Source organism: Lientehia hominis (assembly GCF_021044755.1).
Taxonomy (GTDB): domain Bacteria; phylum Bacillota; class Clostridia; order Lachnospirales; family Lachnospiraceae; genus Lientehia; species Lientehia hominis.
The window spans coordinates 173,014-215,025 of the sequence record NZ_JAJNOR010000002.1; the positions used below are offsets into that span (position 1 = coordinate 173,014).

At 46.0% G+C, this 42,012-nt stretch carries 33 protein-coding genes (1 of these 33 only partly in view); 6 read left to right on the forward strand and 27 right to left on the reverse strand.

The window, feature by feature from the left end; all coding sequences use genetic code 11:
• The 15 genes from LQE92_RS05635 to rfbA form a co-directional block, all read right to left on the reverse strand.
• A protein-coding gene (locus LQE92_RS05635) for a sugar ABC transporter ATP-binding protein (RefSeq protein ID WP_231062020.1) crosses the window boundary here: on the reverse strand, positions 1-1,027 show its 5' portion. The gene continues 485 nt to the left of window position 1, outside the view; the window shows 1,027 of its 1,512 coding nt (coding positions 1-1,027); its start codon is at positions 1,025-1,027; its stop codon lies off the left edge, out of view.
• Between the two features lie 49 nt (positions 1,028-1,076).
• Entirely contained in the window at positions 1,077-2,582 is a 1,506-nt protein-coding gene (gene xylB, locus LQE92_RS05640) for a xylulokinase (protein WP_231062021.1), read from the reverse strand.
• Between the two features lie 27 nt (positions 2,583-2,609).
• Positions 2,610-3,926 (reverse strand): ADP-dependent glucokinase/phosphofructokinase, encoded by a 1,317-nt coding sequence (locus LQE92_RS05645; protein ID WP_231062022.1) that lies wholly within the window; start codon positions 3,924-3,926, stop codon positions 2,610-2,612.
• Positions 3,927-3,980: 54 nt separating this feature from the next.
• The gene (locus LQE92_RS05650; protein ID WP_231062023.1) at positions 3,981-4,316 is read right to left on the reverse strand and encodes a MurR/RpiR family transcriptional regulator; all 336 of its coding nucleotides are present in this window, start codon (positions 4,314-4,316) and stop codon (positions 3,981-3,983) included.
• Positions 4,313-4,807, reverse strand: coding sequence for a MurR/RpiR family transcriptional regulator (locus tag LQE92_RS05655; RefSeq protein ID WP_231062024.1), 495 nt, complete (start codon positions 4,805-4,807; stop codon positions 4,313-4,315). The genes LQE92_RS05650 and LQE92_RS05655 overlap by 4 nt, the downstream gene beginning before the upstream one ends.
• A 448-nt stretch (positions 4,808-5,255) precedes the next feature.
• Complete coding sequence (locus LQE92_RS05660; protein ID WP_231062025.1) at positions 5,256-6,470, reverse strand: LL-diaminopimelate aminotransferase; 1,215 nt, start codon at positions 6,468-6,470, stop codon at positions 5,256-5,258.
• Positions 6,471-6,496: 26 nt separating this feature from the next.
• Entirely contained in the window at positions 6,497-7,309 is an 813-nt protein-coding gene (gene dapF, locus LQE92_RS05665; protein ID WP_331001246.1) for a diaminopimelate epimerase, read from the reverse strand.
• A gap of 22 nt (positions 7,310-7,331) precedes the next feature.
• Positions 7,332-7,880, reverse strand: coding sequence for an ANTAR domain-containing response regulator (locus tag LQE92_RS05670; RefSeq protein WP_231062026.1), 549 nt, complete (start codon positions 7,878-7,880; stop codon positions 7,332-7,334).
• A 38-nt stretch (positions 7,881-7,918) separates the two neighbouring features.
• Entirely contained in the window at positions 7,919-9,259 is a 1,341-nt protein-coding gene (locus LQE92_RS05675) for a glutamine synthetase family protein (protein WP_231062027.1), read from the reverse strand.
• Positions 9,260-9,359: 100 nt separating this feature from the next.
• Positions 9,360-10,418 carry a pyridoxal phosphate-dependent aminotransferase gene (locus tag LQE92_RS05680; RefSeq protein WP_231062028.1) on the reverse strand — a complete coding sequence of 353 codons (1,059 nt, stop codon included), beginning with the start codon at positions 10,416-10,418 and terminating at the stop codon, positions 9,360-9,362.
• A 1-nt stretch (position 10,419) separates the two neighbouring features.
• Positions 10,420-10,902 carry a VanZ family protein gene (locus tag LQE92_RS05685; protein ID WP_231062029.1) on the reverse strand — a complete coding sequence of 161 codons (483 nt, stop codon included), beginning with the start codon at positions 10,900-10,902 and terminating at the stop codon, positions 10,420-10,422.
• Positions 10,892-12,241 carry a phosphoglucosamine mutase gene (glmM, locus tag LQE92_RS05690; RefSeq protein WP_231062030.1) on the reverse strand — a complete coding sequence of 450 codons (1,350 nt, stop codon included), beginning with the start codon at positions 12,239-12,241 and terminating at the stop codon, positions 10,892-10,894. Before glmM ends, LQE92_RS05685 begins: the two co-directional genes overlap by 11 nt.
• A 117-nt stretch (positions 12,242-12,358) precedes the next feature.
• Positions 12,359-13,204 carry a dTDP-4-dehydrorhamnose reductase gene (rfbD, locus tag LQE92_RS05695; protein ID WP_231062031.1) on the reverse strand — a complete coding sequence of 282 codons (846 nt, stop codon included), beginning with the start codon at positions 13,202-13,204 and terminating at the stop codon, positions 12,359-12,361.
• A gap of 28 nt (positions 13,205-13,232) precedes the next feature.
• A complete protein-coding gene (gene rfbB / locus LQE92_RS05700; protein ID WP_231062032.1) occupies positions 13,233-14,261 on the reverse strand; it encodes a dTDP-glucose 4,6-dehydratase in 1,029 nt (342 codons plus the stop codon).
• Between the two features lie 48 nt (positions 14,262-14,309).
• Positions 14,310-15,200, reverse strand: coding sequence for a glucose-1-phosphate thymidylyltransferase RfbA (gene rfbA, locus LQE92_RS05705; protein ID WP_231062033.1), 891 nt, complete (start codon positions 15,198-15,200; stop codon positions 14,310-14,312).
• Positions 15,201-15,437: 237 nt separating this feature from the next.
• Here rfbA and galU point away from each other — a divergent pair, with 237 nt between their 5' ends.
• Both galU and LQE92_RS05715 read left to right on the forward strand, forming a co-directional pair.
• Positions 15,438-16,334, forward strand: a complete 897-nt coding sequence (gene galU, locus LQE92_RS05710; RefSeq protein WP_231062034.1) for a UTP--glucose-1-phosphate uridylyltransferase GalU — start codon at positions 15,438-15,440, stop codon at positions 16,332-16,334.
• Positions 16,335-16,367: 33 nt separating this feature from the next.
• On the forward strand, positions 16,368-16,814 hold the full coding sequence (locus tag LQE92_RS05715) for a signal peptidase II (protein ID WP_231062035.1): 447 nt from the start codon (positions 16,368-16,370) through the stop codon (positions 16,812-16,814).
• On the opposite strand, the gene LQE92_RS05720 is transcribed toward LQE92_RS05715, so the two are convergent.
• From LQE92_RS05720 to clpX, 3 genes are read right to left on the reverse strand one after another with little or no spacing between them, the layout of a single operon-like run.
• Positions 16,807-17,487 carry a beta/alpha barrel domain-containing protein gene (locus LQE92_RS05720; protein WP_231062036.1) on the reverse strand — a complete coding sequence of 227 codons (681 nt, stop codon included), beginning with the start codon at positions 17,485-17,487 and terminating at the stop codon, positions 16,807-16,809. The two genes, LQE92_RS05715 and LQE92_RS05720, sit on opposite strands and share 8 nt — an antisense overlap.
• Before the next feature lie 54 nt (positions 17,488-17,541).
• The gene (locus tag LQE92_RS05725) at positions 17,542-19,305 is read right to left on the reverse strand and encodes a S8 family peptidase (RefSeq protein WP_231062037.1); all 1,764 of its coding nucleotides are present in this window, start codon (positions 19,303-19,305) and stop codon (positions 17,542-17,544) included.
• Positions 19,306-19,357: 52 nt separating this feature from the next.
• Positions 19,358-20,887: an ATP-dependent Clp protease ATP-binding subunit ClpX gene (gene clpX / locus LQE92_RS05730; protein ID WP_331001247.1), complete on the reverse strand. Its 1,530-nt coding sequence runs from the start codon at positions 20,885-20,887 to the stop codon at positions 19,358-19,360.
• 167 nt (positions 20,888-21,054) lie between these two features.
• On the opposite strand from clpX, the gene LQE92_RS05735 reads away from it, so the two are divergent.
• Positions 21,055-21,807, forward strand: coding sequence for a class I SAM-dependent methyltransferase (locus LQE92_RS05735; protein WP_231062038.1), 753 nt, complete (start codon positions 21,055-21,057; stop codon positions 21,805-21,807).
• A 101-nt stretch (positions 21,808-21,908) separates the two neighbouring features.
• Here LQE92_RS05735 and LQE92_RS05740 read toward each other — a convergent pair whose 3' ends face one another.
• The 4 genes from LQE92_RS05740 to LQE92_RS05755 all read right to left on the reverse strand — a co-directional run bounded on the left by LQE92_RS05740 (position 21,909) and on the right by LQE92_RS05755 (position 27,640).
• The gene (locus LQE92_RS05740) at positions 21,909-23,327 is read right to left on the reverse strand and encodes a S1C family serine protease (RefSeq protein ID WP_231062039.1); all 1,419 of its coding nucleotides are present in this window, start codon (positions 23,325-23,327) and stop codon (positions 21,909-21,911) included.
• Between the two features lie 184 nt (positions 23,328-23,511).
• Complete coding sequence (locus LQE92_RS05745; RefSeq protein WP_231062040.1) at positions 23,512-25,035, reverse strand: LCP family protein; 1,524 nt, start codon at positions 25,033-25,035, stop codon at positions 23,512-23,514.
• Positions 25,036-25,067: 32 nt separating this feature from the next.
• Positions 25,068-26,468, reverse strand: coding sequence for an undecaprenyl-phosphate glucose phosphotransferase (locus LQE92_RS05750; protein WP_231062041.1), 1,401 nt, complete (start codon positions 26,466-26,468; stop codon positions 25,068-25,070).
• A 179-nt stretch (positions 26,469-26,647) separates the two neighbouring features.
• Entirely contained in the window at positions 26,648-27,640 is a 993-nt protein-coding gene (locus tag LQE92_RS05755) for a glycosyltransferase family 2 protein (protein ID WP_231062042.1), read from the reverse strand.
• 400 nt (positions 27,641-28,040) lie between these two features.
• Between LQE92_RS05755 and LQE92_RS05760 the strand changes: the two genes are divergently transcribed.
• Positions 28,041-28,439, forward strand: coding sequence for a helix-turn-helix domain-containing protein (locus tag LQE92_RS05760; protein WP_231062043.1), 399 nt, complete (start codon positions 28,041-28,043; stop codon positions 28,437-28,439).
• A gap of 63 nt (positions 28,440-28,502) precedes the next feature.
• Here LQE92_RS05760 and LQE92_RS05765 read toward each other — a convergent pair whose 3' ends face one another.
• Together LQE92_RS05765 and LQE92_RS05770 are read right to left on the reverse strand one after the other, a co-directional pair.
• Positions 28,503-30,692 carry a glycosyltransferase family 2 protein gene (locus LQE92_RS05765; protein ID WP_231062044.1) on the reverse strand — a complete coding sequence of 730 codons (2,190 nt, stop codon included), beginning with the start codon at positions 30,690-30,692 and terminating at the stop codon, positions 28,503-28,505.
• 72 nt (positions 30,693-30,764) lie between these two features.
• Positions 30,765-30,962 (reverse strand): hypothetical protein, encoded by a 198-nt coding sequence (locus LQE92_RS05770; RefSeq protein WP_231062045.1) that lies wholly within the window; start codon positions 30,960-30,962, stop codon positions 30,765-30,767.
• 211 nt (positions 30,963-31,173) lie between these two features.
• On the opposite strand from LQE92_RS05770, the gene LQE92_RS05775 reads away from it, so the two are divergent.
• Both LQE92_RS05775 and LQE92_RS05780 read left to right on the forward strand, forming a co-directional pair.
• The gene (locus tag LQE92_RS05775) at positions 31,174-32,217 is read left to right on the forward strand and encodes an acyltransferase family protein (protein WP_231062046.1); all 1,044 of its coding nucleotides are present in this window, start codon (positions 31,174-31,176) and stop codon (positions 32,215-32,217) included.
• A 204-nt stretch (positions 32,218-32,421) separates the two neighbouring features.
• The gene (locus tag LQE92_RS05780; RefSeq protein ID WP_231062047.1) at positions 32,422-33,855 is read left to right on the forward strand and encodes a glycosyltransferase family 2 protein; all 1,434 of its coding nucleotides are present in this window, start codon (positions 32,422-32,424) and stop codon (positions 33,853-33,855) included.
• A gap of 110 nt (positions 33,856-33,965) precedes the next feature.
• Here the strand turns inward: LQE92_RS05780 and LQE92_RS05785 are convergent, their stop codons facing one another.
• The 3 genes from LQE92_RS05785 to LQE92_RS05795 all read right to left on the reverse strand — a co-directional run.
• Positions 33,966-36,758, reverse strand: a complete 2,793-nt coding sequence (locus tag LQE92_RS05785; RefSeq protein WP_231062048.1) for a L,D-transpeptidase family protein — start codon at positions 36,756-36,758, stop codon at positions 33,966-33,968.
• A 15-nt stretch (positions 36,759-36,773) separates the two neighbouring features.
• Positions 36,774-40,847, reverse strand: coding sequence for a GH25 family lysozyme (locus LQE92_RS05790; protein WP_231062049.1), 4,074 nt, complete (start codon positions 40,845-40,847; stop codon positions 36,774-36,776).
• Positions 40,848-40,926: 79 nt separating this feature from the next.
• A partial coding sequence (locus LQE92_RS05795; protein WP_231062050.1) for a rhamnan synthesis F family protein occupies positions 40,927-42,012 on the reverse strand: 1,086 nt, incomplete at its 5' end.

Sequence of the window (42,012 nt, forward strand, 5' to 3'; positions counted from 1 at the left end):
AATTCTTTCTGTCTTCATTCACCATACAGATTCCCTTTTTGATCGCAGATCTGGGACTTTTGATGGTGATCTCTTCTCCGTTCAGATATATTTTGCCGCTTTTCAGCTTATCCAGGCCAAAAATCGCCCTCATGGTCTCGCTCCGTCCGGAGCCTACCAGTCCGGTCAGGCCCAGGATTTCTCCCTTATGCACCTCAAAGCTGATGTCCTCAAAGCCATCTCCGCTCAGGCCCTCTACTTTAAATACTGTTTCACCAATCTCACAGTCAACCTTCGGGAACACATTCTTTACTTCCCGGCCGACCATCATGGAAATCAGCTCATCCTTCGTGACGCCGTCCATGGAACGGTCGCCTACATAAGTACCGTCTCGGAACACAGCCACACTGTCACAGATCTCAAAAATCTCGTCCATACGATGCGAGATATAAATGATCGCCACACCTTTTTTCTTCAGATCACGAATCACCCGGAACAGATGGTTTGTCTCCTCACTGTCCAGAGAGGAGGTAGGCTCATCCATGATGATCATACGCGCGTCACAGGAAACTGCTTTGATGATCTCTATCATCTGCATCTGAGCCAATGTAAGCTTCCCCATTACAGTCGTCGCAGGATAAGGGAAATCAAACTGGTCCAGAATTTCCTGGGCTCTCTTATTCTGCAGCTTCTTATTCAGGAAAATGCCCCCGTGCACATCTTCCCTGTTCAGGAAGATACTCTCCGCGATGGTCAGATGCGGTTCGGGATTCAGCTCCTGGTGGATCATGGAAATACCTGCGCGCATGGCGTCTACGGGCCCTTTCGCCGTATACGGCCTGCCCTCGAAGGTCATGGTACCGGCATCGGGCTGATGGAGACCGATCACGGCTTTCATCAGGGTGGATTTGCCGGCGCCGTTTTCACCCAGCAGTGCAAGAACCTCGCCTTTCTTGACATGAAGCTGGACGTCCGCCAACGCCTGAGTACCGCCGAATGCTTTATAAATGCCTTCACATTCAAAGATGTACCCTTCTTTGTTATTCATGTTTTCTCCCAACTTTTCTCACCTCTATGCTTTCTTTTTTGGCACGACATCACTGTCTCCGCCCCATCAATGTTACTCGCTGCAAAACATCCCTGCCGGCCTCATAAGTATCCTTATAAAGCTGGTAATACTCTTCGTAAGCCTCATGAGCCGCAGCATTGGGAACTACAAGCATATCCTTGTATTTCACCACTGCTCTGCATCCTTCCTCAATATCGCGGTAGATGCCTGCCCCGACTCCGGCTGCTATGGCGGAGCCAAGTCCTGCCTGCTCTTCCGTATCGGCCACCTTCAGGGGGATGTTGAAAATGTCTGCCTGAATCTGCAGCCATGGACCACTTCTGGCGCCTCCGCCGGAGGCCACCATATTGTCAGCCTCAAGCCCCAGATTGCCGCAGACCTCAATACACTGATAAAGTGCAAAGGCCACGCCTTCCATAACCGCCCGGGTCATTTCCGGACGCCCTGTATTCAGGTTCACGCCCAAGAACATCCCGCTCAGGTTGGGATTTACGTGAGGGGTTCTCTCTCCATTGAGGTATGGAAGGAAAATAACGCCTCCGCTTCCCGGTCTCACTTTTGCAACTTGTTCATTTATCTGGTTGAAATCAGCCGTCTCAAAGAGGCTGTTAAACCACTTAAGGGATAATCCTGCGTTCATGATGGCCCCCATGGTGAACCATCTTCCTTTTTTATATCCGCAGAATGTATTGGTGCTCAGCGCCGGATTCATAATCGGCGTATCGCTCTGAAAAGAGACTTGTCCGCTGGTTCCGATGTTGGATGTCGCGGAGCCCACCTGGGTAATCCCGTTTCCAATCCCCTGCATCACTTGGTCGCCGCCTCCGGCCACCACTACCGTTGATGTTGAAAGCCCCGTTTCTCTGGAGGCCGCTTCACAGACAGTTCCCGCCGCCTCATCGGTCCCGTAGCATCTGGGAAAGATATCCATCGGTACATCCACCGCTCTCAGAATCTCTTCGGACCAGCAGTTTTTCTTTATGTCAAACGCCAGAGTGGCAGAAGCATCGGAATAGTCCGAAGAAACCTCTCCTGTCATCCTGAACTTAAGATAATCCTTAGGCAAAAATACGTGCCGGACTTTTTCATAATTTTCCGGTTCATTATCCCTCACCCACATCAAAGACGGAAGCAGGAATCCCGTATACACCGGGTTCATGATGAGCTCCCTGACCTTATCCATACCGAGAACCCTCTTGATCTCCTCCACCTGTACGGCAGAACGGGCGTCACAGTGAAGAATCGCCGGGCGTATCACCTGATAGTCCTTATCCAAGAGCACTGCTCCGTGCATCTGGCCGGAGAAACTCACGCCCTTCACCGAAGCGGCCGGTGCACCACACGCGTCCAGCGCCTCTTTTACCGTTTCGCAGCAGGCCTGCCACCATTCCCTCGGGTCATGCTCCGCATACCCGCCGCAGGGAGAAGCAAACTGATATGGTCTGGCGCTCACTGCCTTTACATTTCCAGCTTCATCGATGATGATGGTTTTCAGGCTGGAAGTCCCCAGATCAATCCCCATTAAATATGCCATGGCTTTTCCTCACTTTATCTTTTTTTATCATTCAAAGCAAGTATGCACCCCTGCCACAAAAGTATCTCCCAGGCCAATGGTGTATTTCGGATGCTCCAGATATCTTGACGGTACAAGCACCGCCTGCTTTGCAGGCTTCAATTCCCTTAATCTCTCGTGGAAAGCAAGACCTGTGGGACTGAGTCCAAGGGACAGGCTCTCACGGCATTCGTCCTGACTGCCATATTTACCGATTCTCGCCCTGGTGCCCGACATCAGATTCCCGATGGTCAGTCCTTTTTCAATATCGATTCCGGCGAGTTCTTCTCCATAATACAGAGAATAGTCCTTTGTATGAAGCACCATGCCTCTTATACCATAGCGTGACAGGAGAGCCTCTATTCCATTGATCACCGATTCTATATCCGTTATATCTGTCTCTATTCCATACTTTTCATTCTGCGCGACCAGTTCTTCTTCGTTGCTGCCAAAGATATTCGCATAGGGAGCCAAACGCCTGAAGATCATCTCCTTTACCTCCGGGTTCATGTAAAACGCCCCCTCGAAGTAGAAGATGAACTCCGGATTCTTTCTCCTCATGATCTCAAAATGCCGGCAGAGCTGATCCAGCCGTTCTTCCATGATCCCCGTGTCGATCACTGCATCAAAGCCGGCAGCCAGATAAGAGGATATGTCATCCGTATGGGCATTCCAATAATCAAAAAAGCACTGATCGATCGGCACCGTTTTATGTATCTTGTCATAGAACAGAATCAGGCGGTTCGACAGAGGCACCGCATATTCCTTTCCATGAATGACAATCCTGTCGTCCTTCGAGAACTGAAGGATCATATGATACACAGGCGGTTCGTCGGATGCACCTTCCATGATGGGCACCAGGTTCTCGCCCTTCACGACCCTCATGTCAGAAGCGTCCATCATCTCACAGACCTCTCTGCATTTATCCGTAAGCTGCGCCACCATGGGAAATCCCATTGCCGCCAGAGCCGCAGCACCCTGTGCGCAGGTTCCTCCCAGAGCCGGCTCCGATTCAAAATGGCTCTGCAGGTATTCACAGATCTCCACATTGGTTATATCGAAATTCGCCCCGATCCCTTTCATCAGACAATAGCTGCTGATCCTGGCAAAATCCTCCATGGTATCCATCGTGTCGCCGGCTTTGGCGCTGGGTTCATCCTTTAGATATTCTTTCAGAATCTGATTATAAACAGCCACATCCCATTTAAGGACCACATCATAATTGCTGGTATACCCGAACACATGACGCTTTCCATCCGCCCTGCACTTCTCGATATCGGCCGGAATCTGGTCCAGATACGCTTCGTATTTATCCTGATATGCCATTTTTTCCACCTTTTTACATAAATTTAAAATCTGATAACATCCTTTTTCTGCCCGTCAAAGCTTATATTCCGCGAGCAGCATCTCCAGCCTGTCCACATCCCTGGGGCCTCTCTCTGCATTGGCCACAAAATATAAAAGGGCATCAATGACCGCCATCGCATACACATGAGAAATCGCTCCGAACTCGCTGAACAAAGGATCTTCTACGGGAATATTGAGCGTATAATCTGCAATCTGGGAAACAGGACTCCTGGCGGAACCCGTTATCGCAATGCTCTTCATCCCCTTATCCCTTCCCAGCTCCAAAGCCTGTATCACTTGTCTGGAGCTTCCGGAATGGGAAATCGCTACTATGACGTCTTTTTTGCTTCCCAGGCTGATATTGCTCAAAAAATATTCCGGCACCAATGCGCTGCTGGTACGAATCCCCAGACGGCCAAGCCGGAATCCCAGGTCAATAGCGACCGGACTCGTATTTCCAACCGCAACCGCACCATCTCGCTCTCCCGAATCATTTTCGCACAGACAAGTATCACATTCATATCGAGCTTAGAAGCCGTATTCAGAAGATTCCTGGCAATTCCCTGCAGAATGGCTTTCGCTGTGTCAGGATTGTCCTGATCGCCGCAGTAGCCCACCAACTGATGCTGCCCCAGATCCCTGGCCAGATTCAGCTTCATCTGGTAGAACCCCTGATATCCCAAATGCTTGCACATCCGGATGACCGTAGCGTCGCTGACGCCGCTCAGCTCCGCCAATTCAGAGACATTGGAAGAAACTGTCTGCTCCGGATGCTGAAGGATAAAATCGGCTACCTTTTTTTCTGCGGAGAACATCTGCTGGTAGTTTTCTTTAATTGTATCAATTACCAAATCATTCATCCCCATCTCATTTCCCCCAAAGTCATGCCGATAATCCGTTCGTCCTATTGAACAATTTCATTAACTTTATGATACTGATTATAGGATAATTGCACAGCTTTGTCAATCGGATATACATGTAAAATAACCCTCTCATGAAATTTTTTTTAATAATTTTCCGGATTTTCTTGGAATTTCGTGCTTTATCACCAAATATTGTTGACATTTTTATGGAAATTTACCACCGTCCTGAAAAAAACTTTCACACTTTTAAATTATTTTATCTTATAATTACAGCAAATTCCTTTGTACACTTTAAACATTTAACCGAGTAAAGTGTATGTAAAAAACTGTCGAATTCTTACAGAACTAATATAAAAGGCTATACTTAACTTCTCCTCCAGGACCGGAGTAGACCGTCAAGTACAGCCTCATAACGCAAAACAAGCCCGAAATATCAGGAGTCCCTCTACAGTGCTTTTATACGTTCAATGGCTTTCGCTGTGTTTTCATAAGTTCCAAACGCGGTCAGCCGGAAGTATCCTTCTCCACTGGGTCCAAAGCCGGATCCGGGCGTTCCCACAACGTTGGCTCTCTCCAACAGATAATCAAAGAATTCCCAGGATGACATTTTCTCCGGAGTCTTAAGCCAGATATAAGGGGCGTTCACACCTCCTGACACTGTATAGCCGGCAGATTTAAGTCCTTCATAAATGACCTTCGCGTTGTTCATGTAATAAGCCACCTGCGCTTTAAGCTGCTTCTTTCCTTCCACTGAATATACGGCCTCACCCGCTCTTTGTACGATATAAGGGGCACCATTATATTTTGTCCCATGCCGCCTGGCCCACAGGGCATGAAGAGAAACGTCTCCGCATTTAAGCTCCTTCGGAATTACGGTATACCCAAGGCGGACACCTGTAAAGCCGGCGTTTTTAGAAAAACTCTTCAGCTCAATGGCGCAGGTTCTGGCCCCTTCACATTCGTATATGGAATGAGGCACATCGTCCTCTGCTATATAAGCTTCATATGCCGCGTCGTAAATAATCACAGCGCCGGACCGGTTGGCATAGTCCACCCATTCCTGAAGACGATCCTTCGTGATCGTGGAGCCGGTAGGGTTATTGGGGAAACAAAGGTAGATGATGTCCGGTATCTCGGCGGGCAGATCGGGAGAAAAACCATTTTCCATCGTACAGGGCATGTAAATCACATCACTCCACATTCCGGTGTCCGAATTATAGGTCCCCGTCCGTCCTGCCATGACATTGGTATCCACATAAACAGGATATACCGGGTCGCAGACCGCGATTTTATTGTCCACGCTGAAGATCTCCTGGATATTCCCGGAATCACATTTTGCGCCGTCGCTGACGAATATCTCATCCGCAGCGATCTCACATCCTCTGGCTTTATAATCGCCTTCCGAAATCGCCTTCCGCAGGAATTCATATCCGAGATCCGGGGCATATCCGCGGAAGCTCTCCTGAACCCCTATCTCGTCCACCGCTTTATGCATGGCCCGGATGATGGCAGGCGCGATCGGCTGTGTGACATCGCCGATCCCCAGCCGGATGATCTCCCTGTCCGGATTGGCCTCTGAATACTCTCTGACCTTCTTTCCAATGGTGGAGAAAAGGTAACTCCCCGGCAGCTTCAGATAATTATCATTAATCTTGTACATAATTCACATCCTCCGTTTATTCTTTCCTAGCTTTTCAAAAAGTCTTTAAGTGAAATCTCACCGCGGAACACCTCTGCCGCAGGACCTGTCATGACCATCGGTCCTCCCGGGTTCGCCCAGGTGATATCCAGGCAGCCTCCTGTCAGGTGCATCACGACTTTCCGCTTCACAAGTCCCATGGATATGGCGGCCGCACAGGCCGCACAGGCCCCTGTACCACATGCCATAGTCTCACCGGTACCGCGTTCCCAGACCCTCAGCCTGATATTCTGGGCGTCCAGCACCTGGGCAAATTCCACATTTGTCCGGTCAGGAAACCTATCATGCCGTTCCAAGAGAGGTCCCAGATCCGCAAGGTCCAGGCTTTCCACATCTGTATAGAAAAGGACCGCATGGGGATTTCCCACGTTCACCGGAGTAAAAGAAAAGCTCCTGTCTCCAGCTTTCAGTACCTCTCGTTTCTCCACCACAGGAATTCCCATCTCCACATCCACCAGATTTACTTTTCCATTTCTGGTCCTGCAAAAAAGCCTCCGTATTCCACTGTCTGTCTCAATATTCATGCGGGCAGTCTGTACCTGTCCGTTCTCATACACATATTTTCCCACACATCGGATTCCATTGCCGCACATGGCGCCCCTGGAACCGTCCGCATTGTACATCACCATCCGGCAGTCGGCCTTTTCTGACGGCTGAATCAAAATCAGCCCGTCGGCCCCGATGCCAAAGTGCCTGTCGCTGATCGCTTTCGCCACCAGAGCAGGCGCCTCAATGCTTTCCTCATAACAGTTTACATATACATAGTCATTGCCAAGACCGTGCATCTTCGTAAACCGCAATCCATACCACCTTTCCAGCCCATCACTGTTTCATAATGCTCAGGATCATCTGAGCGGTCTCCGCCATATTGGTGCCGCTGTCCATACTGCATTTTTGTATATAGCGATGCGCTTCCGTTTCTGTCATATTATTGCGCTCCATCAGGACCTCTTTTGCTTTCAGGATAGCCTCTTTGTCTTCTGCGCTTCTCTGCCTCGGGCACTCTCTCAGTTTTCTGCGCCTTCTGACCAGCGTTTCCTCCATCATGGTCAGGGTATCAATGAGATCATGAAGGCGGAGCGGCATGCTGACACACACCAGATTGTCGGCTGTGCATTCCCCCCAGTACTGCTGAGATGCCACCAAAAGCATCTGAAAGCCATCCGGGAGATAATCATAAAGCTCTGCATACCTCATATCCGCAAACCGGTATCCGCATACCACTACCCCGTCATTCAGGCTGTCAGTATAGTTCAGGACCTGAGCACCCGTGGTACAGACAGCTGTGACGTTGAAACCATTCCGGGTCAGGATATTCCGGATGTTCTTCGCATCCTCCGCCTTGGGAAAGACCACTATAATATTAGCCACGCTGTCACCTCCAAGTCAACTTCCGGGTCAGATCTGATCTAATAACGGTTCAGGTACTCCTTGATCTCCCATTCAGTCACTTGTCTGCGATATGTGTTCCATTCCTGTCTCTTGGCACGGATATACTGTCCTGCGACCGCCTCTCCTATTACTTCTACAATAAACCTGTCATCCTCCAGCGCGTTTATCGCATCGCACATGTTTTTAGGAAGCCGCTCGATGTCTAGATTCCTTCGTTCTTCATCTGTCCAGGCGGACACGTTGGTATCCACGCTGGGAGCCAGCAAAAGCTTTTCCTCAATTCCCTGTAGCCCTGCTGCCAGACAGGCGGCAAACGCCAGATATGGATTGGCGGTTGGATCAGGAGACCGCAGCTCCAGCTTCGCATGAGTTCCAATGACCGACGGCACGCGGAGAAGCGCAAAGGTGGTCTCTGCGGACCAGGTGGCGTATACCGGGGCTTCAAAACCGGGGGTAAGGCGTTTATATGAGTTGACGAGCGGGTTGGTAAGCGCCGTGATGGCGCCGATGTGTCTCAGGATGCCTGCCATGAAGCAGCGTGCGGTCTCACTGATTTTATATGCATCATCCTTATCATAAAATACATCATTTCCTTCTTCATCCCAGAGGGACATGTTGATATGCATCCCAGATCCGTCCACATCCGATTTTGGTTTCGGCATGAAGGTCGCGTGAAGGCCGTGCCGCTTTGCTATGGATTTCACCGTCATCTTAAAGGTGAGCAGATTGTCCGCTGTGTTCAGAACATCGCTGTATTTAAAGTCCACCTCATGCTGACCGGGAGCTTTTTCATGATGGGAAGATTTTACTTCAAACCCCATTTCCTCCAGGTTAAGAACAATATCGCGGCGGACATTTTCGGCAAAGTCCACCGGACCGACATCGAAATATCCGGCGTGCTCATGGGTAACGGTAGTCGGCATCCCGCCATCGTCAATATGGAACAAAAAGAATTCACATTCCGGCTCCACTTTAAAAACATATCCCATCTTCTTCGCCTTTTCCACAACCCTCTTCAGAACCATGCGGGTATCCGCTGCATAAGGGGTGCCGTCCGCATTATAGACATTGCAGATCAGACGGGCCACCTTTCCCTGCTGAGGACGCCATGGAAAAATCTCAAACGTGTTCAAATCCGGCCTGAGGAACAGATCTGTCTTTGACAGCTCTCCATATCCGTTGATGGATACACCGTCAAAGCTGCACTCATCGTTCAGAGCCTTCTCCAGCTGGCTGGCTGTGATCGCCATATTTTTCAGCACGCCGAAAATATCCGGAAACTGAAGACGTACAAACTCCACGTCCTCTTCTTCTGCCATGCGGAGGATATCCTCTTTGGTATATCTGTTTTCACTCATATGACACCGCTCCTTTTTTTATACTAAAAACGGGCGTACTTCCTTATATAGAAGAAACGCCCTTGTTCTCCTTAAATGATAACAGGGCATTTCCTATTTGTCAACGATGCAGATAGCTTTCGAGAAAATCAAAAAGAATATCCATCTGTTCATCCGTGCCGATAGTGATCCGCAGATACTGGTCAATCCTCGGCGCATCAAAAAACCTCACATAGATGTCTTCCTTTTTCAATGCCTCAAACAGCTCCCTTGCATCAGCGCCAGGTTGTCTGGCAAATATAAAGTTGGCACTCGGTTCGGGATAGACGAACCCCAGACGGGACAGACGTTTCTTCGACCGTTCTCTCGTAGCCTTGATCTTTCCGATCGTCTCCTGAAAATAAGCTTCCGATTTGACGGCTTCCGTCCCCAGGCAAAGGGAAGTCTGGTTCATGGTATAAGAGTTAAAGGAATACTTTACGTCATTCAGCGCCTTTATCAACGTCTTGTTTCCCATCGCGTAGCCAATCCGCATGCCGGCCATGGAACGGGATTTGGAAAAAGTCTGGACGACCAGAAGGTTCTCATATTTGGAGAGCAGTCCGAGGGCAGATTCTCCTCCAAAGTCTATATACGCCTCATCCACGATCACGACCACATCCTGGTTGTGGACAATGATGTCCTCCACGTCCCCGATTCCCATGGCAAGAGACGTAGGAGCATTGGGATTCGGGAAGATCACGCCTCCGTTCTCCTTATAATAATCTTCCTTCCGAATCCGGAATTCTTCATCCAAAGCCGGCCTCTCGTATGGAATTCTGTAAAGATCTGCCCACACACTGTAAAAAGAATAGGATATGTCGGGAAACAGAATCGGTTTCTCAGAATTAAAAAAAGTAAGAAATGCCATTGCCAGAACGTCATCGGAACCGACTCCCACAAAAACCTGATCTGAATCCAGGCCATACCGCCCCGCCAGAGCATCCACCAGAACGGTTGCCGAAGGGTCCGGATAAAGTCTCAGCTTCCCCGTTTCAAAGCTCCTCGCCGCCTCACACACCGACGGCGCCGGGTCATAAGGATTCTCGTTGGTGTTCAGCTTTATCATCCGCTCTTTTTTCGGCTGTTCACCGGGCACATAAGGTACTACTTTTCTGATATTCGCTTCCCAGGGTCTCATGTTATCCTCTTCCTTCTTTCGTTAAGTCCTTCCAGTCAATCTGTTCCTGTATCTTTCTCTGCCGTTTCTCCTTCATCCAAACAGCCAAGAAGAACAAAGCGGCTCCCAGAGCCGCCCCCGACCCGTCTATCAACACATCGCGGACTGCCGGTGTCCGGCCTCCAGAGAATATCTGATGGAACTCATCGGTCGCCGCATACAGAACAGAGAAAAGCCACGCTGCCGCGCCCTGCCTTTTCCTTCCCAGAGATGGAAATGTGGAAAAAAAACCGGACAAAAGAACAGCCAGAACCACATACTCCGCCATATGGGCCCCTTTTCGGATCAACCACTCCGGTAGATGAAGAGCCGACGACACGGTAATACTGATTGTTCCGGAGGCTTCTCCATCCTGAGCAGAAAACGTAAAAATGACCAGCATCCAAAGTAACGACAGCGCCAGAAAAATCCAGCGCCTGCCGGGTACGCTCCTTCTACGCTTCATGTCCCTTTGCCTTTATGACTTCGAGTACATCTGAAACGTATTTTTCGCAAAGTTCATCTGTCTTCGCTTCCACCATGACGCGGATCAGCGGCTCTGTTCCGCTCTCCCGGACCAGAATCCTGCCGTCGTTTCCAAGAGCGTCCGCCACTTTTTCCACTGCTTTTTTCACATCGGCATCTTCCCTCGCCTCCGGCTTGCTCTTTACCCGGATATTTTTAAGGAGCTGAGGATAGATGTCCACCGGTGAGGTCAGTTTTCCAAGCTTCTCCTTTTTTTCCAGCATCACTTCCATCAGCTTCAGAGAGGTCAGAATGCCGTCTCCCGTGGAAGCATATTTGCTGAATATGATATGTCCGGACTGCTCGCCGCCCAGGCGGTGTCCGTTGTTTACCATATTTTCATATACGAACCGGTCGCCCACATTCGTTTTCTCATAACGGATGCCGGCAATATCCAGAGCTTTATAAAGGCCAATGTTGGACATGACCGTCGTCACCACCGTATTTGTATCCAGCATTCCCCGTTCCTTCATATACAGGCCGCAGATATAAAGGATCAGGTCTCCGTCCACCACGCGGCCGTTTTCATCCACCGCGATACACCGGTCGGCATCTCCGTCGTAAGCGAATCCCACATCCAGCTGATTCTCCACCACATATTTCTGCAGGACTTCAATATGAGTGGAACCGCAGTTCAGGTTGATATTCGTGCCGTCCGGCTCATTGTTTATCACATACGTTTTGGCGCCCAGTGCGTCAAATACGTTTTTGGCTATGGAAAATGCACTGCCGTTAGAGCAGTCCAGGCCCACCCTCATGCCTTTATAGGAGCGTGTGGCAAGAGAGATCAAATATCCGACATACCGGTTTCTTCCCTGAGAATAGTCAGCGGCCCTGCCGATCTCTTCCCGGACAGCAAACGGAATCTCACCTGTCACTCCGTCTATATATGCCTCGATCTTGTCGCTCACTTCTTCTTCCAGCTTTTCTCCTCTGCCGTTCAGGACCTTGATCCCGTTGTCATAAAAAGGGTTATGGCTGGCAGAGATCATGATGCCGCAGTCGAAGTCCTCGGTCCGCACAACATAAGACACGCTGGGAGTTGTTGTCACATGAAGCAGATAGGCGTCAGCTCCTGAGGCCGTCAGGCCCGCCACCAGAGAATATTCAAACATATAACTGCTTCTTCTGGTATCCTTACCGATCACCACCCGGCATTTCCTGCCGTTTTCCTGACTGTAATACCAGCCCAGGAATCGTCCTACCTTATACGCGTGTTCCACTGTCAGTACTTTATTGGCCTCTCCGCGGAAGCCATCCGTGCCAAAATACTTACCCATATCATTCTCCTATCTTCCAGTCAATCGATACTTTCTTAGAGCAGGAAAAGGTTCCAGGACAACTGTCTCGAAACCTCTTCTCCATATATTCTATGGCCGCCTTCCGGCTTCTCATGCTTATTTTCCAAGAGCCTTCAGGTATCTTTTCAAGGCGTCCTGCCAGGAGGGAAGCCTTTCAAATCCATTTTCCTCCAGCTTATCCTTAGACATCCGACTGTTCTGAGGCCTTTTCGCCTTCGCCGTAAATTCATTGCTGCTGACCGGGGTCACCTTCACATCCATGCCCGCCTGCCTGAATATCTCCCGGGCAAACTCATACCAGCTGCAAAGTCCCTCGTTGGTGGCATGATATCTTCCGTATTTTTCTGTCTGCACCATATCCACCAGCAGCCGGGCCAGATCATAGGTATAGGTGGGAGAACCGATCTGATCATCCACCACGCTCACGGCTCCTTTTTCGTCGCCGAGACGCAGCATGGTCTTTATGAAGTTCTTTCCATTCACGCCAAATACCCACGCTATGCGGACAATGAAATACTTCGTCAAATGCTTTTCCACCGCCAGCTCACCCTCATATTTCGCTTCGCCGTATGCATTGAGCGGATTCCGGCTGTCGTCCGGCTCCCAGGGCCTGGTACCCTGGCCGTCAAACACATAGTCGGTGCTGATATATATCATCTTTATATCCAACTCTCTGCAGACCACGGCAATATTTTCCGTGCCTCCGGCATTGATTCTCCGGCAGAGCTCCATATTGTCCTCCGCCGCGTCCACTGCCGTATAAGCGGCACAATGAATCACCGCGTCCACTCCGGCCTCAGTGATGACTCTCCTCACTGCCTCCGCATCAGTAATGTCCATTTCTTCAATGTCCACTCCAACAGCTTCTATATCCCTTTTGGCCAGCTCATTCATCACATCATAGCCCAGCTGACCCTTTACGCCTGTTACCAGAACCTTCATGTCTTTGTCTCCCTATCATCTGCACTACTCAGTCATGTAACCGGCCGCCGTACATTTTCTCAAAATAATTGCTGTATTCTCCGCTCAGGATATGCTTCCACCAGTCCTGATTGTCCAAATACCACTGAATGGTCATTTCAATGCCTGTATCAAAGGTATACTGGGGCTTCCAGCCGAGCTGCGTCTCAATCTTTGTGGGATCAATGGCATAGCGGCGGTCATGGCCGGGCCTGTCCGTCACATATTGAATGAGGCTTTCAGGCTTGCTGAGAGCTCTCAGGATGGTCTTCACCACTTCCAGATTCGTACGCTCATTGTGCCCTCCGATATTATAAATCTCTCCTACCGTCCCTTTCCGGATAATCAAGTCAATGGCCGCACAGTGGTCGGAAACGTGAAGCCAGTCGCGGACATTTTCTCCTTTTCCATATACCGGAAGGCTTTCATCTGCCAAAGCCCGGCTGATCATCAAGGGGATCAGCTTCTCCGGGAAATGATAAGGTCCATAATTATTGGAACATCTCGATACCGTTACCGGCATGCCAAAGGTCCTGTAATACGCAAGGACAAAAAGATCGGCACTCGCCTTGCTGGCTGAGTAGGGACTGGAGGTGTGTATCGGAGTCTCCTCCGTAAAGAAGAGGTCAGGCCTGTCTAAAGGCAGATCTCCGTATACTTCATCAGTGGATACCTGATGATACCGCTTCACCCCGTATGCCCGGGAAGCATCCAGCAGCACCTGAGTGCCAAGCACATTGGTCTGCACAAAAAGTCCCGGATTCGTGATGGACCGGTCCACATGGCTCTCCGCCGCAAAGTTCACCACCACATCGAATTTTTCTTTTTCAAACAAATCCATGATAAAAGGCCTGTCGGCAATGTCACCCTTGACAAACGTATAATTGGGTTTGTCCTCCACCGGCTTAAGTGTCTCCAGATTTCCGGCGTAAGTCAGAAGGTCCAGATTCACGATCTGGTCCTCCGGATACTTATTTACCATAAAATGTACAAAATTCCCGCCGATAAAACCGGCTCCGCCAGTCACTAAAATCTTCATGTCATTTCCTCACTTTTTCTATCTTGCTTTCCGCATTGGAAGCTGCCGTCAGTCAAATTTCTTATCAATATATTTCCCATCCATGACATCCTTCAGATAGGCTCCATACTGGTTCTTCTTTAATACCTCATATGTCTTCATCAGCTCATCTTTGCTGATCCATCCGCGCAGATATGCAATTTCTTCCAGACAGGCTATTTTACGGTGCTGATGAGTCTCCACCGTCTTCACAAAATTTGTGGCATCCACCAGGGATTCATGAGTCCCCGTATCCAGCCAGGTGAAGCCTTGTCCTAAAAGGGTCACTTCCAACTCACCGGCCTCCAGATAAATCTTATTCAGATCGGTGATCTCCAGTTCTCCGCGGGCGGAAGGCTTCAGGTTCTTTGCGTATTCCACAACCCGGTTGTCGTAAAAATAAAGGCCTGTCACACAATAATTAGATTTGGGATGGGCCGGCTTCTCCTCCAGGGAGACCGCTTTTCCGTCCTTGTCAAATTCTACAATACCGAACCGCTCCGGATCGTCCACATAATATCCGAACACAGTCGCTCCCTTATCCTTTGCCGCCGCCTCCTGCAGCCGCTTCGCAAGGCCATGCCCATGAAAGATGTTGTCTCCGAGCACCATGGCAACCGAATCGCGGCCGATGAATTCTTCACCGATGATAAATGCCTGGGCCAGTCCGTCGGGGCTGGGCTGTACCGCATAAGACAGTTCGATGCCAAACTGATGACCGTCCCCTAACAAGGATTCAAAACGCGGCGTATCATCCGGTGTGGAGATGATGAGGATTTCCCGAATCCCAGCATTCATCAGTACAGATAACGGATAATAGATCATCGGTTTATCATAAATGGGCAGCAGTTGTTTCGATGTCACTTTTGTCAGGGGATACAGACGTGTGCCGCTTCCTCCGGCAAGAATAATACCTTTCATGGGAAACCTCCTGGATTGGTAAGATTTGCAAAGATTATATCGTTGCACAAGTACTTACAATATATCATAATCCACCTTCTTTTGCAATGCTGCAATGGACCGTAATGCGAAGATATCCCTTAGGATTTTATGAATTTCACTGCATTTCGCTTCCGGTTTCTTTACTTTTACGTCCGGTGCTGATATGATAAAGTTATCAACGTCCTGATTTTATCATGGACAGAAGGAGAATTCATTATGCAGAAAAAGCCTGTGAAAAAAGCAGTAATCCCAGCTGCCGGCCTGGGCACGCGCTTCCTCCCCGCCACCAAAGCTATCCCCAAGGAAATGCTGCCTATCGTTGACATTCCTACCATTCAGTATATCGTCGAGGAGGCCGTACAGAGCGGAATTGAGGAGATTCTGATCATCACCAATTCCAACAAGCACTGTATGGAAAATCATTTTGATAAAAACTACGAGCTGGAGGCCCGGCTTCTGGAATCCGGCAAGCAGTGTGAGGCTGACCTGATCAACAGCATCGCCGGACTGGCCAATATCTACTATGTCCGCCAAAAGGAGCCCCGCGGGCTGGGTCATGCCATTTTATGCGCCAAATCCTTTATTGGAAATGATCCTTTTGCCGTGCTTTTGGGGGACGACGTCGTCATCAACGAAGAGGGACGGCCGGCGCTTCAGCAGCTGATAGACGCCTATAACCTCATCGGTGCTTCCGTAGTAGGCGTCCAGCAGGTGCCGGACAGCCAGGTCCATAAATACGGCATCGTAGCGCCGTCAGTCCATCAGCCCGCCTGTGATTCCCGCCTTAAAAAGCTTTATGATATGGTGGAAAAGCCCAAGCTGGAGGACGCTCCCAGCAATCTGGCCGTACTGGGGCGCTATGTCCTGAAGTCGGAAATCTTTGATTATTTGGAAACTCAGGGAGTTGGGGCAGGAGGAGAGATCCAGCTGACCGATGCCATTAAAAGACTCATGTATACTCAGGCGGTATATGCCTACGATTTTGAAGGACACCGCTATGACGTGGGAGACAAATTCGGCTTTATTCAGGCCACCCTTGATTTTGCTCTGAAAAGAGACGAGCTCCAGGAGCCTGTGGCGGCATATATCAAAGAGCTGGCCGAAAGATTATAGGCCGGCTTTTCATTAGAAAAGGAGGAGCTATTTATGGTATACCTCATTCTGGCCGCGTTCATCTTCGGCCTGGACCTATTTCTTAAAAACCGTATCGAGGCCCGGCAGGATGACGCCTTTCCTGTCCGCCTTGACAACGGAATCAGCCTGGAAAAGCATCACAACAGAGGCTTCCTCTTAAATAAACTGGAAGATAAGCCGGAGCTGGTGAAGAAAATTTCCGTTCTTACTTTGATTCCGCTCTTTCTGTGGTTCCTCTGGCTCTTTGTTAAAAAGGCGGGAAGCCTTGGTAAGATAGGCGCCTCTTTTCTGCTCGGAGGAGCCGCTTCCAACCTCTATGACCGTCTGTTCCGCGGCTATGTGGTGGATTACATCCGCCTTCCCATTAAAAAAATCCGCCATATCATATTCAATATCGCGGATTTCTTCCTGTTTTTAGGCGCCGCCCTGTCGGCTGTCTATGGTTTATTCTCTAAATGATGTATTTTTCCATTCTGTATTTGTTCATCATATCTTTAAAGATTTCGCCGTTGGAAGGAGGAGTATAAGTGATGGCGTTGGCGCCCGCGTCAATGGTGCGTCGGATGCTGTCGCTCGTATTGCCTCCCGTGGCGATGATCGGCACATGAGGAAATTCTTCCCGGATCTTCGCCACAATCTCCGGCGTCTTTTCTGCTCCTGACACGTTCAGGATGGAAGCGCCGCTCTCCAGACGCTTCGCAATGTCTGTCTTTTCCGATACTACAGTTATGACAATCGGAATCTCCACTTTTTTTCTCAGATATTCCAGAGTCTCGTTGGGGGTCGGCGCGTTCACTACCACGCCCTGGGCTCCCTGAAATTCCGCATCTTCCGCCAGATTTGTCACACGCTTTCCCGTTGTCGTCCCCCCTCCGACCCCGCAGAGAACCGGCAGATCAGAAGCCGTGATCAAAGCGTGAGTGATTATGGGCTGGGGCGTGAACGGATAAACCGCCATGACTGCATTGGCGTTGCAGTTTCGGATGATCGCAATATCCGTGGTGAACACCAGCGACTTGATCAGTTTTCCAAAAATCCGTATGCCGCTGACTTCTTCCACAATCTCCGGCAGAAGCACCATATGTTTCCTTAGGTTTCCTTCAATGACAGGCACATATTTTTCGTTTCCCATAGGCAAGCCTCCTTATCATAAGATAATCTACAATGGATCATATATAAATGTTTTTCACAAAGATATCGTCTCAAATACGTGGAACAGGTTCAGCCCTCCGTAACCAGTAGCCCTATTGGGATAAGATACATTGGCCGTCCGGTCGGCTCCCCTTATCAGCAGGCTTTTAATATCCCTTGTCCTCATCGCCGGATAGTTCCCCTGTATGATTCCCCATTCCAAAAGAAGAGCCGAAGCTCCCGCTCCATGAGCGGCGGCTACGCTGGTGCCGCTCTTCGTCCCGAACCTGCCGCCCGGAAAGGCTCCGTATACGTCGACCCCCGGCGCCACCAGATCCGGCTTGACCTCCCCTGTCCTGGTATAGCCGCGCCCGGAATGAATATATAGGCTGTTCAGCCTGTGGTTATATGCCCCGAAGGTTATAGGGTACTGCGCCCCCGACGGGACAGTCAGTGTCGTATCGGGATTCGGCCTCAGAAATACGGTATCTTCCTCTACGAACTCCTCCATTGGCAGCCAGATGTGGAACTGGCCGTTGGAAAACTGCTCATTATATACGGCCAGCGTCCAGATTCCCGGAGTTGGATCTGCCATCCGGATCCGGATCACACTGCTGCCTGAGCCCTTCTCGATCAGCTGATAGTCCACATAGATCACTGTTCTTTCCATAGTAAACTGGAACACACTGTTCTGGTTGAGCCTTGGCACCACCCGCGCGGTGCCTTCACCCGTGGGAGAAAGAAGCTGTATCCCATAGACTTCAGGCGCCTCCGCCCAAAGCTCCATGGTTATCCCATTTTCATTCTGGGGCACCCGGATTTCCACAAAGTCGTTTCCGCCTCTTGAAGCAATCGTCCCAAAATAGTGATGCGACCTGTTGGATTCGTTTCCCGCCGCTACCGTCACCGCCGTGCCAAGCTGAACCGCCGCATTATTCAGGGTCTGGCTGAGAGGAGCGTTTCCCGCGTGATCCCCCCAGTTGGTCCCCACTCCAATGAGGATTACAAGAGGCATATTAAGCTCCCGGCTGATTTCCAGAAGATACCGCACCCCCATCATAAGATCTGTTTCCTGATAGGCTTCTGCCGACTCTTTGACCAGATAATACTGGCGGAGATACGCTTTGGCCGGCTTCAGCTTCACCATAGCTATGGATGCTCCGGAAGCGGCTCCTGTGAACTCCTCTTCCCGCAGCTCACTCCCCGCCGCTATGGAAGCTAAAAAAGTTCCGTGCCCTTCCTGGTCCACCGACGGGACGATGGAAAGTGCATCGCCGGATGCCAGAGCCTCATTGATATCGTCCTCTGTATATTCGGAACCGTACTGGATTCCCGAAGGCAGCTTTCCCGTCTGAATGGTCTGATCCCAAATCCGAAGTATCCTGGTTCTTCCCGCAGCATTCCGGAATACCTGGTTCTGATAATCAATCCCTGTGTCGATCAGCCCTACCAGCACTCCCCTCCCCGTCAGGTTCAGGACCGGCTGATTCTTAGTCCTCAGAATCCCCGACGCCTCCATGCTGGTCGTATCCGTAAGCCCATACAGCTTGGGAATCGTAGCATAGTCATAAAACTGCACCGACAAAGGCGGCAGGTATCTCTTGCTGATATGTAGAATCCCTTGATACTCTGAGGCCCTCTCCACACAAAAGGAATTTCCCAGTTCATCGATGGGATTCCACTGATCCAGGGGATAGATGAAATCTTCGTAATCATCCGACAGTATGCGCTCCCGGCACGCCTCAGTGGTGCCATCTAAGGGACTTTCATTCTCCGGCAGTTCTTGTCCTTCCAATCCAGCTATTCGGGTGTCTATCATTCGGCCGTTTTCCATATGGCTGACGCATTCCCATTCTATTCATCATATTATGCTATGCGTGAACTCCCAGTCTCATGACTCCTCTCATATCGATTATGGGACCGCCGGTCTTTTCAATATAGGCCCTCGTGATCGTCACTCGGCCGATATTGTCATCTTTTGGTATCTCGTACATGATATCCAGCATGTACTCCTCCAGGATCGCCCGAAGCGCTCTGGCGCCGGTATGCTTCTCCATCGCCTTTTCCGCAATAGCTTCCAGGGCTTCATCTTCAAACAAAAGCTGTACTTCATCCATCTGAAGAAGCTTTTCATATTGCTTCAGGATGGCGTTCCTTGGTTCTTTCAGGATACGTACCAAGAATTCCTTCGTCAGTGCCTCCAGAGATACCAAAACAGGAAGACGTCCCAAAAATTCCGGAATCATTCCAAATTTCCTCAGATCGTCGATCTCTGCCCTGCAGAGCAGGTTCTCCTCTTTATCGTATTTATCCTTGAGCTCCGCCTTAAAGCCTATGGAAGATTCTTTCGTCAGCCGCTCCTTGATGATCTCCTCCAGGTCAGGGAACGCTCCTCCGCAGATAAACAGGATGTTCGTCGTATTTACCGTTGTCATCGGAACCATCGCATTTTTGCTGTTGGCCCCCACCGGCACTTCAACTTCACTTCCTTCCAGCATCTTCAGAAGCTCCTGCTGAACGGATTCTCCGCTGACGTCTCTTGTATTGGTGTTGCGTTTCTTAGCGATCTTATCAATCTCATCAATGTAGATAATCCCGCGCTCTGCCTTCTCCACATCGTTTCCGGCCGCCGCCAGGAGCTTGGAGACCACGCTCTCAATATCGTCCCCGATATATCCTGCTTCCGTAAGAGAGGTGGCGTCGGCTATGGCCAGAGGCACATCCAAAAGCTTCGCCAGCGTCTTTACCAGGTACGTTTTTCCACTTCCCGTAGGACCCAGGAGCAGCATGTTGGACTTTTCAATCTCCACGCCGTCGGCATTATCAGAGCCCACCCGCTTATAGTGATTGTACACCGCCACGGATATGGCCTTCTTCGCCTTTTCCTGCCCGACCACATACTCATCCAGCATCTTTTTAATTTTGTGGGGCGCCGGGATCACCTGACGGTCAAACTTCGGCTTCTCATCTTTGACTTTCCTTTTCTTCACCTTCTGATTTTTGGGAATTTCCCTCTCACCCAGGCCCAGATCCGCCAGATTTATGACGCCGACCCCCGGCATATTGGAAAGACCGGAAAGATCGAGACCTCCCTGTCCATTGCCGGGGATATTGACATTTACGCCGTACGGGGAACCATTTTTGTCAAAGGTATCAAAAGCTTTCTGCATACAATCAGAGCAGATTACGATGCCGCCGGGCATGGTGATCATTTTCCCGGCTTTGCTTTCCGGCCTATGGCACATACAGCATATCTTCTCATAATCGTCATCGTCGTCCTGAGCAGCTTTTTCCGCCGCCGCATCAGACACATCCTCTTTTTGAATATCCATATCGTTCTCTTCGGTAAATTCTGTTTCTATATTTTCATTCTCATTGTTTTTATTATACTCTTCTGACATTTATCTCTCCTCTTTTCTCTTTCTCCATTATATATGAGAACAATGGCACGGACAAGTAAACTTTTTATTAACCAAATATGAATAAATCCTATTAATCTGGACGCTGTCATCATACCGCAGTATAATAAAAAACACAAGAAAATATATTGGAACCGGAGGATATGGCCATGAATATAAACTGGAATGCCGACAAATACACGGAACAGTTTGGATTTGTCCATCACTATGGAGAAGACGTCTTGAAGCTCTTGGACCTGTCTCCCGGACAAACAGTCCTGGATCTCGGCTGCGGCAACGGCGCCCTCACGGAAAAGCTCGCCTTAGCAGGCGCAAAGGTCATTGGAATGGACGCTTCTGCAGAAATGTTAAAGACCGCAAAAGCACTTCATCCTGATCTGACCTTCTTGCAGGCGGATGCCACTGACTTCTCCCTGGAAGAGCCGGCGGATGCAGTCTTCTCCAATGCCGTATTCCATTGGATCGACGATCAGGATGCCCTGCTCTCCTGTATCCGGAGGTCTTTAAAACCTGGGGGACAGCTGGTCTGTGAATTCGGAGGGCATGGGTGCGCCGAAACCATTCACGACGCCCTGGCAAATGCCTTTTCCCGCCGGGGAATCCCTTATACAAATACCTTTTATTTTCCCACCATCGGAGAATATACGCCCAGACTGGAACGCCATGGCTTCCGGGCTGTATATGCTTCTCTTTTTGACCGCTTCACCCCTTTGAAGGGACCGGACGGCGTCGCCGACTGGATACGGATGTTTATAAAGGAATCGTTCCGCGGCCTTTCTCCGGAAACGGCCCGGGCTATTATCGAAGAAGCGGCCGACGAAACACGGCCGGTCCTTTTCCGTGACGGTGTATGGCACGCAGATTACGTCCGTATTCGCCTGAAGGCAGTGTGCGTTGCTTAGCTCTGGACTCTAAGATTTTTTCAGAAAACAAAAACGCCCCGGGGACTATGTGGAGCTTTACTCCACATAGTCCCCGGCGCATTGTCTTGTAATCTTATTTACTAATTCTGCCCTGGTATTTGAATATCCGGCTGCTGGGTATTCGGCTGCTGGCTGCTCTGACTCTGATAATCTTTCTTATATCCCAAAGCAACAGATATCTTCTGTTCCTGATACTCTCCATCCATAAGTCTTTGAACGGTCAGTTCCACAACGGTTCCTCCCGCATAATACGTAAGCTGCTCCTTCAGCTCATCCATCGTAGTAACTCCAGTTCCTTCAATAGCCGTAATGATATCTTTTTCCTTCAGGCCGGAGACGTAGGCCGGACCATTCTCCACAAGACCATATACGTATATGCCTTCAGGCATATTATAAACTTTAGCATTGGAAGCGTCCATCGCCACTCCCTCGATGCCCAGATAAGAAGCGTCGTCTTCTCCCACTGCTGTTCTTGTTTCCTTGGACATCAAGTCGTTTATGATATCCTCTGCCTCTGAGATTGGGATAGCGAAGCCCATTCCTTCCACATCTTCACTGGAATATTTCGCGGAATTGATGCCGACCACTTCACCGTTCATATTCAGAAGTGCGCCTCCGCTGTTGCCGGGATTGATGGCTGCGTCTGTCTGGAGAAGAGTCAGAGTCTTGCTGTCGATCGTCACATCACGGCTCAGGGCGCTGACATGCCCGTAGGTCAGTGACTGTCCATATCCAAGGGCATTCCCGATGGCGATCACTTCATCGCCAACTCTCAGACTGTTGGAATCTCCCATCTTCGCGATCTTTATCGCATTCAGGGTATCGCTGCTCAGGGATTCAAGAGGAATTGAGATCACAGCCAGATCATTGCTTTCTGCTGTGCCCTTGACATTGGCATCCACTACACTGTCATCAATGAAAGTGACTTTAAGGGAGCTGGCTCCATCGATCACATGGTAATTCGTCAGTACGAGCAGCTCTTTGTCATTCTGTCCGATTATGATACCGGATCCGCTTCCAGTCACTTCCTGGCTGCCGCCACCGAAGAAGTAATTCCAGTCATTGTTCTGATAGATCTGCGTATTGGTAATGGCAACAATAGACGGCATGGCGCTTTCCGCCACATCTGCTACCGAACCGGAGGAGCCTTCTCCTCCACTGTTGGTGCTGGTAGGAGTCGTCTCCGCTGTCGCCACCTTAGGTGTATTAGTCTGATTTGCCGCGTCAATGGCTTTCTGTATTTTATCTTCATAACCGCTCGCTTTCATCACACCAATGAAAGTTCCCGCGCCTGCTCCGCCGAGCATGACGCCGCAGAGGAGAAATACCCCCAGCTTCTTCCAGACATTTCCGCCTTTTTTCTTTTTCTTTTTTTCCGGTTTCTTTATGGTTTCCGGTTCAATGGGCTCTGTGGGAATATATGTGTAAACAGAGGACTGCTGATTCTCTTCTGAGCCATCTCCATACTGAAAACCGCCGTTTCCATAATATTCACTCATATTATCATTTCCTTTCTTCTTAGTTATTTTATCTTGACTCTGTGTTGATTTCTTTTATGACCATAGAATAACAGTTAATTGTGATAAAACTGTGTTATCCCCGTGAAAAAATTTTGTATTTGCCGCAGCATAAAAGCGGCCGCAGATCTGCAGCCGCTTTAACATACATCTATTTCAATTTTCTTTAATCATTTCTGTCACTCAGACCATATCCCGTCTGGGATTCAATCTTATTGCTGATCTGCTTTACGGTCTCAGAAGGTGTATAGGTGGTATCTCCAAACAAATCGCTATGAAGCTGTACTACATCCTCTGCAAGACCCAACGGAACCTTAACCGACGCGCTGCCCACCAAAGCATCGACCTGGTGATAAGGGAACGCGATGTTCTGGGTAATCTGATAGTCATTGGCGCTGCCCGCCAGAGAAATCACCTGAGCTAAGGTAAGATTTGTACTCACCTCCGGAAATACTGTCTCACAAATCTTCAATAACGTAGTAGGTCCCGCCTTCTTTGCCTGTTCCAGCATCAGCCCGACTACCTGGCGCTGACGGTCTGCACGTCCGTCATCACCGCCATTATTGTGCCGGATTCGGCAGAAAGCCACAGCCTGGATACCATCCAGATGCTGATATCCGGATTCCTTCAAATGATGAGAACCTCGTCCTGTGGATTCCACCGTCTCTGTAATATAACCGTTAATCTCTCCCATCATGCTCTCCGGCACATCAATTTCGATGCCTCCCAGATGATCGATGGCCAAGGAGACCGCATACCAGTTCACCGTCACATAATCAGTAATCTGAAGATCCAAATTTTTATTCAACGCTTTGAGCGCGTTCTCCGCGCCGCCCGTATGATAGGCGTTATTGGCCTTGGCAAATTTATCCTCATTGCCTGTGGTGGCATCCGGAACATTCCAATACGTATCACGAAGAACCGACGCCAGCTTTACTTCTTTCGTGGCATTGTTCACGTTGATTATCATGATAACATCGCTTCGACCTGTTTCCATATTTCTGGTATCAACACCAAATACGGCAATCGTGGAAAAACCTTCCATACTCTCTATTACATTCTGCGACAGATCATTGACGTGGACATCTTTTTTTCCAAAAGAAGCCTTTTGAATCAAGTCCCATTTGGATAATACAAATAGACAGGCAAGTACAAGACAGAGTAAAATACCTTCCACAGCAAATAAAATCTTCCTGGTACGACGTTTTCTTTTTGTCTTAGCAGAAAGCTGTTTTTTCCCTTTTTTCCCAACCGCCTCATCTACCGGCCTCTGACGCTTCCTGGCAGACATATCGGAATAATAACTGTCTGTTTCACTCCGTCTGGCAGACGAATAACTTCTGTCATAGGGATCAATTCCTACGGGTCTGGTCGTCCTGGATGGCTGTCTCACTCCGGCGGCAGAAGCGCTCCTTCCCGCGTTGCTTCCCTGAGGAGCACGCCTGGCTGAACCAGAAGACCTGGATGATGTACGGCTTCCATTCCCCTGAGCAGTTCTCCTCTGATCACTCCCATAGGACTGAGAACATCTTCTGGCATAGCTGTCTTGTTCGCCTGTGGAACGGCTCTGCTGCTGAGAAGAATTCCTTCTCCTCTGAGAGGTCATCTCCGCATCGGGGCGGGTCCTTTTCCTTTGTTCCAGTTCCCGTCTGCGTTTTTCATATTCATAATCTTCGTCTCTGTACTTCATCCTTTATTTCCTTTCCGCACGTGTATCCACTCTTAATATGCGTTCTTGTTGACGAACCCTCTAAAAAACGTCAGAAAAATAATTTTAAAATCCAGTCCTAAACTCCAGTTTTCTATATAATATAAATCATATTCAATCCGCTTGGTAATCGACGTGTCGCCCCGGTACCCATTTACCTGCGCCCAGCCGGTCAGACCCGGCCGCACCTGATGCTTGACCATATATCTGGGAATCTCCTCACGGAACTTTTCCACAAAGTGAGGGCGCTCCGGCCTCGGTCCCACAAGGCTCATATCTCCTTTGACGATATTCCAAAGCTGCGGCAGCTCATCAATACTCGTTTTCCTGATGAATCTTCCTATGGGGGTAACACGGGGATCGCCTTTTGTTGTCCAGGCTGTCTTCTCATCCGTAGGCTTTTGTACCTCCATGGAACGGAACTTATACATTTTAAAAGACCTGTTATGAAGGCCAACCCGCTCTTGACTGAAAATCACCGGACCGGAAGATGTCAGCTTTACCGCTATCGCTACCACCAGCATGACCGGCGAGAATAAAATCAGAGCAAAGGTCCCTCCCAGAATATCCATGGTCCGCTTCAATGCCGCGTTGAAAGAATCCGTAAGCGGAACATTGCGGATATTGATCACGGGCAGTCCCAGTAAATCTTCTGTATACGGTTTAGTTGGTATAACCTTATTGTAATCCGGAATGAATTTCGTATGCACGCCGGATTTCTCGCAGGCATTTACAATCCGTTCCAATTTATCGTATTCATTGATGCTGAGTGTAATAGCAATTTCATCCAGTCGGTTCATTGGAAGAATTTCATCCAAATTCGCGATATGCCCCAGCACGCGAACCCCTTTATATTCGGTCCCTCGTTCTGCATGATCATCCAGAACACCGCGGATGATATAGCCCCAGTCGGGGTTTGCAAGAACTCTGTCAATATATCCCTGAGCCGCCCGGCTGTAACCGATCAGCAGCACATGTTTCTGATTATATCCCTTTCTTCGGAATGAGCGTAAAATACTTCTAAGCGCCAGGCGGAAGACCGCCTCGAATACAAAATTAAACCCGATAAACAAGAAAACCATCGGCCGCGAAAAGTGCTGAAGCCGTTCCTTTGCCAAATACAGAACCAAAGTGATTGTCAGAAGCCCAGCCAAATTCGCTTTTAATACATTAAAAAGCTCAAGGCGCCTGCCCATGACCCGCATCGGTTCATATAAGTGAAAGAACCAATATAACCCTAAACCTCCGGGTACGATAAAAAACAAAGCGCTGAAATAAACTCCTTTAGGAATCCCGGGATACTTTCCCATATACCCGAAAATCAGCCAATATGCTATAAGATAGGAAATAACTATGATAACGGCATCGATCACCACATGAATGCGGTTCAAATGCTTTTGATTGTCTTTAATCAAGGTGCCTCACCTATATGACCTTCCCCGATAATACAGTGTCACCCGCCAAAATCCCCCATAAAAATAAAGGAAAAGACATTGGTATTTATCGTTTTATATCATACATTATCTGTCATCAAAGGGCAACAGAAAAATTAAGAACTATTCTTAATGTTTTCTTAACCGGCGGCATGCGACGGTCATTTCCCTGCAGGTTTTATAAGCTTCCTATAGAGGAATTCATAAACATAAAGAAAGGTTCCGGCGATCAGCCTTGCCTGGATGCAGAAATAGTTCCATAAATGCCTGAAGGAAAACGGTACTTTCCTGCATTCCTTTCTGGTGGACCAGCCTTCGCGGAGGCCTTCTTTATAGTCTTCTCCAAATCCAATTTTTTTAAAAAACCGCATTTTTATCAGGCAGCCGATAAAAAGTGTCGGAAAATTTAATACAAGCTGAAGGACCGGCATATTCTTGTAATTCAGATATACATTGTTACGCGCCGCCAGCCTGACCTTAAATTTGTTATATTTAGATCCGCTGGTTCCACTTCCCACATGCTCCACCTCAGCATCCGGGCAGTACAAATTCTGCCAACCAAAAATCCTGGCTCTATATCCTACATCCAGATCTTCCAGATACGCGAAATGTTTCTCATCAAAATAGCCGATTTTCTCAAATACGCTGCGCCGGTAGATTGCCGCTCCCGCACAGGAAGAAAACACCCTTGCCGGTTTCCGGTAGCGTTCCGTGTAATGCGCCACTCCGCGCTGAAAAGCCCAGCCCAGAATGGTGTATTGATCGCCGGCATCATCCATAAGCTCCGGGTGATACATTTGAATCATTTTTGCACTGGCCGAAAAAGCCTCCGGATGCTCGTCCATAATCCGGACTAACTCCTCCACATATCCAGGCCGTACTTTTGTGTCATTATTAAGCAGAATCACATATGGAGACTCTGCAGCCCGTATCCCTTCGTTCACCGCCCGGCTGAACCCATAGTTTTTTTCCAAAACTATAATCTCAAGATCTGGATAGTGTTTCCTGATATACTCCAGACTTCCATCCGTAGACCCATTATCCACCAGCAATACCTTAAAGTCTGGATTATCCTGCTTTTCCAATGCCGCCATGCAGTCTTCCATAAACTTTTTTCCATTATAATTGGGGATGATAATTGTCACTTTTTCCATATTAAACCGCATCTCCATTTCAGTATCAAAGGCTTATAGAAAGGGCCGTCAATTAAGCAGCTCATCCATTATAGCGGAAAAGAGGGAAAAATGCAAGTTCTGCGAATCCTGCCGGCTTTTTCCCTTTCTTTGTTACAATTTGTCGACCATTTAGTCTATACATTTACAGCATTTTCCATTATACTGGGGATGGACCTTTGCATCCAGAATGATAATAAAAATGGGGGTAGTAATACAATGAAAAAGGTTCCCAGGACTGACAAGTCACTGCGGTTAAAGGTATCTACACTGGAAGCAGAAAACGAACAGCTCTATCAGATTATTGAACAGTTGAACACCACGTTGCAAAAGCTTATTACTGTTTACATAAAGCCGAAGCAATAATCGGGGAGGATGTTTCATGAAGCCGTACAATACGAAAGAAGATGCGGAAGCAATCGGCCGGAGAATCCGCGCTATCCGTAAGTCAGAAGGACTGACACAAGAAAAGCTCAGTGAGATACTGAGCGTCGGGGTGGGACATATGGGAAAAGCAGAGCGCGGAAAAGAAACTCTGTCCACAAACGTCCTGATAAAAATTTGTTTACAATTTCATGTTTCCCTGGATGAGCTGATATTGGGCATCCGGCCAAAATCAGAAGCTCCGGAACAAACACCGCTTATATATAAAAGCGGAATTCCGGAGCTGCTGGAAGGATGCGATGAAAAGGAACAAATATATTGTCGTAAGCTTATAATCCAAACATTAGAATTCATAAGAGCAAAAAAAGTTTTATTTACATCTGATCCAAACTTATAACATGAGAATCTAAAAATCCAGGCCATTTTCGACTTTTTGACCTGGATTTTTAGTATTTCAATTTTACATACACTGCTCTATCGGCTCTTTTTCAAAGTTTCTCAAAGAAAAATCCGAATTCAGCAATGTTAAATTAGGGTTGTAATAAGGATCACCTTTCTCCAATATCTCCGGCCATCTTTGCCTGAAGGTCTCCACCTCATGTTCAAATCTTAAAACTTTTTCCGGCGTATCCTCAATTCCTCTGGATTTCGATTCATAGTGATATAATTGTGCAAAAGGATTATACACGACCAACTTCCCGAGCTTTCGGACTTTCATACAATAATCAATATCATTAAAAGCGACTGCAAGTCCCTCATAAAATCCCCCTACTTCCTCAAAAATACTTCTTTTTGTCATCATACAAGCCGCAGTCACTGCACTATAATCTTGAGCGCAAAATGCCCGCAGAAAATATGTTTTTTCTCCCTTGTGAAAGCCGATAAAAGTATGACCGGCGATTCCTCCATATCCCACGACCACTCCCGCGTGCTGAATCGTGTCATCATCATAGAAAAGCTTTGCCCCTGCAATTCCGACATCTTCTCTTTGGCAATATCCCAAAAGTTCTTCTATACAGTCTTCATTTATAAACTCTGTATCATTATTCAGAAACAAAAGATAATCCCCCGTAGTATATGGCAGAGCATAATTATTGATGGATGAAAAATTAAACCCCTTCTCGCTCTTCCATGTCACAATTTTCAAGTTATCATATTTTGCTTCCAGTTCCTTATAGCATGCGAAAGTTTTTTCTTCTGTACTGTTATTCTCTACAATAACCATTTCTACATTCTTATATGACGCCTTATCCAAAACAGATTTCACGCAGACTCTCAGGTCTTCTGTATGATCTTTATTTGGAATCACAATTGAAACCTTTGGATTACCTTTCACCGGGTATACTACTCTGTAAGCTCCTAATACTTCATTTTGCTTAACCTCAACATCCCCAAGCCCAGCTCTTTTACAATGAGCTTTTATGGCCCTGGCTCCCGCCTCAAACGCATACATTTTCTTTTCCGGGTTTTCTGCTGTTGACTGTGAATTAACCCTCCAGTGATATAATACCTTGGAAATATGACATACTTTTTTCGCCTGTTCCACACAACGAAAAATAAAATCATAATCTTGTGCCCCATCAAACTCTTGTCGAAACCCTCCTATTTTATCAACCAGCTCTTTTTTCACAACTAAGAGATGAGAAATATAATTCATGCTTCGAAGCAAGTCCGGATTAAAATCTGGTTTAAAATGAGGATCCAAATAAAAATCTTTCTTATTTTTAGAGGTAAGCTTATCCTCGTCCGAATACAGGACGTCTGCACAGCTCCCCTTGTTTATCTCTTCATTGATTCTCAATGCACATTCATAAAGAGCGTCTTCTGCCAAAACATCATCATGGTCTAATAGGACCACATAATCCCCCCTTGTCAGGGCAAGGGCTGCGTTTGTATTCCCCGCTATTCCCATATTGTCAGGCAGGACTGTAACTTTAATCCTCGAGTCTGTTTTCTGGTATTCAGACAAGACTTTGGCACATTCACCGGCAATGCTTCCATGACTTCCGTCTGCTATGCACAATTCCCAACTCTGGTACGTTTGTGCTTGAACAGATCTGATCATTTCTCTTAAAAATTTTTCCGGTGTCCTATAAACAGGCACAACAATGCTGAATTTAGGCATTACAGGAAATTTTTTCTTCCGTTGTAACTCTAATTGTTCAGGCGAACAAATAACCTGTTTTCTCCATCCATTATAGTCAATCTTATTGCCTTTTACCTTTCTCTTGAACTTTTTAATAAAAGCTTTCAATCCATACTTTTTCAAAAATAAAAAGCCTCTTTCAATTGTATCTGCGCGAAATATCTCCTTAAATTTTAGTATTTTATCCTTTTTACTTTTTAACTTATCACCTATAATAAGTTTCTCTTTTTTCTTTTTGCCATCTGCAATGAAAATCATATAATAAGTATTTTCAGGTGAATAATCTATTAAAACGCAAAAGCCCAGCTTCAATTTGCTCATACCATGAAATACATCTTGGTTAACATCATAACGTCCAACATCAGTACGATTGATCTTAACGATTTTCTTTTTCTGATCATGAACTTCAATTTGAACTGGAACCTCAGGAGAATCGCTGGCAGCCCAGCCTAAGACTGCCATAGTATTATTTTGAACTTTAACATTATCGATATAATATTTCATAATAAATCATCCTGCTCCTCAATGCCGTAAATACGGCCTATTGTCAATACCTCAACAATGCTTCATTAATAGCTACGCATCCAAGTGCCACACTGCTTCTGCCCTTGCAATATAAAAAATCGCGGAAGTCGAATTTTTATTAGCCTCGTCGGATTTCGGTTCAACTTTCACCCCCACAGTAACAGCTTCACCCTCCCCACTGTCAGACAGCTCAATTCTACCGTCTAAAAGTTTTGGTTCTTTATAATTCAAACATGCATTCGCTTCCATAAAATTTCCTGTTACTTTCTGTAGATAACAATGTAAAATACAATCAAACATCTTTTTTCTTCATCCGTCTTTCCTTTCAAAACCATTTAGATACATTATTATGATTATATCATACCAAGAATCAATACACAATGTTCACCCAGTTTGACTATTTATATTGAGCATGTTATAATTAATCACGAAGTACCACTTATAAAGAGGAGTTTGATGTATGAAAAAAGAGCGTCTTTTTTATTTGGATTTCATTCGCGCCCTGGCTACTATCATGATCTTGCTGACGCACTATAATGCTCGATATTTGTTTTATTATATGAATCCTGCCAAACCAGAGAATGCCATCATAAGTCTATATCCTTTTCATCTTTATATAGGGGATCTTGGTGTCGCTTTATTTTTTATTATTTCCGGTGTTTCGTTGATGTATGTTTATCACAAAAAATGTGAATTAAAACAATTCTACAGCAAAAGATTTCAATCTATATATCCAATGTTTTGGATAACTTATTTCATAGCTTTTTTATATTTCTTTTTTTGTTTAAAACACATGATTCATATGGAGGTTCCCAAGCAAAACTTCATCTTAACTATCTTAGGTCTGGATGGATATCTGTTCGGCGTAGTCCCGTCTTATTATATTCTGGGCGAATGGTTTCTAGGTTGTATCATTTTAATGTATTTAATATTTCCCCTATTGCGGAAACTCCTGCTTTCTCATCCATGGATTTTATGTATTGGGGCTGTTTTAATTTATATACCTTTTGCATTTTACGAATGGTTTCCATCCTTTTCTTCATCTAAATTATTATTTGTCAGAATACCAGAACTCATATTTGGTATGATATTTATATGGAAAATAAAAGAGTCCCGCTTATGGATGGCTATTATCGGCGTCATAATATTAGCATGTACTGTATTCTTCAATCCTGCTTTACCTTCCAGTGTAAAGACAACTTATATTGGAATTAGTTTTTTTATCGTATTGGTTTATATATCTAAATGGCTTGATCGGCCAATTTTTCGGGGGATTTGCCGTACTATCAGTAAATATTCATATGCTGCTTTTTTAACACATCATGTAATCATAGATGAACTAGCTAAACATTTTCCAATGGCAGATTTAAGCCGTTCCAGCAGATATTTGCTTTTTATTTTATATATTTGCATAACTGCTCTCGTCTCTTGGTTAGTTTATCAGTTAAACGCACGTATAATACAGGCAATCCGTAATAATCCAATACGTAACATCTCTTCGTAAACAGCAGTATGATTTTTGTCGGAAATATAGAATACAATATTTTTATAGATAGGTTTTTATGAATATATTAAGTACAGGGGGAGTCCTGTGCTTTTATTCTTTAAATCATTTAATATTGTAAGTTATTGCAATGTTCTTTTTGTCAACGTATAATTTAACTCAGAAGGCAGAACATAAGCATACTAAAATAAGGAGTTATACAATATGCAATCAGCTTTGGTTAGTGTTATAATGACCGTTTACAATGCAGAAGATTATCTTTCCGAAAGCATCAAAAGTGTTTTAAATCAAACACATAAAAACTTACAGCTAATAATCATTGATGACGGGTCAACCGATGCTTCATCAAAAATCATAAGCAGCTTCGAAGATCCTAGAATAGAATTTTATCAATTACAAGAAAATCGTCATATCGCCTTTGCCACCAATGTTGCATTTTCAAAAGTCAAAGGTGATTATATGGCTATCATGGATGCTGATGACATATGGGTGGAAGAAAAAATAGAAAAACAGCTCAATTATTTATATTCTCATCCAGAACATCAGGGATGTTTTACATGGGTCGATCTGATAGATAGTAACGGGGATTGTATTAATGAAAAATTACCTTCGTTAAAAGCCCTTTTCGATTCTCATACTGATACTCAAGAAGAATGGCTTCGTTTCTTTTTCTTTCATGGTAACAAGTTAAATAATCCTTCTTCTCTGATTGAAGCCAGGGTACTTCCAATAATAGGAAATCATGATTTATTTTATATTCAGGCTACAGACATGGAATGGTGGGTTCGTTTCACAAGCCGTTATTCTTTTGGCATTTTAGAAGAACCATTAGTTAAATACCGCCGTATATTAGACTCCGATACCAATGTCAGCAGTCTGTCAGAAGAACACGACACGCGATTTTATAATGAATATATGCATATCCGATACCATTTTTTCGATAGTATGGATGATAGTTTATTTATACGCACATTTAAGGATTATTTCCAAAACCCCGACTCAAAGACTCCTCTAGAGCTCGCTTGTGAAAAGGCCTTTTTAATCTGTCATAGTTTTAACGATTCATCCGCATTCAGTGCACTGGGAATTTTAAAAATAGACGAGCTTTTACGAAGAAGTGACACCGCGGAGATATTGAAAAAACGTTTTAAATTTTCAACTGTTGAATGCGGCCGTTTGACAGGCACTCATCTTTATAATGATCCATATATTCAAAAAAGAGAACTGTCGTCCATAATTTCACAGAAACAGCAAGAAGAAAAAATCAAAAAATTAGAAGAAAAAAACATTGCATCTTTGCAGCAGATTGAACAATTAAATGCAGCAGCTAATGAAATTCAATTTAAAATGCGGGAAGTACAAACGGCCTATCAGCAAATGGAGACGCTTTTTAACCAAGCGATCGAAGAGCAGCGTAAGCTTGAAGAGATAAACAATAATTCCAAGTCAGAAATTCAGCAATTGAAAAAAGAAGTATCCATACTCAATCAAAGCATTCTGGAATTGGACAGTGATCTGTTGTCTATTTTAAATTCCCGTTCTTGGAAAGTAACTTCTCCTTTTCGTAAATTAGCAGATAAAATTAAAGACGCTAGGATAAATAAGGATTCAGATAATAATAAGAATAATAAATTGTGATAATATAAAAAACACAAGGCATGGTCCCCAAACATATTTGAGCCCATGCCTTGTGAATTTATCAAACATTAACTGCCGCTATAGAATAATCTTAACACTTTATGGAAAGTTTACAGAAACGGGTCCGTAGGGTCATATCTCTGATTTGAAGGTATCGGTACCAATATTGGCCTGTAAAAAGGCCCCGGATTACTGCTATTGTATACAATCACCTTAGTCCCCAGAGAACAACGTGAATAAATCCAATATGCATTCTTACACAGCAGACGTATACAGCCAGCAGATCTAGTCACCCCGAGTCCATTATATCCGTCTGTGAGGAGTGTCCGATTATTCGTAGTTTCATAGGTAATAGAATGGAACAAAAAGCCCTCTCCAGCCGTCAGACGAGTAGCAAACTGTGCCCAAGTATTATTGTACATCAATTTCCATCGGTATTTTTGAGGGGTATAAAAAGTCCCTAAAGGAGTATCATCTCCCGTAGAACAAAGCATTGACTTAACAGGTATCACATAACCGTTGGCCCCATCCGATGCATAAATGGTCACACAATTCATTTGTTTATTTACTTTAATCATATATTTGCTCTGAACACCAATCAAATTATCTACGTCCTGGCATAAAACACCATTTGGATAGAAGTAATATTTTAAGCCTCCTATATATTTCCAACCGGTTACTGCAGTCCCATTTAGAAGGTAAAAACGTTCACCCTGGCTGCCGTTGGTATCATACCATCCTGTACCTGATCCATGGGAATAAACAGGAACATTTGCAGAACACCATGTTCCAGTAAGCTTTCCTGTACTATCTTCTGCATAAATACAAGTTTCGTACTGTCCCACTTCATAATTGTGTTCACTCGAATATATCCAGCAACCGGCTGTAGCTCCATTTACAGTTCCCGTCCGCCATACTATATCATCCTGCCCGCCGTTAGTCGTCCAAGTTGGAAAGATTACTTGACTGATCGGATTGGATGCGGCTATGTTACATGAAACATAATATCCCTGTCCGCTTAAATAGGATATATTAACGTTTGAAATTACAGGCGGTCCTCCCCACTCCCGAACAGTTATCGTAATAGGAGCAGAGCACTCACCATTATACCACACACCATCTTTATATTCTGCGGCATACACTTTATAATCATATTGCGCACCTGCATTCCCTGATCCATCCTCAAATCCGTTCACGTTTGATGAACCAATCCACTCATACATGTCTTTTCCATGTTCAGATCTCATAATACCATATGTATTAACACCGCCAACTGGTCTCCATGTCAAATATATACTATAGTATTCTTTACTGTCCTGAACGGCAGATACTTGCTGCGGAACACCAATACCTGGTTTTCCCTCAGCAATGCTTGAATAAGCTGCGTAACCCCATCTTCCATCCACATAATTCAGGGATTGTATCTTATATTGGTATGTCCTATTAATATCCAAGTTTGTGTCAATATACTCGTTCTGCCCCGTACTGCCTAATGCAATCCAATTGTTCCCATCATCGGATATACGCCAGACCATATACCCATAAGCCCCATATGCCGGCGTCCATATTATCCGTGTTGAAGTAAACGTCTCTGCCTGCACTTTTACTTCTGAAGGTGCCGCCTGAATATGCCCTTCTGCCGCGACTGAAGTCATGCCATTGCACCATTGGCCATTCAGATAAGAAGTCGAATACACCTGATAAAAATATGTTTTTCCGACTTCAAGCCCTTCCTCTACAAAACTATTAGAGCCTGTCACTACTCCTCGCCATTCATAAGGCCCATCCATATTTTCTGCACGCATAATTCCAAATGTATTTGCTTTTCCGACTATATCCCAGCTTACCTTTAATGCCTGATTACCATAGCCAGAAGTCACGTTTACATTTACCGGTGCTGTTGGAATCAATTTTTTCCCAACTGGCTCGCTATATGGTCCGCCTTCCCATTGCCCGTTCACATAGCGGACACTCTGAACACGGTATAAATATTCTTTATTAAAGTCTACTTGTTTATCTGTATACTCCGTCGCCCAGACTGCATCCAGTCTCTCCCAACCATTGTCTTTATCATTGAAACGATATACTATATAAGCAGTTGCATTAGACGCCGGTCCCCAACTAATCAGCAAAGAATCTTTTTCGTTTTCTACATTAAGGGACTCCGGCATTGTCAATGCATAAGGATCAGGAACATATATTCTGACAGCTGTAGATGTGTCACCGTTATACCACACCCCTCCTGTATAAGCCGCTGCATATACTTTATAATAATAAGTTTTATCAAATGCTGCCGTTGAGTCTACATATGTACTTGCTCCATTCACAGCTGTCAGCCACTGATATGTGCCATCTTCTTGTTCTGCGCGCATAATTCCAAATACACTCGCGCTACCGTCAGTTTTCCAGCTTAGTTTCACTGCTGAACTTTCAAAAGTTGCGTTCACATCCGTGGGAACTCCTAAAGCCACCAAAATCTCTGCTTCTTCGCTATATCCTCCGGCGCCCCACTGCCCATCGGCATAGCTCATGCTCTGTACCCGATACAAGTATTTTTTTCCAAACTCTACATTACTGTCTACATAGCTGAATCCCCAAATTGCATCCAAACGCTCCCAGGTACTCTCCATCTCATTCCAGCGGTATACTATATAAGCAGTCGCCCCAGACACTTCATCCCAACTGATCCGCACAGATGTCCCATCTCTAACCTCAGCCTTTATTCCTGAAGGTGCATCCAATACTGCACGGATGTCTGAACTGTCAGAATTCTGAGTTGTCTCCACAGTTGTCCCCAGATTTGTCTCTTGCGATATCCCTTCCGCATGAATCAACAAACTCTGCAAACTCAAACACAAAATCAAAGCCATGATCAGCCATATCGGCTTTTGTTTCCTCTTCATCTTCTTCCCCTCCTTTTAATAATAATATACATCCATATCAACATTTCCAGTAATTCCATCAACAGAGCCCCGGTCTGTATACTGCCACATTGCATATGGCCTGCTGTAAGTGGTCTCTCCTATCGCAGGATAAACCGGTACTGTTGATGGCCACTGCGCTACCCAAACTTGACACCGTTGTTCTAATTGTGCTATATCCCAACTATTTACCAAGTGGTATTTGCTTCCGTACATTAAAGGCGTATAACCTTGTCCCGCCACCGCATCCAAGAAAACTACCGCATGATTTGTGCGTTGCCCCGCGGTCAAACCGTACATTCGACTGGTCTTTTCGTCATATCCTTCACAATCAAATGCTACCGGATAAGTAATATTATAACTTTTTATGTAATTTATAACCCATTCTGCTTCTTCCTGAGCTTCTGCCTCATTCACCGCAGTGGAAAAAAAATATACGCCAACATCCAGACCTGCATTTAATGCACCCTGAATATTTTGTGCTGCATAGGGATCCTCAATAATGACTCCATCCGCATTTCTTCGGTATCCAATCCTGACCATTGCAAACTCAACCTGAGTCTCACTTACTTTGTACCAGTCAACGTCTCCGTTATAACGAGATACATCAACTCCCAGGGCCCTTGATGCCTTTGGCACCGAAACTGAAATCACCTCGCTTATTTCTCCATTAAGCCATCCATTACTTAACATTATTGCGCCATATATTTGGTAATAATATTCCTCTTCCGGTCGGCAGTCTGTATCGCGATAATTAGTGTCAGACGTAGCACTCAGCCAAGTATATGGACCTTCGGGACTTTCAGCACGCATAATACCATAGAGTTGTACGCCTGGAACGGCACTCCATGCCAAGTCCACTGTCTGAGAATCCGCATTAGCTGTTGCGGATATATTAGAAGGTACTCCTACCTTCAATTCTCCGGCAACAGGAATTGTATTGTCACCCAATCCATATTGACCGTCAACCAGCACCATAGATTGAATCACATACGAATATGTCCTTCCAAATTCCAATCCGGTATCATTGTACTCCAATTGCTGCGTTGAAGCAATCAAAACAAGTCCGGCTCCATCGTCACGATAGATTGAGTACCCCCACGCCCCCTGAACTTTTGACCATTTAACTTTTAAAGAGTCTCCACTTGATTGAACCGAGACCTCATCCGGCGCAGGGCAGACCATAACTTTTGCTGGTTGTGATGATTCTCCGTTCATCCACACGCCGCCAGACAGTTTAGCTGCGTAAACCTTATAATAATACTCCTTATTCACACTTAAGTTCATATCCGTATAAGATAACGCATTTACAGCATTAATCCATTCATACGGACCATTTTCCGAATCAGAACGCATAATTCCGTATACATCTGCTCCATTGACGGCTGACCACGCTATTTTTACCGCGTGAGGTCCTGCTCCAGGCCCCGCAGATAGAATAGTTGGTGCAGGCGCTGTTACTTTTCCTTCCACATATCCAGTATGATCGCCGATTCCCCCCGCACCGTCTACAATACACATGGTCTGTATCACATAATATTTTTTATCATTTACATTAAGACCATTATGTACATATTCATTTTTATCGACAACCGCAATTCTTTCTAATGCTCCGTTCCAAGTGTCCGAGCAATAAATAACGTACTGAGAAGCACCGGATACTGCATCCCAGGTTAATTTCAGAGCTTCCCCCTGAGAGCTGACAACTTGTACATTTTCTGGAGCAGCGATCATACTTCCCGCAACCCCTTCCGAAATTCCGCCATTGTGCCACTCATTTTCAAAATAAATACTCGAATATATCTTATAATAGTAAGTTTTCCCTGGCTGCAGATTTTCATCCGTATAAGAGGTTCCATCGACGGCATTAATCCATTGATAGGATCCATCAATCCGTTCTGAACGCATAATTCCATATATAGACGCATTTTTCACTGAATCCCAAGAAATCTTAACTGAATGGACTCCGGAGCCGGGACCTGTTCTCACATTTTGAACCGCCGGCAATTCCGCAATCCCAGCTTTCACATCAGAGTCAGGTCCGTTCATCCAGCCTCTATCTGTATATCTGGACGCATAAACCCTATAATAGTATACTTTCCCCGGCTCTCTGCCCGAATCAACAAACTCCGTTACCCCTACTGCCTCAAGCCATTCAAATGGACCATTTGAAGTTTCGGAACGAGCGATTCCGTAAACATCAGCGCCATCAACTGCTGACCATGATAACTTTAAGTTTTGATCGCCAGCTGGTGCTACCTGCAGTTTATCCGGCGCTTTTAAAAAATCTGATTTCACTATACCGGAAGGCAAACCACTTATCCATTCAGATCCCGTGTATCTCATTGCAAACACTTTGTAATAATAAGTCTTTCTTGAATCCAGTCCATAGTCCGTATAGGAATCCTCCCACGCAGCGGCAATATAATCATACGTTCCATTCTGTGTTTCAGACCGTAAAATACCGTACGCATCTGCGCCTTCCACACGATTCCATGAAAGCATCATGGAGCCTGAACCCGTCTGTTCAATCCCGGTGATCACCGGAGTCTCTGGCATACCACATTTATCACACCAATCATCAATCGGCACTGCGCAATCATGCGTATATGATACAGTATATTGGCTTTTCAAGCGGTACATCGTATAACCATTCTGCAAATAACGATACTGCAGATCGGTCAAAGAAGAGCTTCCTCCCGCACCATATCTGGTTACCTTCGTTTTTGGCGGTGTCGACTCAGCTATATCGATATATACAATATTTCCCCCAGCATCATATCCAATATCAGATACCAGCACCGCATGATTCCCCGGATAAACAAAAGAATCACCTATCTGAGCATTATAAATACTCTGTGACGCTATTTTATCCCCATAAGTTGGCAGACCTTGTGTTGTCCTTCTCCCGCTGAGATTCCATGCCCACGATACAAAAGAACTGCAATCACAAGAATAATAAGGGGCTCTCGCTGAATATTCAGCATAATCTGTATACATTTTACTTTGAACATTATTTACGGCAGCCACAAATCCAGAAAGAGTAGTTCCCCATGGCACAAATACTCCGTCAACAGGCTGTCCATAAGGAAGTCCCATATATGTCACATCTTTTTTAAATATGTAACTACTGTCCCAACCGACAATATCCTTTAAGGGTGTCCAGTAAACCTCCGTCATTTGCCGCGCTCGTTTGACTATATTTTTTTGTCGCTCTGTAGCTTGTTCTATTCCAGAAGTCGCACCAGAGCTGAGTGAAGCAACTGTATTCAAAGAAAACGTCACTTCATCTAAATGCTCTTCACAATAGCTGCATCCTTCGTCGTTGTCCATATGCAGAACAGATGGACCGCTGAAAGTTTTTTCATTATAAGCAACAACTGCATTGACCGGTTTTTCTTCATGCTGCAGGTCATCTAAATCAGCTTGGTATGTCTTCCCATTCGAAACAAGTATCAAATATTCACCCGAAAGATAGTAACTGCTCACTTCCTCCATTACCAAGCTGCCATTATAATATAAATCAGAGTCCGGTACCCTGCCCTTATTATAAATGTATCCGGCATTTACAGGAATAAAAGAACTGATTCCCGTATCTGGATATCCCAGCTCCAATTCCTGTTCTGTCAAATCATAACAGTATATTTCTCCATCCGAAAGATAAAAAATCTGTCCCTGGCCTGAAACCAGCATATGTTCTATCTTATCTGACGTCTGATATACATCGTCACAGTCTCCAGTATTTAAATTCCTCCTTTTGACAACATATGTCTGATCCTGTAATATAACATAAAAAAGCTCATCATCAATAAGATTAAGATAAGAAGCTTTGTCCTCACTGAATAGTGCCGGGGAGCCATTTTCATAATGATACAACATCCCATCTGTCGTATCTATTATATATGTGTCGCCAGTTTCATCACTTACGATATTCCCCCCGTTCATAATGATTTCAGGTGAATTTCCCAGGTTCAGATCTCCAACTTCTTCTGCCTCGGCAGTCACAACTGCACCAAATCCACAAACCATCATTATGAAAAACACTAAAGCAAAGCCAAAATATTTCTTCATCTTCTTTTACCACTCTCCTCTGTAAAAACATAGTATCCAAACATAAACGGTTTATCTGCACATTTATATTTCTCTTCTGTCAGAATGTTACTTGAGCTCGTATCTCTAATCCTATAGGCTTCCGAAAACTTTTCCATGAAATGTCTATCCAAGGGTCTGGTTTCTCAAATTGCACCTCATCATCAGACACTACTCCATTGCAAACGCAATCTTCAAGTAAAATCTGTTTTTTTCGCCCCGAAGAGAAAACCAGATGTATACTAACTGATTTCAGCTTGATACCTCCTTCTTCACAAGGGTCAAAACGTACTCGGAGAGGCACTCCCATGTTCTCGGGCCATCTAAAATCCACTCTCAAGGAATCTTTCTCTCCCCAATTACAGGCATGGAGTACCTCATTTTCATTGTATCCTCTTCCATAATTTAGATATAAAACAGGATCAAGAAAACTTCTATATTTTCCTCCCACCTTCAGCAATTCTTCCAGCCTGGTATAAGAATCCAAATAATTCGCACCACCAACACCATTATCATATAAGATAGTGTTCAGGCCGCGCAGCATATATGTTAAATTGGTAACCTCCAGTGCTGCTTCTTCATCATCGAATACCCATGCGGGATAATATCCGGCATCCTGAACGGCAAACGGATACAATCGTTCGATCACATGCGCCAATGTGCCATCACTGCCTGCTGGCTCTTCTGGGAAATCCTCATATCCCCAGCCAGCCTTCATAAGCTTTTCAAGCGATTTGCTCCTGAACCAGAAGATCGTCCCTATCGGTGCTATCGGCTCTTTTTCCTCTGACATCGGAACATGCATCCCAAGCTCCTCCGACAGCGCTTTCACCTTCTCATAGTTCTCAGTCCACTCCGTCCCAAGCAGTGAATAGTAGCCTGCATGGTTCGGCGGCGCAGGAGACAGCATCCCAAGCCTAGGGTTCTCTTCAAACCTGCTGACTATGTTATTAACCACATGGCGGTTCTTCAGGACACTCTCAAAACATTTGTAGGACCAGCCCGCTCCTTGGGTCCACGGTTTCAACTGCACCACTCTTTTATCATGGGCAAAACAGATATATTCGTATCGCGGCACGATCTCCTTCGCTCCGATCAGCAGTGCACTGACGTCCCTGCCGCGGTTCTCTATCACGATGATCTCCAA

Coding starts and splice junctions, on each gene's coding strand:
- xylB (WP_231062021.1), bottom strand. CDS start 2,582: ATGGCATATTTAATGGGGATTGATCTGGGGACTTCCAGCCTGAAAACC.
- LQE92_RS05645 (WP_231062022.1), bottom strand. CDS start 3,926: ATGGCATATCAGGATAAATACGAAGCGTATCTGGACCAGATTCCGGCC.
- LQE92_RS05655 (WP_231062024.1), bottom strand. CDS start 4,807: ATGAATGATTTGGTAATTGATACAATTAAAGAAAACTACCAGCAGATG.
- LQE92_RS05660 (WP_231062025.1), bottom strand. CDS start 6,470: ATGTACAAGATTAATGATAATTATCTGAAGCTGCCGGGGAGTTACCTT.
- LQE92_RS05675 (WP_231062027.1), bottom strand. CDS start 9,259: ATGAGTGAAAACAGATATACCAAAGAGGATATCCTCCGCATGGCAGAA.
- LQE92_RS05680 (WP_231062028.1), bottom strand. CDS start 10,418: ATGAGACCCTGGGAAGCGAATATCAGAAAAGTAGTACCTTATGTGCCC.
- LQE92_RS05685 (WP_231062029.1), bottom strand. CDS start 10,902: ATGAAGCGTAGAAGGAGCGTACCCGGCAGGCGCTGGATTTTTCTGGCG.
- glmM (WP_231062030.1), bottom strand. CDS start 12,241: ATGGGTAAGTATTTTGGCACGGATGGCTTCCGCGGAGAGGCCAATAAA.
- rfbD (WP_231062031.1), bottom strand. CDS start 13,204: ATGAAGGTTCTGGTAACAGGCGTAAAGGGTCAGCTGGGCTATGATGTG.
- rfbB (WP_231062032.1), bottom strand. CDS start 14,261: ATGAAGATTTTAGTGACTGGCGGAGCCGGTTTTATCGGCGGGAATTTT.
- rfbA (WP_231062033.1), bottom strand. CDS start 15,200: ATGAAAGGTATTATTCTTGCCGGAGGAAGCGGCACACGTCTGTATCCC.
- galU (WP_231062034.1), top strand. CDS start 15,438: ATGCAGAAAAAGCCTGTGAAAAAAGCAGTAATCCCAGCTGCCGGCCTG.
- LQE92_RS05715 (WP_231062035.1), top strand. CDS start 16,368: ATGGTATACCTCATTCTGGCCGCGTTCATCTTCGGCCTGGACCTATTT.
- LQE92_RS05720 (WP_231062036.1), bottom strand. CDS start 17,487: ATGGGAAACGAAAAATATGTGCCTGTCATTGAAGGAAACCTAAGGAAA.
- LQE92_RS05725 (WP_231062037.1), bottom strand. CDS start 19,305: ATGATAGACACCCGAATAGCTGGATTGGAAGGACAAGAACTGCCGGAG.
- clpX (WP_331001247.1), bottom strand. CDS start 20,887: ATGTCAGAAGAGTATAATAAAAACAATGAGAATGAAAATATAGAAACA.
- LQE92_RS05735 (WP_231062038.1), top strand. CDS start 21,055: ATGAATATAAACTGGAATGCCGACAAATACACGGAACAGTTTGGATTT.
- LQE92_RS05740 (WP_231062039.1), bottom strand. CDS start 23,327: ATGAGTGAATATTATGGAAACGGCGGTTTTCAGTATGGAGATGGCTCA.
- LQE92_RS05745 (WP_231062040.1), bottom strand. CDS start 25,035: ATGAAGTACAGAGACGAAGATTATGAATATGAAAAACGCAGACGGGAA.
- LQE92_RS05755 (WP_231062042.1), bottom strand. CDS start 27,640: ATGGAAAAAGTGACAATTATCATCCCCAATTATAATGGAAAAAAGTTT.
- LQE92_RS05760 (WP_231062043.1), top strand. CDS start 28,041: ATGAAGCCGTACAATACGAAAGAAGATGCGGAAGCAATCGGCCGGAGA.
- LQE92_RS05765 (WP_231062044.1), bottom strand. CDS start 30,692: ATGAAATATTATATCGATAATGTTAAAGTTCAAAATAATACTATGGCA.
- LQE92_RS05770 (WP_231062045.1), bottom strand. CDS start 30,962: ATGGAAGCGAATGCATGTTTGAATTATAAAGAACCAAAACTTTTAGAC.
- LQE92_RS05775 (WP_231062046.1), top strand. CDS start 31,174: ATGAAAAAAGAGCGTCTTTTTTATTTGGATTTCATTCGCGCCCTGGCT.
- LQE92_RS05780 (WP_231062047.1), top strand. CDS start 32,422: ATGCAATCAGCTTTGGTTAGTGTTATAATGACCGTTTACAATGCAGAA.
- LQE92_RS05785 (WP_231062048.1), bottom strand. CDS start 36,758: ATGAAGAGGAAACAAAAGCCGATATGGCTGATCATGGCTTTGATTTTG.
- LQE92_RS05790 (WP_231062049.1), bottom strand. CDS start 40,847: ATGAAGAAATATTTTGGCTTTGCTTTAGTGTTTTTCATAATGATGGTT.